The 57319-nt window shown below is 61.4% G+C and carries 50 protein-coding genes (1 of these 50 cut by a window edge); 20 read left to right on the plus strand and 30 right to left on the minus strand.

Features of this window, described 5'->3' with window-relative positions; genetic code table 11:
- Positions 1 to 88 precede the first annotated feature (88 nt).
- From AAEZ09_RS18160 to AAEZ09_RS18185, 6 genes are all read right to left on the minus strand, one after another.
- Positions 89 to 1627, minus strand: coding sequence for an APC family permease (locus AAEZ09_RS18160; RefSeq protein WP_350600244.1), 1539 nt, complete (start codon positions 1625 to 1627; stop codon positions 89 to 91).
- 152 nt (positions 1628 to 1779) lie between these two features.
- On the minus strand, positions 1780 to 2802 hold the full coding sequence (locus AAEZ09_RS18165; protein ID WP_045057625.1) for a heme-dependent oxidative N-demethylase family protein: 1023 nt from the start codon (positions 2800 to 2802) through the stop codon (positions 1780 to 1782).
- Positions 2803 to 2820: 18 nt separating this feature from the next.
- Positions 2821 to 3789, minus strand: a complete 969-nt coding sequence (locus AAEZ09_RS18170; protein ID WP_045057624.1) for a PDR/VanB family oxidoreductase — start codon at positions 3787 to 3789, stop codon at positions 2821 to 2823.
- Positions 3786 to 4388: a dimethylamine monooxygenase subunit DmmA family protein gene (locus tag AAEZ09_RS18175; RefSeq protein ID WP_350600245.1), complete on the minus strand. Its 603-nt coding sequence runs from the start codon at positions 4386 to 4388 to the stop codon at positions 3786 to 3788. The genes AAEZ09_RS18170 and AAEZ09_RS18175 overlap by 4 nt, the downstream gene beginning before the upstream one ends.
- Positions 4389 to 4727: 339 nt before the next feature.
- Complete coding sequence (locus AAEZ09_RS18180; RefSeq protein WP_350600246.1) at positions 4728 to 6155, minus strand: sigma-54 interaction domain-containing protein; 1428 nt, start codon at positions 6153 to 6155, stop codon at positions 4728 to 4730.
- Complete coding sequence (locus tag AAEZ09_RS18185) at positions 6152 to 7279, minus strand: PAS domain-containing protein (protein WP_045057621.1); 1128 nt, start codon at positions 7277 to 7279, stop codon at positions 6152 to 6154. Before AAEZ09_RS18185 ends, AAEZ09_RS18180 begins: the two co-directional genes overlap by 4 nt.
- Before the next feature lie 297 nt (positions 7280 to 7576).
- Between AAEZ09_RS18185 and AAEZ09_RS18190 the strand changes: the two genes are divergently transcribed.
- From AAEZ09_RS18190 to AAEZ09_RS18250, 13 genes are all read left to right on the plus strand, one after another.
- The gene (locus AAEZ09_RS18190; RefSeq protein ID WP_045057620.1) at positions 7577 to 8464 is read left to right on the plus strand and encodes a Dyp-type peroxidase; all 888 of its coding nucleotides are present in this window, start codon (positions 7577 to 7579) and stop codon (positions 8462 to 8464) included.
- 134 nt (positions 8465 to 8598) lie between these two features.
- Positions 8599 to 9351, plus strand: coding sequence for a GntR family transcriptional regulator (locus AAEZ09_RS18195; RefSeq protein ID WP_045057619.1), 753 nt, complete (start codon positions 8599 to 8601; stop codon positions 9349 to 9351).
- Entirely contained in the window at positions 9348 to 11093 is a 1746-nt protein-coding gene (locus tag AAEZ09_RS18200; protein WP_350600247.1) for a fumarate reductase/succinate dehydrogenase flavoprotein subunit, read from the plus strand. Before AAEZ09_RS18195 ends, AAEZ09_RS18200 begins: the two co-directional genes overlap by 4 nt.
- Positions 11094 to 11119: 26 nt before the next feature.
- On the plus strand, positions 11120 to 11365 hold the full coding sequence (locus AAEZ09_RS18205; RefSeq protein ID WP_007946457.1) for a 4Fe-4S dicluster domain-containing protein: 246 nt from the start codon (positions 11120 to 11122) through the stop codon (positions 11363 to 11365).
- Positions 11366 to 11512: 147 nt separating this feature from the next.
- Entirely contained in the window at positions 11513 to 12919 is a 1407-nt protein-coding gene (locus tag AAEZ09_RS18210; protein WP_350600248.1) for an ABC transporter substrate-binding protein, read from the plus strand.
- Positions 12920 to 13052: 133 nt separating this feature from the next.
- Positions 13053 to 13835 (plus strand): ABC transporter permease, encoded by a 783-nt coding sequence (locus tag AAEZ09_RS18215; protein ID WP_350600249.1) that lies wholly within the window; start codon positions 13053 to 13055, stop codon positions 13833 to 13835.
- Positions 13835 to 14683 (plus strand): ABC transporter ATP-binding protein, encoded by an 849-nt coding sequence (locus AAEZ09_RS18220; protein ID WP_350600250.1) that lies wholly within the window; start codon positions 13835 to 13837, stop codon positions 14681 to 14683. Before AAEZ09_RS18215 ends, AAEZ09_RS18220 begins: the two co-directional genes overlap by 1 nt.
- Positions 14680 to 15642: a HEAT repeat domain-containing protein gene (locus tag AAEZ09_RS18225; protein ID WP_045057614.1), complete on the plus strand. Its 963-nt coding sequence runs from the start codon at positions 14680 to 14682 to the stop codon at positions 15640 to 15642. The genes AAEZ09_RS18220 and AAEZ09_RS18225 overlap by 4 nt, the downstream gene beginning before the upstream one ends.
- Complete coding sequence (locus tag AAEZ09_RS18230; protein ID WP_350600252.1) at positions 15639 to 15926, plus strand: DUF971 domain-containing protein; 288 nt, start codon at positions 15639 to 15641, stop codon at positions 15924 to 15926. Before AAEZ09_RS18225 ends, AAEZ09_RS18230 begins: the two co-directional genes overlap by 4 nt.
- A gap of 184 nt (positions 15927 to 16110) precedes the next feature.
- Positions 16111 to 16728, plus strand: coding sequence for a transcriptional repressor LexA (lexA, locus tag AAEZ09_RS18235; protein ID WP_205892868.1), 618 nt, complete (start codon positions 16111 to 16113; stop codon positions 16726 to 16728).
- Positions 16728 to 17345 (plus strand): translesion DNA synthesis-associated protein ImuA, encoded by a 618-nt coding sequence (imuA, locus tag AAEZ09_RS18240; RefSeq protein WP_045057611.1) that lies wholly within the window; start codon positions 16728 to 16730, stop codon positions 17343 to 17345. The genes lexA and imuA overlap by 1 nt, the downstream gene beginning before the upstream one ends.
- A gap of 7 nt (positions 17346 to 17352) precedes the next feature.
- Positions 17353 to 18768: a Y-family DNA polymerase gene (locus tag AAEZ09_RS18245; protein WP_122840665.1), complete on the plus strand. Its 1416-nt coding sequence runs from the start codon at positions 17353 to 17355 to the stop codon at positions 18766 to 18768.
- Complete coding sequence (locus AAEZ09_RS18250) at positions 18744 to 21842, plus strand: error-prone DNA polymerase (RefSeq protein WP_350600254.1); 3099 nt, start codon at positions 18744 to 18746, stop codon at positions 21840 to 21842. The genes AAEZ09_RS18245 and AAEZ09_RS18250 overlap by 25 nt, the downstream gene beginning before the upstream one ends.
- A 46-nt stretch (positions 21843 to 21888) precedes the next feature.
- Here the strand turns inward: AAEZ09_RS18250 and AAEZ09_RS18255 are convergent, their stop codons facing one another.
- From AAEZ09_RS18255 to AAEZ09_RS18285, 7 genes are all read right to left on the minus strand, one after another.
- Positions 21889 to 22548, minus strand: coding sequence for a flavin reductase family protein (locus AAEZ09_RS18255; RefSeq protein WP_045057608.1), 660 nt, complete (start codon positions 22546 to 22548; stop codon positions 21889 to 21891).
- Between the two features lie 10 nt (positions 22549 to 22558).
- Complete coding sequence (locus tag AAEZ09_RS18260) at positions 22559 to 24058, minus strand: amidohydrolase family protein (protein ID WP_350600255.1); 1500 nt, start codon at positions 24056 to 24058, stop codon at positions 22559 to 22561.
- Complete coding sequence (locus tag AAEZ09_RS18265; RefSeq protein ID WP_045057607.1) at positions 24055 to 25245, minus strand: amidohydrolase family protein; 1191 nt, start codon at positions 25243 to 25245, stop codon at positions 24055 to 24057. The genes AAEZ09_RS18260 and AAEZ09_RS18265 overlap by 4 nt, the downstream gene beginning before the upstream one ends.
- Before the next feature lie 138 nt (positions 25246 to 25383).
- Entirely contained in the window at positions 25384 to 26436 is a 1053-nt protein-coding gene (locus AAEZ09_RS18270; protein WP_045057606.1) for an extracellular solute-binding protein, read from the minus strand.
- Positions 26437 to 26453: 17 nt separating this feature from the next.
- Entirely contained in the window at positions 26454 to 27242 is a 789-nt protein-coding gene (locus AAEZ09_RS18275) for an ABC transporter permease (RefSeq protein WP_350600257.1), read from the minus strand.
- Complete coding sequence (locus AAEZ09_RS18280) at positions 27239 to 28156, minus strand: ABC transporter permease (RefSeq protein WP_205892863.1); 918 nt, start codon at positions 28154 to 28156, stop codon at positions 27239 to 27241. Before AAEZ09_RS18280 ends, AAEZ09_RS18275 begins: the two co-directional genes overlap by 4 nt.
- Before the next feature lies 1 nt (position 28157).
- Positions 28158 to 29243: an ABC transporter ATP-binding protein gene (locus tag AAEZ09_RS18285; RefSeq protein ID WP_045057603.1), complete on the minus strand. Its 1086-nt coding sequence runs from the start codon at positions 29241 to 29243 to the stop codon at positions 28158 to 28160.
- Positions 29244 to 29383: 140 nt separating this feature from the next.
- On the opposite strand from AAEZ09_RS18285, the gene AAEZ09_RS18290 reads away from it, so the two are divergent.
- The 3 genes from AAEZ09_RS18290 (at position 29384) to AAEZ09_RS18300 (ending at position 35065) form a co-directional block, all read left to right on the plus strand.
- Positions 29384 to 30073 (plus strand): GntR family transcriptional regulator, encoded by a 690-nt coding sequence (locus tag AAEZ09_RS18290; RefSeq protein ID WP_045057602.1) that lies wholly within the window; start codon positions 29384 to 29386, stop codon positions 30071 to 30073.
- Positions 30074 to 30284: 211 nt separating this feature from the next.
- On the plus strand, positions 30285 to 32396 hold the full coding sequence (locus tag AAEZ09_RS18295; protein ID WP_350600259.1) for a hybrid sensor histidine kinase/response regulator: 2112 nt from the start codon (positions 30285 to 30287) through the stop codon (positions 32394 to 32396).
- A gap of 47 nt (positions 32397 to 32443) precedes the next feature.
- Positions 32444 to 35065, plus strand: a complete 2622-nt coding sequence (locus tag AAEZ09_RS18300; protein WP_350600260.1) for an excinuclease ABC subunit UvrA — start codon at positions 32444 to 32446, stop codon at positions 35063 to 35065.
- 184 nt (positions 35066 to 35249) lie between these two features.
- Here AAEZ09_RS18300 and AAEZ09_RS18305 read toward each other — a convergent pair whose 3' ends face one another.
- From AAEZ09_RS18305 to AAEZ09_RS18330, 6 genes are read right to left on the minus strand one after another with little or no spacing between them, the layout of a single operon-like run.
- On the minus strand, positions 35250 to 37193 hold the full coding sequence (locus tag AAEZ09_RS18305; protein ID WP_350600261.1) for a response regulator: 1944 nt from the start codon (positions 37191 to 37193) through the stop codon (positions 35250 to 35252).
- Entirely contained in the window at positions 37183 to 38055 is an 873-nt protein-coding gene (locus tag AAEZ09_RS18310; protein ID WP_045057598.1) for a sensor histidine kinase, read from the minus strand. Before AAEZ09_RS18310 ends, AAEZ09_RS18305 begins: the two co-directional genes overlap by 11 nt.
- Complete coding sequence (locus AAEZ09_RS18315; protein ID WP_350600329.1) at positions 38048 to 39058, minus strand: ATP-binding protein; 1011 nt, start codon at positions 39056 to 39058, stop codon at positions 38048 to 38050. Before AAEZ09_RS18315 ends, AAEZ09_RS18310 begins: the two co-directional genes overlap by 8 nt.
- Complete coding sequence (locus tag AAEZ09_RS18320) at positions 39055 to 39459, minus strand: anti-sigma regulatory factor (RefSeq protein WP_045057597.1); 405 nt, start codon at positions 39457 to 39459, stop codon at positions 39055 to 39057. The genes AAEZ09_RS18315 and AAEZ09_RS18320 overlap by 4 nt, the downstream gene beginning before the upstream one ends.
- The gene (locus AAEZ09_RS18325) at positions 39456 to 39818 is read right to left on the minus strand and encodes an STAS domain-containing protein (RefSeq protein ID WP_045057596.1); all 363 of its coding nucleotides are present in this window, start codon (positions 39816 to 39818) and stop codon (positions 39456 to 39458) included. Before AAEZ09_RS18325 ends, AAEZ09_RS18320 begins: the two co-directional genes overlap by 4 nt.
- Positions 39819 to 39822: 4 nt before the next feature.
- Positions 39823 to 40674 (minus strand): STAS domain-containing protein, encoded by an 852-nt coding sequence (locus AAEZ09_RS18330; protein ID WP_045057595.1) that lies wholly within the window; start codon positions 40672 to 40674, stop codon positions 39823 to 39825.
- A gap of 228 nt (positions 40675 to 40902) precedes the next feature.
- On the opposite strand from AAEZ09_RS18330, the gene AAEZ09_RS18335 reads away from it, so the two are divergent.
- Entirely contained in the window at positions 40903 to 41145 is a 243-nt protein-coding gene (locus AAEZ09_RS18335) for a hypothetical protein (protein ID WP_236695819.1), read from the plus strand.
- A gap of 61 nt (positions 41146 to 41206) precedes the next feature.
- Here the strand turns inward: AAEZ09_RS18335 and AAEZ09_RS18340 are convergent, their stop codons facing one another.
- Positions 41207 to 41728 carry a DUF4142 domain-containing protein gene (locus AAEZ09_RS18340; protein WP_350600264.1) on the minus strand — a complete coding sequence of 174 codons (522 nt, stop codon included), beginning with the start codon at positions 41726 to 41728 and terminating at the stop codon, positions 41207 to 41209.
- Between the two features lie 206 nt (positions 41729 to 41934).
- Between AAEZ09_RS18340 and AAEZ09_RS18345 the strand changes: the two genes are divergently transcribed.
- Entirely contained in the window at positions 41935 to 42174 is a 240-nt protein-coding gene (locus tag AAEZ09_RS18345; RefSeq protein ID WP_045057592.1) for a DUF465 domain-containing protein, read from the plus strand.
- 49 nt (positions 42175 to 42223) lie between these two features.
- On the opposite strand, the gene AAEZ09_RS18350 is transcribed toward AAEZ09_RS18345, so the two are convergent.
- The 6 genes from AAEZ09_RS18350 to AAEZ09_RS18375 all read right to left on the minus strand — a co-directional run bounded on the left by AAEZ09_RS18350 (position 42224) and on the right by AAEZ09_RS18375 (position 48763).
- Positions 42224 to 43312, minus strand: a complete 1089-nt coding sequence (locus AAEZ09_RS18350) for an SMP-30/gluconolactonase/LRE family protein (RefSeq protein WP_045057591.1) — start codon at positions 43310 to 43312, stop codon at positions 42224 to 42226.
- Positions 43309 to 44454, minus strand: coding sequence for a sterol desaturase/SRPBCC family protein (locus tag AAEZ09_RS18355; protein ID WP_350600266.1), 1146 nt, complete (start codon positions 44452 to 44454; stop codon positions 43309 to 43311). The genes AAEZ09_RS18350 and AAEZ09_RS18355 overlap by 4 nt, the downstream gene beginning before the upstream one ends.
- 105 nt (positions 44455 to 44559) lie before the next feature.
- Complete coding sequence (locus AAEZ09_RS18360; protein WP_350600267.1) at positions 44560 to 45423, minus strand: LysR family transcriptional regulator; 864 nt, start codon at positions 45421 to 45423, stop codon at positions 44560 to 44562.
- A 99-nt stretch (positions 45424 to 45522) separates the two neighbouring features.
- Positions 45523 to 47370 carry an amidohydrolase gene (locus AAEZ09_RS18365; RefSeq protein WP_350600330.1) on the minus strand — a complete coding sequence of 616 codons (1848 nt, stop codon included), beginning with the start codon at positions 47368 to 47370 and terminating at the stop codon, positions 45523 to 45525.
- A 303-nt stretch (positions 47371 to 47673) separates the two neighbouring features.
- Positions 47674 to 47988, minus strand: coding sequence for an SCP2 sterol-binding domain-containing protein (locus AAEZ09_RS18370; RefSeq protein ID WP_008154977.1), 315 nt, complete (start codon positions 47986 to 47988; stop codon positions 47674 to 47676).
- 64 nt (positions 47989 to 48052) lie between these two features.
- Complete coding sequence (locus AAEZ09_RS18375; protein WP_045057588.1) at positions 48053 to 48763, minus strand: histidine phosphatase family protein; 711 nt, start codon at positions 48761 to 48763, stop codon at positions 48053 to 48055.
- A 207-nt stretch (positions 48764 to 48970) separates the two neighbouring features.
- Here AAEZ09_RS18375 and sohB point away from each other — a divergent pair, with 207 nt between their 5' ends.
- Positions 48971 to 49993, plus strand: coding sequence for a protease SohB (sohB, locus tag AAEZ09_RS18380; protein ID WP_045057587.1), 1023 nt, complete (start codon positions 48971 to 48973; stop codon positions 49991 to 49993).
- A gap of 96 nt (positions 49994 to 50089) precedes the next feature.
- Here the strand turns inward: sohB and AAEZ09_RS18385 are convergent, their stop codons facing one another.
- Entirely contained in the window at positions 50090 to 50584 is a 495-nt protein-coding gene (locus AAEZ09_RS18385) for a DUF934 domain-containing protein (RefSeq protein ID WP_045057586.1), read from the minus strand.
- Positions 50568 to 52226, minus strand: coding sequence for a nitrite/sulfite reductase (locus tag AAEZ09_RS18390; protein WP_122840645.1), 1659 nt, complete (start codon positions 52224 to 52226; stop codon positions 50568 to 50570). Before AAEZ09_RS18390 ends, AAEZ09_RS18385 begins: the two co-directional genes overlap by 17 nt.
- Positions 52227 to 52746: 520 nt before the next feature.
- On the opposite strand from AAEZ09_RS18390, the gene AAEZ09_RS18395 reads away from it, so the two are divergent.
- A complete protein-coding gene (locus AAEZ09_RS18395; protein ID WP_045057584.1) occupies positions 52747 to 53820 on the plus strand; it encodes an ABC transporter substrate-binding protein in 1074 nt (357 codons plus the stop codon).
- 8 nt (positions 53821 to 53828) lie between these two features.
- Here AAEZ09_RS18395 and AAEZ09_RS18400 read toward each other — a convergent pair whose 3' ends face one another.
- Together AAEZ09_RS18400 and metH are read right to left on the minus strand one after the other, a co-directional pair.
- Positions 53829 to 54047 (minus strand): DUF2970 domain-containing protein, encoded by a 219-nt coding sequence (locus AAEZ09_RS18400; protein WP_045057583.1) that lies wholly within the window; start codon positions 54045 to 54047, stop codon positions 53829 to 53831.
- A 192-nt stretch (positions 54048 to 54239) separates the two neighbouring features.
- Positions 54240 to 57319 carry the 3' portion of a methionine synthase gene (gene metH / locus AAEZ09_RS18405; protein ID WP_205892851.1) on the minus strand. It continues 631 nt past the right edge of the window, so 3080 of the gene's 3711 nt are visible here — the last part of the coding sequence; the start codon falls outside the window, past its right edge; it ends in the stop codon at positions 54240 to 54242.

Consider the following 57319-nt stretch of genomic DNA (forward strand, 5'->3'; position numbering starts at 1 on the left):
TGGACGTCAACGATGACGAGGGCTGCCTGAATGCACGCGGCGCCCTCAGGTCCATCGCGAGCAAGCTCGCTCCTACAGGGGGTTGTTGTTAAATTGAAGGTCTGTTGATCGCCGCAGCGGAAACATCAGCAGCCTTGGCCGGCGGCCTGGAGAACTTCCATGCATCGCCTGCAGGTGCTGTGCCCTTGTCGTACGGTTTGCCGAGCAACATGTAGACCAGGCCGGCACCCATCACCACCAGGGTGGTCAGGATCATCGAATAGTTGATGAACCACGGCGCATCCGGCGAGCGCGGCCAAACCATATTGATGATCGCGCAGACGCCATAGATCAGCGCGGCGAGGTTCACCCACAGGCCCCAGGCGCCGAGGGTGAACTGCCCGTTCGGACGCCAGCCCTTGGCGCGGGCGATCAAGGCCGCAATGACGATCAGCTGGAAGGCGACATAAATACCAATGGCCGCGAAACCGACGATGGTCGCCACCGCATCGGCCATGAACATGCCGAGGCAGACGATGCCAGCCGGCACCAGGCCGCTGATCAACAGGGCGAACGACGGCACGTGGTTGCCCGACAGCCGCTTGAGCAGCGAGCTGCCGATGATCATTTCGTCACGGGCATAGGCAAACAACAGGCGGCTGGCGGCCGCTTGCAGGCTCAGTACGCAAGAGATGAACGACACCATCACCACCGCCATCACCAGGCGCGAACCCACCGGGCCGAAGGCGTTGGCCAGAATGGTCGCTACCGGGTCGGTGTCTTCACCAGCGAGGACCTTGGCCATGTCAGGCACCGACAGGATCAGCGCCAGGCAGGCGAACATCGCCGCCGCACCACCGATGTAGATGGTCATGCGCATGGCTTTGGGAATGCGCTTGCCAGGGTTTGGCGTTTCTTCGGCGACATCGCCGCAGGCCTCGAAACCGTAGTACTGGAACAGGCCGGCAAGCGATGCCGCAAGGAACGCCGGCAGGTATGAACCGTTGACTTCGAGATTGAAAGTGTCGAACAGCACGCTGAACGGCTGGTGCCGTTCAAAGATCAGCAGGTAGCCACCCACCAGGATGGCGCCGACCAGCTCGCAGAGGAAGCCGAACATCGCCACCCGCGCCAGCAGCTTGGTGCCGACCAGGTTCAGCGCGGTCGACAGTGCAATGATCGTCAGGGCGATATAGATATTGGCCTCGGGCCCCGGATTGAAACCCAGCATGATGGCCAGGTAAGGTCCCGCACCGACTGCGACGCCGGCGATGGTTGCACACAGCGCCCAGGCGTAAACCCAGCCGACCATCCACGCCCAGCGCTTGCCCACCAGACGGCGCGCCCATGGATAGACCCCACCGGAGATGGGGAACTGCGAGACGATTTCACCGAAGATCAGGCACACCAGCAATTGCCCGGCGCCGATCAGCAGGTACGACCAGAACATCGGCGGGCCGCCGGCGGCCAGGCACAGGCCAAACAGGGTGTAGACGCCGACCACCGGTGACAGGTAAGTGAAGCCCAGGGAAAAATTCTCCCACAGGCTCATGCTCCGATTGAAATCCGAGCTGTAGCCGAGGGCGCGGAGTTGTTCCGCGTCCTGATCGGCGCTGCTGCTTGCACGCGAGTTGGATGAGCCACTCATTTTATTTCCTCATTATCAATGGCAGTGGATTGCGGTGCTGGCGGGTTGGCCCGCCAATTATTGGATACCTCGAACCTATGGGAGCCAGCCTGCTGGCGATGGCGACTTCAAGGCAGCCATCGCCAGCAGGCTGGCTCCCACAGGGGCTCGCGTCAGGGTTTGGGTTCGGTGTCGTACTGCGAAAGCCATTCCACCGCTGCATCGCGATAACGGCTGAAACCCTTGTAATCGACCAGTTGCTGGTTCAAGTCCCGCAGCACCCGGTGCATGCGCCGCGCCCATGCGGGGTTGGTGGCGATGTCTTCGAGGCTGAGCAGATAAGTGCGAATCGGAAACACGATCGCGTTGCTGCGAGGCAGGCGGTGCAGTGGCTGTAACTCGATGCGCAGGTACACCAGCTTGCCGGCGTTCTGTGCCGTTACGATGGTGCGGTCCGGTGCCCATTCCGGCAGGCTTTCGGCGGAGACTTCCAGGCGCGGGTTGACCGTCAGTGACCAGTTCAGGCGACGCACCGGATGCCCGGTGCGCAAGCGCAACAGGAACTTCAAGGCGCGGTCGAGCATGCCGATCTCCTTGACCAGCGGCACCGGGCCGTGGAATTCCTCCCAGCTCATGCCCAGGTTGAAGCGCAGTGAGTAATCGGCACGTTGGGTGGCGATGCCGGCGCCCCAAAACAGCGTGCCGTCGCGTTCTTCCTGCAACACCCAATCGCCCTGGGCCTGACGGGTCACGTATTCCATCGGCTCGTAGGGCAGGGTCGCTGGATCACCGAAGGTGAAGTGGTCATCAATGTCCAGCAGACGGTTGGTCCAGTGCCACTGGCGGCCCTCGCGCTGCAGGCTGAAGTACTGCGGATAATCGCGGGCGTAGGACTCCATGATCAGTTCCAGCAAGTCCCACTGCGCCTCCATCATGTGAGGAGCCGAGACGTAGTGCATTCCCGGGTCTTTATCCAGGGTGATCGCCCGGTCCTTGCACTCGCTGATGTAATGTTCGTCGATGTCGAAAGCAGCGCGAAACGCGCCATCGCCTACCGGGACATGCGGCTCGAGATTCATCGAGTACATGTAGTCGTCATCAGGGAATGGGAAGGGCGCGCGGGCGATGGTTTCCGGGCTGTTGGCGAAGGTGTAGTCGTCGCGGTAGGTTTCGTCGGGATTGAATTTGATATTCATTTTTATGTTTTCCGTCGATCAGAGGTCGATGACCAGGCGATTGCATTTGGCGCGGGATACGCAGGGCATGATTTTCTTGCGGCTGGTCTTGTCCTCGTCCGACAGCCAGTCATCGCTGTGCAGCAGCTCGCCATCGAGTTCCAGTACGGTGGTTTCGCAATGACCACAGGCGCCGCCACGACACAGATAAGGCATGCTGTAGCCGGCGGCTTCTACCGCTTCGAGCATGGTCTGGTCGGGCGAGACCTCAATGGTCGTGCCGCTGCGGCCGAGGGTGAAACTGAAAGCTTCGCCGCCGCTGCTTTGCTCCAGGAATCGCTCGAAGTGCACATGGCTGTCGGTCCAGCCCAGTTCCCGGGCGCACCCCAGCGTGGCGTCGATCATGCTGTCCGGGCCGCAGACGTATACGTGGCTACCCAGCGGGCGGTCGGCCAAGACCCGGCCGATGTCCATGCGCGAGTCGACACCCTTGCGATACAGGTGCACCTGTTCGCCATAGGTGGCCTGCAATTCCTTGCCAAGTTGTGCATGCGCTTCGCCGCGCACCGCGTAATGCAGTTCAAAAGGCACCTTGCTCAGGCGCAGTTCCTCCAGCTGCGAGATGACCGGTGTAATGCCGACGCCGCCCGCGATAAAGATGTGCAGCCGCGCCTGCTTGATGAGCGGGAACAGGTTGACCGGTGGCGTCACCTCGATCACATCCCCTTCGCTGACATCGTCGTGCAGCGAGACCGAGCCGCCACGACCGCTGTCCACCCGGCGCACGGCAATCTGATAACTGCTGGTGTCGTACGGCGAACTGAGCAGTGAATAGGGGTTGCGCAGGGTGTTCTGCGAGTGGGCGATCAGCACCACCACGTGGCTGCCACCGGAGAACGCGGGCAGGTGAGCGCCGGTCGGCGACACCAGGGTGAAGCGCTTGATTTCCGGGGTCACCGCTTCGATGCGGGCTACGCGCAAATTCAATGTGCCGTTGTTCTGGCTCATGTGTCGAGCTCCTCGGCTTCGGGCAATTCACCCGTGACTTCAGCATCGGCCTTGACCGCCTGGAAGGCGGCCAGGCGACGGGAATAATGATCGCGCACCACCAGCGTCACGCCGCATCCAGGGCAGTCGTAGACCCGTTGAGTGACGTTCTCGGTGTAGGTGTCGCAATGCACGCACCAGACCCGGCGTACCAGGGTGCCGGAATGCTCGCGTAGCACTTCGTCGCGATTGAGGTCGAAATGCGTGGCCACTTGCATGGCGCTGCCGAGAAAGCTTTCCGAGCCGGCGAGGTACAGGCGGGTGCCCATACGCGCTTCGCCGAGCAGGGTCCTGAGTGCTTCGATGAGCGCCTGATTGGACGGGTGCACGTGCAGTGGAAGCTGCGGATGCTCCTGTAACTGGCCGAGGAAATCCTGCCCGGAGAAGGACTCCTGGGAATACAGCAGGGTAATGGGGCCCGCAGAGGCGGCCATCTCGTCCAGTAATCGCAACATGGCGCGCCCGCCACTGCCCTGGCCGGCGATGATGTGGTGCAGACCGCCTGGCAGCGGTTCCAGCCGGTCATAGACCGGTCGGCTTTTGATCCCTGTGATCAACATTTTTATTATTCCTCCTGGCTACCGGCGCGGCGGTAAAGCCGGCCTTGTGCAAAGCCCAACGATGGTGGGTTTCAGATAGCAGGAGCACAGGTCGTGCCAGTTATATAAGTCTCTGAATCAAAAGGGATATGTTGTTTGGTGGAGAAGGGAGAAAGGCAAAAGTAACTGGATATGTATGCGTTTCCGCAGCGCTTGCAGGTGAGAGTGGGTCCTGTAGGAGCTGTCGAGTGAAACGAGGCTGCGATCTTTTGATCTGGTTTTTGGAGGAGCCAGAAGATCGCAGCCTCGTTTCACTCGACAGCTCCTACAACAGCTCCGATACGCTGCTACGTTTTCAAATCACTCGCGCTGCAACTTGCGAATCAACGTGCCAATGTCGATACCCAGGTACACCGCCGCCTTGCGCTTGCTGCCGCACAGGTGCACCGCCCGGAGGATCACCTGGCGTTCGAAATGCTGGACCTGCAGCTTGAGGTTCTGCGGCGCATCCTCTTCGTCGGCCAGTTGGGCATTCAGTGATTCCCGAGGGCGCTGCGGTTCGAGCATTTCGGCAGGCAGATGATGTTCCTGTGCCTCATCATCGGCGAGGACGGCCAGGCGCTCGAAAATGTTCACCAGCTCGCGGATGTTGCCCGGGTAGTCGTAGCTCAGCAGCCGCTTGCGACAGCCCGCTGAGAGGCTCAGGGACGGTTCACGGTCTCCATTGATCCGGCTGAGCAGAATGTCGATCAGGAAGGGCAAATCATCACGATGCTGGCGTAACGGCGGAATTTCCACCGGCAGCACGGCCAGGCGGTAGTACAGGTCGGCACGAAACTCGCCGAGGCTGACCAGGTGTCGCAAATCCTTGTTGGTGGCTGCAATGACCTGCACCTGCACGGATTTGCTCAGGGGCGAGCCGACTGATTGAATAGTGCTGTCTTCGAGAAATTTCAACAGCTTGGCCTGGACGTGCAGCGGTATCTCGCCGATCTCGTCGAGGAACAGCGTCCCGCCGGCAGCCGCTTCGATATAGCCTTGCTTGCCGCCCGCCAGCGCGCCGGTAAAGGCCCCGCGTTCATAACCAAACATCTCCGATTCGAACAGGCTCTCGGGAATGCTCCCGCAATTGACATGAATGAACGGCCGATCGCCCCAGCCCGCAGCTCGGTGTATGTGTCGGGCGATCGCAGTCTTGCCCACTCCTGGTTCACCCAACAGCAACAGGCGCGCGCGTCGACGGAAGGCGCGCACGCCAGTGTCGGCGATGCCTGAGAGCTGTGGGGACAGATGCAGCGCGTTATCTTGCGGGTCGCGCAGGCCTTGGGATTCAACCGGCCTGGCGCCCAGGGACGCTCGGCGTTGCGGCTGGCTGCCGTCAAAATCTTTCTGGGTCAGCATGCGAAAAGGCTTTTCATAAGCCCCGGTAGGAATCGCATGGGTGCTGCTGAGCAGCACGCGGCCCTCTCGGGAACGCGTCAAGGCGCTGTTGCCGCCGCGATTGAGTGCCGCTTGCAAGTCGTCGTAGTTGAGTGCAGAGCGCTGGAAAAACTCACTGTCCGATAACCCGATGGCCTCCTGTTTGGACAGTCGATTGACCCGCTCGGCGGCCAGGTTGAGAAAGCGTACGCGGCCTTCGCCGTCAGTCACGATGAGCGCCTCGCTGAAGCTGTCGAGGAGGGCGTGCAGGGCCGGGGTCTGCAGTAACGCGCCGAGCACTTCGCTGCTGACATTGACCGAAGAGCGCATGCCCATCTGCAGGCTGGGTGGCAGGTTTGAGTCTTTCATGGGTGCAACTCTTGGGTGCCCACGCCCTGGCGCTGACGGAACACTGCAACGCGCCAGGCCACGCCTTCGCGAATCAGGATGCGCGAACAGTGCACATCGAAGTCCGGCGCACGCCCACTCAAATCCGGCAGCGGCAGACGGTGCCAGGTGCGTTCCGGCAGTGCGTTATCCAGCAACAGGCGAGCGATACCCGCGCCGTTGGTGATGCCGAAAGTCTCTTCAAACACTGCGTTGCGCCATTGCGGCTGCAAGTGTTCGTCAATCACCAGCACGGCGTCCGGTACTGCATCGAACACTCGGCGCAGCGCATCTATGCGTTGTTCTGCATCGTGTTGCATGCGCAGTTCCTGGCTGACATCGCGAATGCTGCCCCACATGCGTAGCAGGTGGCCGTTGACGATGGTTGCGCGCACGTCGTTCTCGACGTAGGCGGGCGATCCGTCATGGCGGCGGTCCACGGACAAGGCGCAGTCGACGCTGAATCCGGCTTCGATCAGGCGCCGCACAAATTCCTCGTTGGCCGGGCTGCGCGGCCAGTAGAGCCGGACCGGTTGCTGATTGAAATCGACATCCGAAGGCATTTCGTAGACGTCGGCCATCGCGCGGTTGCACAGGCGCCAGTGCGAGTCGTTTTCGAACACCTGGCGCACGATTTCATCCGGTGAGTTGTTGATGTCTACTGCTTCAGCAAACTCGATGCACCAGTAGGCCACCTTGGCGCTCTGCAGCATCTGGCTCATCACTTCATTGGCGTTGTGCATTTCCCGCAGGCGATGCCCCAGTGTGCCCAGCGGTATGTTCAACAAGTGCAGGCAGGCCGGCTGAACCTCGCGCCACTGCAGCAACCCGCTGGCAATCACGTGCAGCAGGCTGCCGTTGTGTCGGATCAGGGTCAGCTCAAGGCTCTGAACCTGCTCGTCCGCAGGCGGGTTGGCGAACAGTGCGCGCAGGGTGCGAACCGATTCGACGCTGTAGAGGTGTTCGATCGGCTGGTTCAACGAGTTTTCCGGCGAGTAACCCAGTTGATCGCTCAAGCTGGCGGACAGGCTCACGAGCAGCCCGTCGGCCCTCAGGGTGCTGGTGCAGGGCGGCGCCTTGTGGGCCAGCAAGTTCAGGATATCCATGGTGAATCGGCTCGGGTTGGCTGAGGATCTCAAAAGCAGGGCACATCGCATGCCAAGCATATCTGTCGTAGCACCTGGAGCAGTTGTAGCAACTGCAGCAGGTGGAGCAGCTGTACAGCGTGTGCTCCCACAATCTTTGGCAGCTGCACAAAAGTGCTGCGATATTGCAGCACGTTCAGCATTTTTACAGCGATCAGCCGACGAAGCGGGCATGCGCAAGTCCTGCTCTACATGAAAAACGCATGTGTATACGATCCAGGACCCCGGTAAACTGCGCAGCTTTTTCAAGGAGTCGATATGAGTCACTACCAGCCGGGCATCCTCGCCACCCCCGTTCCGCTGCAAGCCCGTCATCTGTTCTTCGCGCTGGTGTCCGTCGAAGCCCTGCCGGCTGCACTCGACAACCTGATGCAACTGGTAGACGGCAAATCCGCCGTAGTGGGCTTTGGTGAGTCCCTGGTCATGGCACTTCACGCCCGGATCGATGGCCTGCGGGCATTTCCGGCGATGACCGGCGTGGGCGTCGATAACCCGTCGACCCAGCATGCGCTGTGGTGCTGGCTGCATGGAATCGACCGTGGCGAATTGCTCAATCGCAGTCAGGCCATCGAAGCGGCACTGGCTCCGGCGTTGCGTCTGGTGCAGATGAATGAAACTTTTCGCCACCTGACCGGCCACGACCTGACCGGTTACGAAGACGGTACGGAAAACCCTCATGACGAAGCTGCCGTGGCGGCGGCGTTGCTGGGCGAGGGCGCTGAGGGCCTGGTCGGTGGCAGTTTTGCCGCGATCCAGCAGTGGCAGCACGATTTGAAAGGTTTTCGCGCGTTGCCGTCCCATGAGACGGACAACATCATGGGCCGGCGCCTGAGCGACAACGAAGAACTGGACGATGCGCCAATCTCCGCTCACGTCAAACGCACCGCTCAGGAAAGTTTTGCCCCCGAGGCGTTTGTGGTGCGTCGTTCCATGCCCTGGATTGAAGGCGACCGTGCCGGCCTGATGTTCCTCGCGTTCGGCTTCTCCCTGGACGCCTTCGAAGCCCAGCTGCGCCGCATGAGCGGCCTGGAAGACGGCATCACCGATGGCCTGTATCGCATCAGCCGGCCAATCACCGGCGGCTACTACTGGTGCCCGCCGCTCAAGGACGGCCACCTCGACCTGCGCGCGCTACGCATTGGCTGACACGGGATGGCAGGGTGAAGGAGCAGGCTCCTTCACCTGAAACTGCCGACTAACCTTATACCCAAACGTTATTTCCCAGCCGCAAATCCGCTCGATATGATCTTGTCATAACTCGTTATAACAAGTGAATAGCCATGACCGATAACGTCCTCTCCCTCGGCAGCGTCCCGCTGCACACCCAACTGCGTGATGTGCTGCGTGCGCGAATCCTCGACGGTGAATATCCGCAAGACAGCCAGATGCCTTCCGAAAGCGAGCTGGGCAACCTGTTCAAGGTCAGCCGCATCACGGTGCGACAGGCTTTGGGCGATCTGCAAAAGGAAGGGTTGATCTTCAAGATTCATGGCAAGGGCACGTTCGTGGCCAAGCCCAAGACCTTTCAGAACGTCAGCACCTTGCAGGGCCTGGCCGAATCGATGACCGGGCGCGGCTATGAGGTGATCAACCGCTTGCGCAGTTTCAAATTCATCGGCGCCGACAAGCTGGTTGCCGAACGCCTTCAGGTAGCCGAAGGCGACATCGTGGCGCAGATCAAGCGGGTGCGGCTGATCAACCGCGAGCCGATCTCCCTGGAAATCACCTATCTGCCCCAGGCCATTGGCGAGCGCCTGGAGAAGGCCGACCTGGTGACCCGCGATATTTTTCTGATCCTGGAAAACGACTGCGGGCTGTCGCTGGGGCATGCCGACCTGGCTATCGACGCGGTGCTGGCTGACAGCGACCTGACCCAGGCCCTGGGTGTGGAAGCCGGTTCGCCGATCATGCGCATCGAGCGCCTGACCCACGATGCCGCTGGCCGCCCCGTGGATTTCGAACACCTCTACTACCGCGGCGATGCCTTCCAGTACCGCTTGCGAATCGACCGGCAAAAAGGGGATCAGGCATGACCCACAGTTGCGAGAACAGAAATACCCTCGAACAGGAATACGACATCGTCGTGATCGGCGGCGGCACTGCCGGCCCCATGGCGGCGATCAAGGCCAAGGAGCGTAACCGCGACCTGCGGGTGCTGCTGATCGACAAGGCCAACGTCAAGCGCAGTGGCGCCATCAGCATGGGAATGGACGGCCTCAACAACGCGATCATTCCCGGGCATTCGACGCCGGAGCAGTACACCAAGGAAATTACCATTGCCAATGACGGCATCGTCAATCAGGCGGCGGTGTACGCCTATGCCACCCACAGCTTCGAGACCATCGAGCAACTGGACCGTTGGGGCGTGAAGTTCGAGAAGGACGAAACCGGTGACTACGCGGTGAAGAAGGTCCACCACATGGGCGCCTACGTCCTGCCGATGCCGGAAGGACACGACATCAAGAAGGTCCTGTATCGCCAGTTGAAACGCGCGCGGGTGAGCATCACCAACCGGCTGGTGTGCACGCGCCTGCTGACTGACGAAGAGGGCGCGGTCAACGGTGTGATGGGGTTCGATTGCCGCACGGCCGACTTCCATGTGATCAAGGCCAAGGCGGTGATCCTTTGCTGCGGTGCCGCCGGTCGCCTGGGGCTGCCGTCCTCGGGCTACCTGATGGGCACCTACGAAAACCCGACCAATGCCGGCGACGGCTACGCCATGGCGTATCACGCAGGCGCCGAACTGGCGAACCTGGAATGCTTCCAGATCAACCCGCTGATCAAGGACTACAACGGTCCGGCCTGTGCCTATGTCACCGGCCCCCTGGGCGGCTACACCGCCAACAACAAGGGCGAGCGGTTCATCGAGTGCGACTACTGGAGTGGCCAGATGATGTGGGAGTTCCACCAGGAACTCGAAAGCGGCAATGGCCCGGTATTTCTCAAGCTCGATCACCTGGCCGAGGAAACCATCCAGAACATCGAAGAGATCCTGCACAGCAACGAAAGGCCCAGCCGCGGCCAGTTCCACGCTAACCGTGGTACCGATTACCGCACGCAGATGGTTGAGATGCACATCTCGGAAATCGGCTTCTGCAGCGGTCACTCGGCGTCCGGGGTCTGGGTCAACGAGAAGGCCGAGACTTCGGTGAAGGGGTTGTACTCGGCGGGCGACATGGCGGCCGTGCCGCACAACTACATGTTGGGCGCATTTACCTACGGCTGGTTCGCCGGCAACAACGCCGCAGATTTTGTCGCCGGGCGTGATTTTTCAGCGGTCGATGCCGGGCAGGTCGAAACGGAAAAGCAACGGGTCTACGCGCCTCTGGACCGCACACACGGCCTGCCACCGGCCCAGGTCGAATACAAGCTGCGCCGATTTGTGAATGACTACCTGCAACCGCCCAAGGTGACTAAAAAAATGCAGATCGGCCTGCAGCGCTTCAGTGATATCCAGCGCGACCTGGATCAGATCAAGGCACACAACGCCCACGAGCTGATGCGTGCGATGGAAGTCAGCATGATCCGCGACTGCGCTGAAATGGCCGCCCGGGCTTCGTTGTTCCGCGCTGAAAGCCGTTGGGGGCTTTACCACCATCGGGTCGATCACCCGCAGCGCAATGACCGTGACTGGTTCTGCCATTGCCACCTGAAGAAGGGTGAAGACGGCTTGATGAGCAGTTTCAAGAAAGCCGTGGAGCCCTACATCATTCCACTCGACGCCGACGAATTGCAGGCCTACGACAAGTTGCGGGTCGGCGCTAACGCCGCCTGACAATCGATACCAGGAGAGCCCGAACCATGGCCTATCAACCCCAGGAAATTTTCTTCCGCTCCAACGCGCCGGTGACCGTCGACGAGGACCTGTGCATTGCCCACAAAGGCTGCACCGTATGTGTAGACGTCTGCCCGATGGACCTGCTGGCGATCAATCCGGCGACGCAAAAGGCCTACATGGCGTTTGATGAATGCTGGTACTGCATGCCTTGTGAGAAGGACTGCCCGACCGGGGCGGTGAAGGTCGAGATTCCCTATCTGTTGCGCTAAAGCCCAATCATTGTGGAAGCGAGTACAGACAACTTGTAAAGCCATCCGGCCACCCCCGGACGCTGGATCAAACCACCCCTCGTTTCCCACCGCGCCCTGATCGTGGCGGAGACGAATATTCTATAAATGATTCGAGGGGATACACCCATGTTATTGCGTGCAGCGTTTGCCGGTCTGGTACTGGCTTCATTGACCCTGTCGGCCTCAGCCGAAACCATCCGCATTGCCATCGGCACCCAGGACACCACGATCAATTGCGCCGCTGGCGGCCTGCTGATTCGTGAGCTTGGGCTGCTGGACAAATACCTGCCCCGGGATGGCCAGTACAAGGACGCCCAGTATGAGGTGCAGTGGAAAAACTTCACCAGCGGTGCGCCCCTGACCAATGAGATGGTCGCCGGCAAACTCGACTTCGGCGCCATGGCGGATTTCCCCGGCACCTTCAACGGGGTGGCGTTTGAAGCCGCTGGCAAGCACAGCCTGTTCATCAGCGTGTTGTCGGGCAGTATCAAAGGCAGCGGTAATGGCATCGTGGTGCCCAGCGCGTCCAGCGTGCAATCCCTGGCCGAGCTCAAGGGCAAGACCATCTCCGTACCGTTCGCCTCGACGGCCCACGGCATGTTGTTGCGAGCGGTGGCGGCGCAGGGCTGGGATCCGCTCAAGGATGTGAACATCATCGCCCAGCCGCCGGAGGTTGCAGGTTCTGCGCTGCAGGCCGGGAAAATCGATGCCCATGCCGACTTCGTGCCCTTCGCCGAACTGTTCCCGAGCCGGGGCTTTGCCCGCAAGATCTATGACGGTGCGCAAGCCAATGCACCGACCTTCCACGGCGCCCTGGTCGATCAGGCCTACGCGAAAAAGTACCCGGAAATCGTCGTGGCTTACCTGCGGGCGAGCATTGAGGCCAACCAGCTATTGGCCGCAGAGCCGGAGAAGTACAGCGAGTTGATCGCCAAGGTCACTGGCGTCGATGCCGAGGTCAATTACCTGTTCCACGGCCCGCTCGGTGTGCAGACTCGCGACCTCAGCTGGAAGCCGGAATACCGTCAGGCGGTCGGCACGGCCATCGATACGCTCAAGCTGCTGAAGAAGGCGGATCGCGGCCTCGACCTCAATACGTTCATCGACGACCAATACATCCGCGCCGCGTTCAAGGCGTCGAACCTGGATTACTCCGCCCAGCTTGGCAATTACGCCCAGAGCCCGTTGAAGGCAGTGGATGCGGCGAACGGCCAGGTCATCACCGACTTCAGTCGCGTGGCCGAGATCTGGGTGCGCGGTGAACCCAAGGTTCGCCAGTATGCCTCGGCGCAGAAAGCGTTCAGCGCATTGGCGCAGTTGAAAGCCGAGGGCAGGAACATCCGCGCGGTCTATGCCCAGGCGAGTGACAGCGGGATCAAATTGCTGGCGGACCAGGCGTGGTTTGCCAGCAACGCCAAGGGCGAACTCAGCGCCTTCCTGCTCAAGGGCCAGGCCCAGCAATACGCCACGGCCCAGGGCGGCAAAGTCCTCGACTTCACGGATGCCACCACCCAGGCGGTTGCTGCCCGGTAATGAAATTGGAATGCGGTCAACGTAGGAGCTGCCGAAGGCTGCGATCTTTTGATCTTTCTTCTGATAACCAAAATCAAAAGATCGCAGCCTTCGGCAGCTCCTACGGGGGGCGTGTCGCCATTGGGAATTGTTTATGTACCGATCATTTATCCGCTGGACCCCCAGGGCCGCTTCATTGCTGCTCTGCCTGCTGTTCTGGCAACTCGCTGCCAGTCATCACTGGAACCTGGGCCTTGTCACCTTCGCCAACGTGCCGACGCCGCTTGCGGTTGTCGAGGCCGCACTGTGGCTTGTGGAGTCGGGGAAACTCGCCCGCCACCTGGGCAGCAGCCTGAGCCGGGTATTCGCCGGTTACCTGGCGGCGCTGGTCATCGGTATCGCTCTGGGCCTGGCCATCGGCCGCTCGAAGCGGGCTGAAGACTGGCTGCTGCCACCCCTGGAAGTGCTGCGCCCGATTCCCGCCGTGGCCTGGATTCCCCTGGCCATCCTGATGTTTCCCTCGTCGGAGCTGTCGATGGTTTTCATCACCTTCACGGGCGCGCTGTTCCCGATCCTGTTGAATACCGTGCACGGCGTCGAAGGGGTCGATCCAAGGCTGATCGCCTCGGCAAAAAGCCTTGGTGCAGGGCGCCAGGCGATCCTTCTGGAAGTCATATTGCCCGGTGCTGCACCGAGCATTATCACTGGCCTGGCCATTGGCATGGGGACCTCGTGGTTCTGCCTGGTGACGGCCGAAATGATCTCCGGCCAATACGGTATCGGCTACTACACCTGGGAGTCCTACACCGTCCAGAACTACGCCGATATCGTGGTCGGCATGTTGCTGATCGGTGTACTGGGCATGGGCAGCAGCCTGCTGATCAAACGTCTCGGCGGCCTGTTCACGCCGTGGCACCGACCACGAGGAAAAGCCTGATGAGCATTGATCAAGCCATGCAAGGGCGCATCGACATACGCCAACTGTCGATCCGCCTGGGTGACGGCAGAACGGCTTTTGAAGCGGTGCAGGGCCTCGACTGCCAGATCGAGGCGGGGCAGTTCGTGTGCATCCTCGGGCCTTCCGGTTGTGGCAAATCCACCTTGCTCGGGGCGCTGGCCGGGCACCTGCAGGCCTGCACCGGCACGCTCACCGTTGATGGGACGAAAGTCTCGGGACCGTCGCCCCAGCGCGGCATGGTGTTCCAGCATCACACGTTGTTCCCCTGGCGCACGGTGCGTGACAACGTCGCCTTCGGCCTGAAGATGCGTGGCATCGGTAAAACCCAGCGACACCAGGCCGCTGACGAGATCCTGGCCCTGGTCGGGCTTGAAGGGTTCGCCGAGCGCTGGCCTGATCAGTTGTCCGGGGGCATGCAGCAGCGCGTCGAAATCGCCCGGGTGCTGATCAATCGCCCGCGCCTGCTGCTGATGGATGAGCCCTTCGGCGCGCTCGATGCCCTGACCCGGCTGAACATGCAGGAACTGCTGCTGGACATCTGGACGCGAATTCGCACCACCGTGGTGTTCGTCACCCATGACATCGATGAGGCGTTGTTCCTGGCCGACCGATTGCTGGTCATGAGTTCGCGCCCGGGGCGGATCATCGAAGACCTGCGCCTGGACTTTGCGCGGCCCCGCGCCAGCGAACTGGTGACCAGCCACGAATTCTCCCGCTTGAAGCGTCACTGCCTCGAGTTGTTGCGTCACGAAGACGGTCGGCAGCTACCGCGCCTGAACCCTCTCGGACTTCCCCCAGAAAATAAACTGCCGCGATTTGCCCTATGACCTCTCTATTCGATGTAACCGATAACGCTGACATTCTTGCCCTGCAAACACGCCTGAGTGATGAGGATCCGGGCGTGCGCAGGATTGCCCTGATTGAACTGGCTGATCTCGAGGAGCCTGAAGGCCTGGTCTGGCTGGTCGACCGACTGGCCGAGGATCCGGCTGAAGAAGTTCGTGCCGAAGCCGCACGGTTACTGGAAGCCTGGGAGGATGACCCGGTCGTCGAGGCATTGTGCCAGGCCCTGACCGACCCTGCGCAGACAGTACAGGCCGCCGCCGCGCAGAGCCTCAGCCTGCTCAAGAGCGAGGCGGCAGGCAAGGTGATCCTGCCGTGGACCGTGCATGCCGAGGTGCAGGTGCGCGTCGCCGCGTTTCGGGCTCTGCGCGAGTTGCGCCTCCCCGATGCCGCCGCTGCCGCCTCTGCCGCCTTGCTCGATGTGGACCCAGGTGTGCGCCGCGAGGCGGTCGGCGTGCTCGGCTGGCTCAAGCAGCTCGATGCCTTGCCGGCGCTGGCGACGCTGGCCAGCCAGGATCCCGACACAGAAGTTCGTCGTGCCGCCACCGGCGCCCTCGGTCTGGCTTGCGGTGCCCAGGTCCTGCCGGCCCTGCGTCAGGCCCTGCGGGACAACGCCTGGCAGGTTCGTGAGGAAGCCGCTACGACCCTGGGCAAGGTCGGCCACGTTGACGCGGGCCCGGCGCTGGTCGATGCCCTGGGCGACGATTACTGGCAAGTGCGCCTGCGCGCCACCCGCAGCCTCGGGCGCTTGCGCTATGTCCCGGCGCTTGAGGCCCTGATCGACACCCTCGACCATCGCATCAGCAACCTGCGCAAGGAGGCGGCGCTGGCCCTCGGCGAGTTGCAGGACCCGGGCGCCATCGCGCCATTGCAGGCAGCGCAGGATGATGGCGATCCGGAAGTCCGTAAAGCGGTGCGCATTGCGTTGAGTCAATTGCAATGAATTCGCTGGCGGTTGGCAATTCCCAGGCTCGACAGCAATTGCGCCTCAACTGGCCGGATGGCCGTGAACAATTGCTGGACCATGCTGAACTGCGCCGCCAGTGCCCGTGCTCGCAATGCCGGGCGTTTCGGCTGCGAGGGCAGGCGCCACTGGTGGACTCGCGGGTGCGGGTGATCGAGGTCAATGACCAGGGGTATGGGGTGCAGCTGGTATTCAGTGATGGACATGAGCGGGGGATTTTTCCGTGGGCCTTTCTTGCCGGACTGGCTAATAACTCCAATTGAACACGCACCCCCTGGACGGATGGTGCTTGTCACCAAAACCCCGTAGGAGCTGCCGGAGGCTGCGATCTTTTGATCTTGCTTTTAAAAAAAATCAAAAGATCGCAGCCTCGTTTCACTTGGCAGCTCCTACGGGATGAGGTTATGGATGGATGGTGCTTGTCACCAAAACCGCAGAAGAGTACAAATGTACTCCATGACGACTTTAACTCCCCGCCGTAACGCCATCCTGACCTTCATTCGCGATCGAATCGCCGAACACGGTCAGCCTCCAAGCCTCGCCGAGATCAGCGAGGCGTTCGGTTTCGCCTCCCGAAGTGTGGCGCGCAAGCACGTGCTGGCGCTCACCGAAGCCGGGTTCATCGAGGTCAACCCCCATCAGGCCCGGGGCATTCGTTTGCTCGGCCAGGCGGCACGCCCGGAACTGCTGGACATCCCGGTGCTTGGCCGGGTGGCGGCGGGGGCACCGATCGGCGCCGATGCCGAGGTTGACCGGCGCTTGATGCTCGACCCGGCGATCTTTTCCCGGGTGCCGGACTACATGCTGCGGGTCCAGGGCGACTCGATGATCGAGGACGGCATTCTCGATGGCGACCTGGTAGGGGTGCATCGCAGCGCCGAAGCCCTGAATGGGCAGATCGTCGTGGCGCGGCTCGATGGTGAAGTAACCATCAAGCGATTCGAGCGCGTGGGCGAGACCGTCCGGCTGTTGCCACGCAACCCCGCCTATCAACCGATCATCGTCGAAGCCGATCAGGACCTGGCCATCGAAGGGGTGTTCTGCGGTCTGGTGAGGCAAGGGTAATGGGTGCCGTCGTTGCGCTGGATACGCTGTTCAATGGCGGCCAGGTCTGGAGAGGCCGGCCTGCGCCCCCGGCCGCCAGCCCGCAACCCACCGGGCACGCGGTGCTGGATGCCGCGCTGCCCACCGGTGGCTGGCCGGAAGCGGCACTGACTGAAATTCTCCTGGCCGGGCAGGGCGTGGGTGAATTGCAACTGGTGTGGCCGGCCCTGGCGCGGTTGTCCGCAGCGGGGGAGCGGATTGTCCTGGTGGCGCCGCCCTTTGTTCCCTACCCACAAGCCTGGGAAAACGCCGGGGTTGATCTGCGTCAGCTGTCCATCATCCAGGCCAGCGAGCGCGATGCCTTGTGGGCAGCGGAGCAGTGCCTGCGCTCCGGCAGTTGCGGCGCGGTGCTGTGCTGGCCGCATAAAGCCGATGACCGTGCATTGCGTCGCTTGCAAGTGGCAGCAGAAACCGGCTCGACCCTGGCGTTTGCCTATCGCTCGATCCAGGAGGCCATCAACCCTTCGCCTGCGGCCTTGCGCATCGCCATCGATGCGCGCCCCGCGCAACTGCGCGTGCTCAAGTGCCGGGGCGGGCTGGCCCGTTCGGCGCCAATCGCCTTTGCCGTGGGGCATTGAGGTTGCCATGCGTTGGGTATGTATTCTCTTCCCGCAATTGGCGCTGGACGCGGTCTTGCGTCAGCGCAGCGACCCGGATCAACCGCTGGCGCTGTTGACCGGCCCGGCCCAGCGCCGTGTGTTGCAGGCAGTCAACGCTTCTGCACGGGCACTGGGCTTGCGTCCAGGCCAGTCAATGACTGCCGCCCAGGCATTGAGCAAGGCCTTTGTCACGGCGGAGTACGACGCCGCAGAAATCGAACACTGGCAGCAATTCCTCGCGGCCTGGGCCTATCGGTTCAGTTCCCAGGTCAGCGTGCATTACCCCCGTGCGCTGGTGTTCGAGATCGAATCCAGCCTGGGCCTGTTCGGCCCCTGGTCGCAATTCGAGGCCCGCTTGCGCAGCGAGCTGGGGGAGCTGGGTTTTCGCCATCGCATAGTCGCAGCCCCCAACCCGGTGGCCGCACGGGTATTGGCCAACCTGCATGACGGTCTGGTGGTCGCGGATGACGCCGCCTTGCAATGGCACCTCGCGCAATTGCCCATCGACCGCATTGCCCTGGAACCGACGGTAGCCACGGCTTTGTCGCGCATGGGGCTGCGCACCCTGGACCAGCTGCAGGCTTTGCCGCGTAACAGCCTGGCACGGCGGTTCGAAGCCCGTGTACTGCTGCACCTGGACACCTTGTGCGGGATCCGGCCATTGGCCCTGGCGTTCTACCTGCCACCTGACCGTTTTGATGTGCGCATCGAGCTCAATTTTGATGTGCAGTCCCACCAGGCGTTGCTGTTTCCATTACGCCGCCTGACCGGCGATCTCGCGGCGTTCCTGTGCGGGCGCGACAGTGGCGTACAGCGTTTTGACCTGCACCTGGAACACTCAGGCTTGCCTGACAGCGTGATCAAGGTCGGCCTGCTCAGCGCCGAGCGCGATCCGGCGATGCTCTTTGAACTGGCCCGTGGGCGGCTGGAGCAAGTGCAGGTGCAGGCCCCGGTGCGCGGCTTTCGCTTGCGAGCCGAAGACTTGCCCGCCTTTGTGCCACAGCATCAGGAGCTGTTCGACGACCGCCCGCAACAGTCCTTGCCCTGGGAGCAATTGCGCGAGCGCTTGCGGGCCCGGCTTGGGGATGATGCGGTTCACGGCTTGCGCTTTCAGGCCGACCACCGACCTGAATGTGCCTGGCAGGCCGGGGCCGATAACCAGCGCGGCAACGGGCTGTGCGGTGTGCAACGTCCAGGGTGGCTGCTGACTGAACCGCTGGCGGTGCAGGAAGGGTCGGCTCGCATTGTCATGGGGCCGGAGCGAATCGAGTCCGGTTGGTGGGATGGCGGCGATGTGCGACGCGACTATTACCTGATTGAAACCCGCTCCGGCCAGCAGGCCTGGGCCTATCGAGCGGTAGGCGAGGGTGGTCCATTGTGGCTGCAGGGCTGGTTCGCATGACCAGCACCTACGCGGAACTGCATTGCCTGTCGAACTTCAGCTTCCAGCGCGGCGCATCCAGTGCGCTTGAGCTGTTCCAGCGGGCAAAAAAGCAGGGCTACCAGGCGCTGGCCATTACTGATGAATGCACGCTGGCAGGCATCGTCCGTGCCTGGCAGGCGGCCAGGTCGGTGGACTTGCCGCTGATCATCGGCAGTGAAATCCGCATCGAGAACGGCCCGAAACTGGTGCTCCTGGTGGAAAATCTCGAGGGTTATCAGCACCTGTGCCGGCTGATTACCCGGGCCCGACGTCGTACGCAGAAAGGTCAGTATCAGGTGCTGCGCGAAGATTTCAGCGAGCCGTTGCCGGGTTTACTGGCGCTGTGGGTGCCTGATGCTGTGGATGATACGGGCAGTGGTCAGTGGCTACGGCAAGTGTTTGCTGAACGTCTGTGGCTGGCGGTGCAGTTGCACTGTGGGCAGAATGACCGGCGCCGACTGGCCGACCTGATGAGCCTGGCGGGCGAGCTGCAAATCCCGATGGTAGCCAGCGGCGACGTGCACATGCATGTGCGCGGGCGACGCGCGCTGCAGGACACCATGACCGCCATCCGCCATCACGTGCCGGTGGCAGCGGCCGGTTTACGCCTGCACCCCAATGGCGAGCGGCACCTGCGCAGTCTCGATGCACTGGACGCGCTCTATCCCCAGGCCTTGCTCGACGAAACAGCCGTGATCGCCCGGCGTTGCACCTTCGACCTGAGCCAGTTGCGCTACCAATACCCACGTGAGCTTGTGCCAGAGGGGCACAGCGGGGTTTCGTGGCTGAGGGTACTGACCGAGCGCGGGATTCGCCAACGTTGGCCCGAAGGTGCGAGTGACAAGGTTCGGCAACTGATCGACAAGGAACTGGGCCTGATCGCCGAGCTGGGTTATGAAAGTTATTTCCTCACCGTGCATGACATCGTTGCGTTCGCCCGACGCGAGCGCATTCTCTGCCAGGGGCGCGGCTCGGCGGCCAACTCTGCGGTGTGCTTTGCCCTGGGCATCACCGAGATCGACCCGGCACGCATGAACATGCTGTTCGAGCGTTTCCTCTCCAAGGAGCGTAACGAACCGCCAGACATCGACGTCGATTTCGAACACGAACGTCGCGAAGAAGTCCTGCAATACGTGTTTCAGCGCTACGGTCGCACCCGTGCAGCCCTGACCGCGGTGGTCAGCTCCTATCACGCTGCCGGGGCGGTGCGTGACGTGGCCAAGGCGCTGGGGTTGCCGCCGGACCAGATCAACGCCCTGGCCGATTGTTGCGGCCACTGGAGCGATCAGACGCCGCCATTGGAGCGCTTGCGCGAAAGCGGTTTTGACCCCGAGAGCCCGATTTTGCGTCGGGTGCTCAGCCTCACCGGACAACTGATCGGCTTTCCCCGGCACCTGTCCCAGCATCCGGGTGGCTTTGTCATTTCCGAGCAGCCACTCGACACCCTGGTGCCGGTGGAGAACGCGGCCATGGCCGAGCGCACCATCATTCAATGGGACAAGGATGACCTGGATGCGGTCGGTCTGCTCAAGGTCGATATCCTGGCGCTGGGCATGCTCAGTGCCATTCGCCGCTGTTTTGACCTGTTGCGTCGCCACCGCAACCTCGACCTGAGCCTGGCCACGGTGCCGGCTGAAGACCCCCAGACCTACGAAATGATTGGCCGTGCGGATACGGTCGGGGTGTTCCAGATAGAGTCCCGGGCGCAGATGTCGATGTTGCCCAGGCTCAAGCCCAAAGAGTTCTATGACCTTGTCATTGAGGTAGCGATCGTGCGGCCCGGGCCTATCCAGGGTGGCATGGTGCATCCGTATCTGCGGCGACGAAACGGTGAAGAGCTTGAAACCTATCCGTCCGAGCAATTGCGCGAGGTGTTGAAGCGCACGCTCGGGGTGCCGTTATTCCAGGAGCAGGTGATGCAGATCGCCATTGTTGCCGCCGACTACAGCCCCGGGGAGGCCGACCAGTTGCGTCGCTCCATGGCGGCCTGGAAACGCCACGGCGGGCTTGAACCGCACAAGTTGCGCCTGGCTGCCGGGATGAAGAAAAACGGCTATACGGCGCAATTCGCCGAGCTGATCTTCGAGCAGATCAAGGGGTTTGGCAGCTACGGTTTTCCCGAATCCCACGCCGCAAGCTTTGCCTTGCTGACCTACGCCAGTTGCTGGCTGAAGTGCCACGAACCTGCGGCATTTGCCTGCGCGCTGATCAACAGCTGGCCCATGGGTTTCTACAGTCCCGACCAGATCCTGCAGGATGCACGCCGCCACCATTTACAGATTCGCCCGGTGGATGTGCGCGCCAGTGACTGGGATTGCAGCCTTGAACCCGTTGCCGGGGCGCAGCCGGCGATCCGTATGGGCTTGCGCATGATCAAGGGCTTTCGCGAGGACGATGCCCGACGCATCGAGGTGGCCCGGGCTCGAGGGGCATTTGTCGACATCGCCGACCTCGGCGAACGGGCACGGCTCGAAGCCCGCGCCCAGGAACAGTTGGCCGATGCCGGAGCCCTGCTCGGGCTGGCGGGAGATCGCCATCGCGCGCGCTGGGAAGTGGCAGGGGTGCACAAGCAACTGGGGCTGTTTGCCGGGCTGGCGATGCAGGAGGAGGAATCGGTGGCCTTACCCAAGCCCACGGTTGGCGAGGATCTGCTGGCTGACTACAACAGTGTCGGTACCACCCTCGGCCCACATCCGCTGGCCTTGTTACGCGGCGAGCTGAAAGCGCGGCGCTGTCGCAGTTCCAGGGAATTGCTGGAGGTCGAGCATGGCCGTCAGGTCAGTGTCGCCGGCCTGGTCACCGGTCGCCAGCGACCGGGTACCGCCAGTGGTGTGACCTTCGTCACCCTGGAAGATGAGTTCGGTAACGTCAACGTGATCGTCTGGCGCGACCTGGCCGAGCGTCAGCGAAAAGTGCTGGTGGGCTCGCAGTTGCTCAAGGTCGATGGGCGCTGGGAGAGCCAGGGCGAGGTTCGTCACCTGATCGCCGGACGCATGAGTGACCTGAGTGAGTTGCTGGACGGAATCAGCATTCGCAGTCGGGATTTCCATTGATGAATCCTCCCTCTTTCCTCCTCTCCTACCAGCTCCGACACCGCTCCTATGCTTCGGGCCAGACCCGCTCGCCGCCGCCCGGTGCTTCCGTCCAGGCCTGCAGCGATCGCGTCGGCAAGTCGAAATAGTCCCGGGTGCGCGCATACCCGTGGCCGCCCATACGGCCAATGGCATCCAGGCCCAGTTGATCGATGTACAGGGTTTTCGGGTCGATCAGTTCATCGCGGACATGGACCATCAATACTTCGCCAAAGATGATTTCCCGCGACTGCCCGATCGACAGCGCCATCATCCGCCGGCATTCCAGTGCCACTGGGGCTTCGCCGATTCGAGGGCATTTGACCAGGGTGCCGGGGATGGCCGTAAGGCCGGCAGCGGTCAATTCATCGAAGCCAGGGGCGAAGGGCACGGCGCAGACGTTCATTGCTTCGACCAGGGCATCGCTGACGATATTGACGGTGAATTCCTGATTCAACTGGATGTTGCGCGTGGTGTCCTTGGGGCTCTGGTCGCCATAATTTTCCACGCCCAGGGCAAGGATCGGCGGATCGGCGGACAATGCGTTGAAAAAGCTGAAGGGCGCGGCGTTGATGCGGCCCTCGCCATCGATCGTGGTGACCAGGGCAATCGGGCGGGGCACCACACTGCCGATCAGTATCTTGTATTTGTCCCGAGGGCTCATCGTGCTGAAGTCGAAGCTGTGCATGGGCAGTACTCTAAAGTAAGGGGTCTATAGCGCTTAAAGGCGCGGTTGCGCTGTAGTCGTCGGCGAACGCAATGGCCGGTTTGAACAGGGTTTTCCAGTCCGGTTGGCCTGTAGCCCGGTCGGCATGGCTGCGCATCAGTTTTTCGAATTGTCGCTGGGCCTGGCGTTGCAGGGCGGGGTAGTCGATGCCCTGCACCTGGCCGTCCTGCATCACGCAGCGGCCATCGATATAGCTGGCGATGCAATCGTCTCCGCGTCCGGCCAGCACCAGGTTTTTCAAGGGATCGAACAGCGGGCCCAGGTGCAGGCCGCGCAGGTTGAATATGCTGATGTCGGCCTTGGCCCCTGGAGCCAGGCGGCCCAGGTCGTCCCGCCCCAGTGCCTTGGCGCCACCCAGGGTGGCGGCGTTGTAAAGGTCCAGGGTGCTGGTCAGCGAATTGCCGCCCTCCAGCAATCGGGCGATGTTCAAGCCCTGGCGCATGTTTTCCAGCAGGTCAGCCGGCCAGGTGTCGGTGCCCAGTGCGAAGTTGATGCCCAGGGCCCTATAGCGCCCGAACGAGTTCAGCGCCTCGCCGTCACGGGCAAACACCACCGGACAATGGACCAGGCTGGTCCCGCCATTCACCACGCGCTGCAGGTCCTCATCGCCTGAGGTGTAGATGCCGTGTGGCAGGAGGCTGCGCGGGGTGAGCAGGTTCAGTTTTTCCAGCCAGCCCAGCGGTGAACAACCGTGCAGTTGCTCGACCATCGCGACCTCGCCAAGCCCCTGGCAGCAGTGCAGGCGCACTGGCGCTGCAAGTTCGTGGCTTAAGGCGGCGGTACGTTGCAGTAATGCTGGCGTACAGGTCTGGATGCGGTCCGGCAGCAACGCGCCGCGAACCAGCCCGCCGTGGGCACCGTCGAAATCCTGGAAAAATCGTTCAGCCGCCGCCAGCCCGGCCAGCCCCCTGGCCTCATCAAAGTGATGCCCCAGGGTTGCGTCGGCACGCCAGTAGCTCATGCCGCTCATGTAGCAAGGGCCGAGGTAGGTCCGCAGGCCCAGCTCGCCGGCAACCTGGGCGACTGCGGCAAACTCGTCGTAGGTCTCGGCCCACTCGCGGTAGTACATCGAGGTGATCGGCATTGCCGTGGTGATGCCATTGCGGATCAGTTGGGTGAAGGCGTAGCGATATTTGAATACCTCCTCCTCTGGACTGAAACTCTCCCGTGGGCCTCGCGCCAGGTATTGCTCGGACCACATGCGGCCCATCTCGCGTTCGTCGCCGTTGTCCAGGGTCAGTACCGTGGAGTCCAGGTCGCCGAGGGCATCCAGGTCGATGAGCCCAGGGCTGATCAGCGCGTTACCGTAATCGATCCATTGTTCGACCGGGCCCGCGTAACCACGCCCGACAAACAGGATGCGCGAGCCTTCGAACACCACCTCGCCATCACGCCATAGCACGTGTTGCCTGCCGTCGAAGCCGACCACACAAGCAGCTTTGAGGCCGATGATGGTTGCCGGGCGACTCACAGGCGACTGTCCAGCAATCGTCCATCGCAGGCAATCAACTGGCCGTGGCGATAAACTTGGCGCAACGGCCGCGCGACCACTGCTTCGCCCAGCGTCTGCACCGGCATCAACAGGAAGTCCGCCGGGCAACCGAGCTGCAAGCCGTAGTGTTCGATGCCTAAAGCGCGGGCGCCATTGACGGTCGCGGCATCGAACGCTGCGGCCAGTTCATCGTCCTTGTTCAGGTCGAAACGAAAGGCCAGGAGCATCGCCCGTTCCAGCATGTCGCCGTTGCCCATGGGCGACCAGGCATCGCGGATGCCGTCGGAACCCAGACACAGGTTGACCCCGACCTGGCGTAACGCGAGGAACGGTGGCACTGCGCAGTCCGCGGGGGCCGAACTCATCAGCGAAATACCGAGCGCAGCCAGACGCTCGGCCACGGGTTTGACCTGGTTCCAGGGCAACATGCCAAGGCAGTAGGCATGACTGATCATCACCTGTCCCTGGCGTGCGAAACGCTCGGTGTAGTCGGCAATCAGGGTGATCTGCCACAGGCCCAGTTCGCCTTTGTCATGCAGGTGGATGTCCACCCCACGGTCGAATTCGCTGGCGAGTTTGAACACGAAATCGAGCTGTGCGACGGGATCATTGTCGATGCCACAGGGGTCCAGTCCGCCGACGTTTTCCACGCCCAGGGTCATGGCTTCGCGCATCAGGTCGGCGGTGCCCGGGCGGCTGATCAGGCCGGTTTGCGGGAACACCACCAGTTGCAGGTCGATGAGGTCGCGGTAGCGCTCGCGCAGTTGCTGCATGGCCTCTACATGGCTCAGGCCGAACTCAGGGTCGATGTCGACGTGACAGCGCATGGCCAGCGAGCCGCGGGCGATGCAGTTTTCCAGAAGCGCGCCAGCCCGTTGGGCGATTGGCGAGTCGACTTCACGCAGCACACGTCGCTCGTTGGCGATGTAGTCCTTGAGAGTCGGCCCGGCGCTGTTCGGGCGCCAGGGCTGACCCCAGAGGGTTTTGTCGAGATGCACATGGCTTTCCACCAGGCCCGGGGTGAGCAGCTGATGACCGCCGTCGATGTCGGTGGCGCTGAGTGCTGAGTTTGTTGCCGGGCGGCGTTGCTTGAGCAGGCCGTCTTCGATCAGCAGGTCTTCGGCGGGGGCACCGTAGGGGCGCACGTTGCGTAGCCATTGGATCATTACGTATCTCCGGATCTTGTGTGGTCAGAGCTGGCTTCATCGCCAGCAGGCTCACTCCCACAATGGATCCGTGGGGGCCAGGACCCCTGTGGGAGCGAGCCTGCTCGCGATGGCCGCACTCGGTTTAGAGCCAGGCAATCAACCCTTGAGCTTCGCCCAAATCCGGTCCTGCAGCTCCCTCGCCTTGTTGCTGCACTCTTTCTCCGGGCGCAGGCGCGAGGCGAACTCGTCTGGCATGTTGATGGCGTCCATGACCTTCCATTTGGCCTCCAGCAGCTTGTCGCTCTGGATTGCGTTGGCATAGGCAATGGCATTCGATACCGCCGCTGCGTTTTCCGGCTTCATCATCCAGTCGATGAAAATCTTTGCATTGCCGGGATGTGGCGCGCTTTTGGGCACGGCGAAGTTGTCCTGGAACATCGCCAGGCCTTCGCGTGGGTAGACGTACTTGATGGTGTTTTTCTGCAGGGTGGCGCGGGCGGTCGAACCGTTCCAGTTCTGCATCATGATCACTTCACCGGAGGCCATGCGGTCGACGGTGTTGTCGGAGCTGTACATCTTCAGGAACGGCTTTTGCTTTTGCAGCAGTTCCAGAATGCGCTTGGCGTCCTGGGGGTTTTCACTGCACTCGTCGACATTCAGGTAATGGCTGGCGGCGTTGATCACGCTGCTGGAAGTGTCGAGGGCGGCCAGTTGGCCTTGCAGTTCCTTGCGCGGCTCGAAAAACTCTTTCCACGAATCGTCCAGCTTGCCGCCGGGCACCCGGGCGCTGTCATAAGAGAAACCGGTGGTCCCCCACAGATAAGGCGCAGAGAACTTGCGTCCAGGGTCGAACGTCGGGTCGCGAAAGGCCGGTTTCACGTACTGGAAGTTGGGCAGGGCAGCGGCGTCGATCTGCAGCAGCAAATCCTGCTTGATCAGGGTTTGCATGATCGACTGCGAAGGCACGATCACATCGTAAGCAGCGCCCCCGGCCTGCAATTTGGCGAGCAGGGTCTCGTTGCTGTCGTAGCCATCCATGGTGACCTTGATGCCGGTCTCTTTCTCGAATTTGGCCAGCAGGTCGACCGGGTAATAATCGGTCCAGTTGTAGAAGAACAGCTCCTTGGGCTCGGCGGCTTGCGCAGTAAAAACCGTCAGGCAACTGAGTGCCAGACCGGCGACGCCATAACGCAGGGTTTTGATTTTCATGACAGAACGCTCCAGGGTCATTGGTTTTTGCCGCGCTGTCCCAGCCAGAAGGCCAGCACCACCAGCACGATGGAAATCACCAGCATCAGGGTCGAAATCGCATTGATCTCCGGCGTCACCCCGGCCTTGATTGCCGAGAAGATGTAGACCGGCAGGGTGGTGGAACCCGGGCCGGCAACGAAGAAGGTCATGATGAAATCGTCCAGGCTGACGACAAAGGCCAGCACCGAACCCGACAGCACCGCCGGCCACAGCAGCGGCAGGGTGACCCGGCGAAACACCTGCCATGGGTTGGCGTACAGGTCGTTGGCCGCCTCCAGCAGGCTCTTGTCCAGGTCATTGAGTCGGGCGCGGATCGGCAGGTAAGCGAAGGGGATGCAGAAACCAATGTGCGCGACGATCACGGTGAGCAACCCCAGCTTGATGCCCAGGGCCATGAACAGCAGCAGCGTGGCCACCGCAGTGACGATCTCCGGCAGGATCAGGGGCAGGCTGATCCCGCCCTCGACCATCTTCTGCCCATAGAAGGGCCGGTAGGTCGCCAGCGCTGCGAGCAGGGCGATGGCCGTGGCGCAGACCGTGGCGATGCTCGCGACGATGATCGAGTTCAACGCGGCGGTCTGGATTGACGGGTTCGCCAGGATGCGCCCGTACCAGGCGAAGGAAAACTCGGTCCAGACCGTCGCCGAGCGGTTGGCATTGAAGCTGTAGGCGATCAACACCAGGATCGGCAGGTACAGGTAGGCCAGGATCAGCAGGCTGATCTCGCGGGTCAGCGGCAGTTTTTTCAGGTGCAGGGCGATCATAGGGTGGCTCCACGACGCAGGGTCTTGGCCGCATTGCGGCTATAGAGGGCGTACAGCACCAGGGACAGCAGCAGAATCCCCAGTAACAGGAACGACAAAGAGCTGCCCAGCGGCCAGTTGCGTGCGGTGCCGAACTGTTGCTGAATCAGGTTGCCGATCATCAGCGTCTTGCCCCCGCCGAGAATCGCCGGGGTGATGAAGGCGCCCAGGCTCGGCACGAACACCAGCAGCGCGCCGGCGATCACCCCCGGCATCGAAAGCGGCAGGATGATTCGCTTCAGCGCGTGCCAGCGATTGGCGCCGAGGTCGTAGGCGGCTTCTACCAGGCGCCAGTCAAGTTTCTCCAGGGTCGAGTAGATCGGCAGGATCATGAAGGGCAGGAAGCTGTAGACCAGCCCGACGCTAACCGCGAAGTCGTTGTACAGCAGGGTGATGCCACCGGCCTGGGGGAACAGTGCGTTGAGACTTTGCGCGACCCAGCCGTGTTCGCGCAGGATGATCAGCCAGGCGTAGTTGCGGATCAGCAGGTTGGTCCAGAACGGGATGGTGATCAGCAGCACCATGAGGTTGCGCCGGCCCGGGGTCAGGCTGGACATCCACAGCGCCACCGGGAAGCCGAACAGGAAACACAGCAGCGTGGTGCCTGCGGCCTGGAACACCGAGCGCAACAGTGCATGGGCGTACACCCAGTTGAGCTCCAGTTCACCGTCGAAACCTTCCTGGAAAAACAACTGCACATAGCTTTGCAATTGCCAGTCGGCCTGCCAGTCGACTCCGCCGTAGACGTTGCGCGGCAGCAGGCTGATGTAGCCCATGATGCCCAGGGGAATGGCGATCAGGGTGAGCAGGGTAAGGACCACCGGGCTGAGCAACAGCGCACGGCTCAAGGCGGGGGAAGAACTGCTGACGCTCATCTCAGGCCTCCATCAACAGGCAGGCGTGGGGTGGCAGGTTGACGGCGACCCGGTCTCCTACGGCCCGGCCGCGGTTAAGGCCTTCGTTGTTCTCACGCAACATGACCTTGATTTCATTGTTCAGCCGGCACTGATAAAGCGTGGCCGTGCCCACGTACAGAACAGCCTCGATTACGCCCCGCAGGTGATGCGGTTGCATGGGGTCGACCAGTTGCGAACGTTCCGGACGAAACGCCAACTGCACGTTGGCACTGTCCAGGCCGTGGTCCTGGCAAGGGATTTCCACCGGCATGCCGTTCGGAACGAAGAGGTTTTCATTGTGCTGGCCGCGCTTGAGGTGCCCGGGAAGGAAATTGATGTCGCCGATGAACTGGGCGACGAACTGGTGTTGTGGGCGTTCGTAGATGTCGTTGGGGCTGCCGATTTGCAGGATTTTGCCCGCCGACATCACGGCGATGCGATCAGACAGGGTCAGGGCTTCTTCCTGGTCGTGGGTGACGAAAATAAAGGTAATGCCGGCTTCTTTCTGCACTCGCTTGAGTTCAACCTGCATTTCCTTGCGCAACTTGAGATCCAGGGCCGACAGCGGCTCGTCCAGCAACAGCACCTTGGGCTTGGGGGCCAGCGCCCGGGCCAGCGCCACTCGCTGCTGTTGCCCGCCGGACAATTCGGCGGGTTTACGCAGGGACAGATGCTGCATCTGCACCAGCGCGAGCATTTCTTCCACCCTCCGGGCCGTCTGCTTGCGATCAAGACCCTGCATCTCGAGGCCGAAGGCGATATTCTGCGCGACAGTCATGTGTGGAAACAGCGCATAGCTCTGAAACACCGTGTTGACCCGGCGCTTGAAGGGCGGCAGGTCATTGACCGGTTCACCCCCGAGGCGGATCTGGCCATCACTGACATGCTCAAAGCCGGCGATGGTGCGCAGCAGGGTGGTTTTGCCGCAGCCGGAAGGGCCGAGCAAGGTAAAGAATTCGTTGTCGGCGATGTCGACCGATACGTTGTCCAGGGCTGGGGCCAACCCGGGATCGTCGGAATACCGCTTGGAAACGTTACGCACTTCGATAGCGATTGGTTGACCCATAATGGTGCAATCCTCTAATTATTGTATGCAATATCTGGATGCAATCTACAAATAACCGGATTAATCTGCCGGTGCAACCCCCTTTTTTCATTGGCCATTCTTTGCCAGAGGGCTGTTGTCCGGCACAAAGGAGTATTCAGATGAGCGAAAAGAAACTTGAGACAACCGTGGACCGCGTCTACCAAGGGGTTTACGAAGCGATCAGCAAGCGTTCGTTACGTCCGGGGATGAAGCTTGGCGAGGCGTCACTGGCCGAGCTTTTTAATGTCAGCCGCACGTCGGTGCGTGCGGCGCTCAAGCAGTTGGAAGCCGACGGGCTGGTGACGACAGAGCCCAATAAAGGTGCATCGGTGTCTTTGCCCAGTGATGAAGAGATTCGTTCGCTGTTTGAAACCCGCCGCCTGATCGAGATCGGCATCGTCAGTGAGCTGTGTCGCCGGCGTGATTCGGCAGTTGCCCAGGACCTGCGCGAGCACCTGCTGCTGGAAGATGAAGCGCACCGCAACGGCGACCACGAGCGGTTGATTCATCTGCTTGGGGAGTTCCACATCAAGCTGGCGCGCAGCCTGAACAACCCGGTGCTGCTCGACTGGTTCCAGAAGCTGATATCCCGGGCCTCGCTGTACGCGGCGGCGCTGGACGACGACAGCCACGAGGCCTGCCGCGATGACGAACACCTGCGGCTGATCGAGTACATCGAGGCGGGGAACCAGAGCGCGGCGATCGAGTTGACCTGCATGCATCTAAACGGCATCGAAAAGGCCATCCTCGACGTCGCCGCCACGCTGAAAACTGGCTACCATCCCCTTAAGCATCTGATTGAAGTGTGATGATGTGGACATTCAGGTAGGAGCTGCCGCAGGCTGCGATCTTTTGATCTTGTTTTGCTAGAGCCAGGATCAAAAGATCGCAGCCTCGTTTCTCTCGACAGCGCCTGCGCGTGCTTCAAACCGCTACGATGTGCATGTACGCAATGAAACCATTGGCGCCGCGTGCGCTCGAAGCAGACAGGTGTCATTTCAGGGACTAAAGAGTCAGTCGATGCAGTTTCTAGACGCAAGCCACGGGTGTGCCGGCTGGAACGGTGAGATGGCCGGACGCATTCGTGCATTCGACTGGAGCCTGACCGAGCTTGGGCCTGTCCAGAATTGGCAGAAAAGCCTGTGCAGCACCGTGCAGTTAATGCTTGCGTCGCCCTTGCCGATGGTCATGCTCTGGGGCCGGGCCGGGTACATGATCTACAACGACGCCTACTCGGCATTCGCTGGCGGCCGCCATCCTTACCTGCTGGGCTCTCCGGTGGAACTGGGTTGGCCGGAAGTCGCCGAATTCAACCGGCATGTGGTGGACACGTGCCTGGGCGGCGGCACCTTGTCCTATCACAACAAGGAACTGGTGCTGTTACGCAACGGGGTCCCCGAAGATGTCTGGCTCGATCTCTATTACAGCCCGGTGGCCAATGACGAGGGTCGGCCCGCAGGCGTCATGGCGATGGTGGTCGATACCACCGACCATGTCATTTCCGAGCGCCGGCGCCGGGCGGCTGAAGATGCCTATCGCGCCGATAACGAGCGGGTCCGCCTGGCACTCAATGCCGGGGCCTTGCTGGGCTCCTTCGTCTGGGACCTCAAGGCCGACATTCTTTCCGGCGACGAACGATTCGCCCGCACATTCTCCTTTCCGCCAGGCTGCGACCTGTCCAACCTGCCCAGTGCCGTCGCTGAATCGCGGATTCACCCCGAGGACGTGGGCTGGGTCCGTGAGCAGGTTAACCAGGCGCAGAAAACCGGTGAACCCTTTAACGCCGAATACCGCGTGTTGCGCCCCGATGGCAGTCATCTGTGGGTCTTGGCCAGCGGTTGCTGCGAGTTCGATGAACACGGCGAACCGTTGCGCTTCCCCGGGGTGTTGATCGACATTCATGTGCGCAAGACGGCTGAAGAGTCACTGCTGAAATTCACCCGCAACCTGGAGCAACGCGTCGCCGAAGAGGTCAGCGCGCGGCTGCAGGCCGAGGAGCAACTGCGTCAGTCGCAGAAGCTCGAAGCCATCGGCGGCCTCACGGGTGGCGTAGCTCACGACTTCAATAACCTGCTGCAGGTGATCGCCGGTAACCTGCACCTGCTGGCGCGGCATGAGCCGGACAACGCCAATGTGCAACGTCGGGTCAAGGCCTCGATTGCAGCGGTCGAGCGCGGGGCCAAGCTGTCCTCGCAACTGCTCGCGTTTGCCCGGCGCCAGCCTTTGTCCCCGGCGGTCTACGACCCTCGGCAAATCTTCGAAGGCCTGGCCGAGTTGCTGCAGCGAGCGCTGGGCGAAACCCTGCAGATCGATGTGCGGGTCCCGCAAGAGTCCTGGCATCTCAACGTCGACCGTAACCAGCTGGAAAATGCCATCCTCAACCTGGCAATCAACGCCCGGGACGCCATGCGGGGCGAGGGAACGGTGATACTCAGCGCAGAAAATGTTGCACTGGACCGCCAGTTCTGTGCCGGCAAGGGCATTGTCGCCGGCGATTATGTGCGGGTTGCGGTGGTTGACACGGGTGTTGGCATGCCACCCCAGGTGCTGGCGCAGGCGTTTGAACCCTTTTTCACCACCAAGGCCGATGGCCAGGGCACCGGGTTGGGCCTGAGCATGGTGTTCGGCTTCGTCAAGCAAAGCGGCGGGCATATCGAGATGTCCAGCTTTGAAGGCCAGGGCACTCGGGTCGAGCTGTATTTTCCGCGGTGCCTGCGCGGGCTGTCTGTTGAATCAGCGGTGCACGACGCGCAGCATCCAGGTGGCCACGAAACTGTCCTGGTGGTGGAGGATAACGAGGCGGTGCGCGCCGCGGCCGTGGAGCTGCTGCACGAGGAGGGTTACAAGGTGCTGATCGCTGCCAACGGGGACATCGCCATGCAGATGTTGCTGGAAGGCGTAGCGGTGGATCTGATTTTCACTGACGTGGTCATGCCCGGGCTGATCAAGAGCTCGGACCTGGCCGCCTGGGCCAAGGTGCAGAAACCGCCGGTTGCTGTGCTGTTCACGTCGGGGCATACCCGCGACATTATTACGCGCAATCACCAGCTCAGTCCCGATACCCATCTGCTGAGCAAGCCTTATGGGCCGGAAGCGCTGACGCGCATGGTTCGTAATGTCCTGAGCGGTTGATCTGGTAAACCTGAGATTAAGCATCCTCAATCGAATCAAGGCAGCCTATGAATTCCGATCCAACCTCCGGCATGGTCAGGGTGCGCGGTGCCCGGGAACACAATCTCAAGAATGTGGATGTCGATATACCCCGCAATGCCCTGGTGGTATTCACCGGAGTCTCCGGCTCGGGTAAGTCATCCCTGGCGTTTTCTACGCTCTATGCCGAAGCGCAACGGCGTTATTTCGAGTCCGTGGCGCCCTATGCCCGGCGCCTGATCGATCAGGTTGGGGTGCCTGACGTCGACTCCATCGATGGCCTGCCGCCTGCCGTGGCCTTGCAGCAACAGCGCGGCACGCCGAGCACGCGCTCGTCGGTGGGCAGTGTGACCACCTTGTCGAGCCTGATCCGCATGCTCTATTCCCGGGCCGGCAGCTACCCGCCCGGACAACCCATGCTGTATGCCGAGGATTTCTCGCCGAACACACCACAGGGGGCCTGCCCGGAATGTCATGGCCTGGGGCGTGTCTATGAAGTCACCGAAGCGCTGATGGTTCCGGACCCAAGTTTGACCATCCGCCAACGCGCAGTCGCTTCCTGGCCTATGGCCTGGCAGGGGCAAAACCTGCGCGACATCCTGGTCACGCTCGGGTATGACGTCGACAAGCCCTGGCGCGAGCTGCCGAAAAAACAGCGTGACTGGATCCTCTTCACCGAGGAAACCCCCACGGTACCTGTGTACGCCGGGCTCACCCCCGAAGAAACCAGGGTCGCCCTCAAGCGCAAGATGGAGCCGAGTTACCAGGGTACGTTCACCGGCGCACGACGCTACATCCTGCATACCTTCACCCATTCGCAAAGCGCGTTGATGAAGAAGCGGGTTGCCCAGTTCATGCTCGGCAGTCCATGCCCCGTGTGCGACGGCAAACGCCTCAAGCGCGAAGCGTTGTCGGTGAAGTTCGCCGGTTATGATATCGGCGAGTTGTCGCAGATGCCCTTGCTGCAGTTTGCCGAGGTGTTGAAACCGGTGGCGGCGCAGAGCTATCTGGACCAGGCCGAAGAAGCGGGTGATGTCTTCACGCCAAGCCAGACCCTGGAAGCCCGGGCCCAGCGCGTCGCCCACGGAGCCAGTGCGCATGCCAATGCGCCGGATGTGCGGCATACGCCCAACCTGTCAGTGGAAAAGCGCCTGGCGGCCCAGCGTATCGCTCAGGATTTGCTGGAGCGGGTCAGCACCCTGACTGACCTGGGCCTGGGCTACCTGGCACTGGAGCGAAGCACGCCGACCCTGTCGTCCGGCGAGTTGCAACGCCTGCGCCTGGCGACCCAACTGGGTTCGCAACTGTTCGGCGTGATCTACGTGCTCGACGAACCCTCGGCGGGCCTGCACCCGGCAGATGGCGAGGCGCTGTTCGATGCCTTGCAACGGCTGAAGGCCTGCGGCAATACCTTGTTTGTGGTCGAGCACGACCTGGAAACCATGCGCCGTGCCGATTGGCTGATCGACGTCGGCCCGGCGGCCGGTGAACATGGCGGGCGGATCTTGTACAGCGGGCCACCGGCCGGCCTGGAGCAGGTCAATGAATCGCAAACCCGCGACTACCTGTTCGCCGAGGCAGCGAGCCAGGCGCGCACCTGCCGCAAGCCAGCCGACTGGCTGCGACTGGAGGGGATCACCCGCAACAACCTGGACAACCTCAGTGTGGAGTTTCCACTGGGCTGTTTCACTTCGGTTACCGGTGTTTCGGGGTCGGGGAAATCGAGCCTGGTCAGCCAGGCGTTGCTGGAACTGGTGGGCGCGCACTTGGGACGCCCGGTGGCTGAGAGTGATGCCGAGGAGCCGAGCCTGGAGGACGATGCGCCCCAGGTCAGCGGCGGTCAGGTGACTGCGGGCCTGACGTCGATCAAGCGTCTGGTGCAGGTCGACCAGAAACCGATTGGCCGTACGCCGCGCTCGAACCTGGCGACCTATACGGGCCTGTTCGACAGCGTGCGCAAGCTGTATGCCGGCACTGATCAGGCGCGGGCGCAAGGCTACGATGCCGGGCAGTTCTCTTTCAATGTCGCCAAGGGCCGCTGCCCCACCTGTGAAGGCGAAGGTTTTGTCAGCGTCGAGTTGCTGTTCATGCCCAGCGTGTATGCGCCATGCCCAACCTGCCATGGTGCGCGCTACAACCCCCAGACCCTGGCTATCACCTGGCAAGGCTTGAGCATCGCCCAGGTGCTGCAGCTGACCGTGGATGAAGCGGTGTCGGTTTTTGCCGGGCAAGCTGGCATCCGCCGTTCACTGGAGGTGTTGCGTGACATTGGCCTGGGGTATTTGCGCCTCGGCCAGCCAGCCACCGAGCTGTCGGGCGGCGAAGCCCAGCGCATCAAACTGGCTACTGAACTGCAGCGCAACCAGCGCGGCGCCACCCTGTACGTGCTCGACGAACCGACCACCGGGTTGCACCCGCGGGATGTCGATCGGCTGATGGAACAGCTCAACACCCTGGTGTCAGGGGGGCATACGGTCATAGTGGTCGAGCACGAGATGCGCGTGGTGGCGCAGAGTGACTGGGTGATTGATATCGGGCCCGGGGCAGGGGATCAGGGCGGTAAAATTGTGGTGGCGGGGGTGCCGCTGAAAGTTGCCAAAAGCAGGAAGAGCAAGACTGCACCGTTTTTGGCCAGGACGCTCAACCTGTAGAAGCAAGACCGGAATGCGCAAGATCTGTAAGAACAAGACCTATGTAAGCAAGCCCATGAGAGCAAGATTCTGTGGGAGCAAGGCTTGCCCGCGATGAACGATAACAAGGTCTTGCAGACTCACCGCGGCGCCTTGATCGCGGGGAGGCCTTGCTCCCACAGGTCTTGCCCGCACTAACGGTAGATCAAACCCCATCAATCGTACGCCGCACCTTGTCCAGCAGCTCGTTGATCTGGAATGGCTTGACCAGCATTTCCATGCCATCGCCGAGGAATACCTGGCGGTTGATCGCGTTTTCCGCATAGCCGGTCATGAACAGGATCGGCAACTGCGCGCGCCAGCCTCGGGCTACGTCCGCCAGCTCGCGGCCGGTCATGCGCGGCAGGCCGACGTCGGTCAGCAGCAAGTCGATCGACGGGTCGTTCTGCAACCGCTCGAGTGCGCTTTCAATGTCGCCGACCTGGGTGCAGCGGTAACCGGCGTCCATCAGCACCTCGGTGACGAACATGCGCACTGACGGCATGTCCTCGACGATCAGCACGTGCTCGCCATCGCCCTGAGCATCTGCCGTGAGTGGGGGGGGCTGGCTGGAGGTCGGGTCGGAAGTGGCGGGCAGCATGATCGTGACTTCGGTACCGCGGCGCGCCACGCTACGGATGTGCGCGTCGCCGCCGGACTGGCGGGCGAAGCCGTAGATGGTCGACAACCCGAGCCCGGTGCCCTGGCCCAACGGTTTGGTGGTGAAAAACGGATCGAAGACCTTGTCGATGACGCTGTGATCGATGCCCGTACCGTCATCGCGTACGGCCAGGGCAACATACGCACCGTCCGCCAGGTTGGGATCTCCGTGGGAGAAGGCGGCATAGGTACTGACCCAGATATTACCGCCCTGGGGCAGCGCATCGCGCGCGTTGATCACCAGGTTGAGCACGGCACTTTCAAGCTGGACCGGGTCGACCAGGGCGATCGCCGCCTTGGACGTCAGCTCAAGTTTCAGGGCGATGCGCTCACCGATGGTGCGCATCAGTAATTCTTCCAGCGAACGCACCTGGGCGTTGATGTCCACCGGCCGGGTGTCCAGTGGCTGCTGGCGGGCAAAGGCCAGCAGGCGATGAGTGAGGGAGGCGGCACTCATGGCAGAGCTCAAGGCGGCTTCGGTATACAACTGGACCTTGTCGGTGCGTGACGCGGCGATGCGCTTCTGGATCAGTTCGAGGCTGGTGATAATGCCGGTCAGCAGGTTGTTGAAGTCATGAGCGATGCCGCCGGTGAGCTTGCCCAGCGCGTCCATCTTCTGCACCTGCAGCAGCTGCGCCTCGGTGCGTGCCCGTTGTGCGACTTCGTTGGCCAGCTGGGTAGTGGCGTCATCCAGGCGCGCCAGGTGCGAGCGCTCACGATGACGGTGCTCGGTGACGTCCTCGACGAACACCAGGCTCAGTTCAGGTGTGCGGTAGGGTGAGAGCTGCCATTCGGTCTCGCGGACTTCGCCGTGCACGCGCATATTCAGCGTGCCTTTCCAGCGCTCGCCATAGGCCAGGCGCAGGCGCAGTTCGTCAATGACCGCGCCCTGGTCCGGGGCAAAACACTCGCGCAGGGCATCCGGGTCGAGGTTGTCCTGCATCAGCTGCGTGAACGCGTGATTGCATTCGTGCACCTTGAGCTGCGCGTCCAGCACCGCGATGGGCGCAGACACATTGACAAAGATTTCCCGAAAACGCGCCTCGCTCTCGCGCAGCGCATTTTCCGTTTCACGCACCCGCAGCAAGGTGCGCAGGGTCGCCAGCAGCACATCCGGGTCCACCGGGTGAATCAGGTAGGCATCCGCGCCAGCGTCCAGGCCGGTGATGATATCGCCAGTCTGGATCGACGCTGCCGACACGTGAATTACCGGCAGCAGGGCGGTGGCGGGGTCGCAGCGCAGCTTGCGCACGATGTCGAAACCGCTCATGTCCGGCAGGTTCACGTCGAGAATCAGCGCGTCGAGGGCGACACTGGCGATCAGTTCGAGGCCCTCGCCACCGGTGCCGGCCTCCAACACTTCATAGCCGTGGCTTTCCAGGCGACGGCGCAAGGCGTAGCGCGTAGCGACGTTGTCATCGACGACCAGCAGGCGGATGTCACGTTTCATCGACGGGCTCCATGGCAATTGCCAGCGGGATGATCACGAAAAAGGTCGAGCCCAGGCCCGGCTTGCTCTCCAGGCCGACTTCGCCACCCAGTAACTGAGCAAAGCGTTTGCACAGGGACAGTCCGAGTCCGGTGCCGCGAAGGCGCTTCTGCAGCGGAGAGTCGACCTGGGAAAAGTCCTCGAACAATGCGCCATGTAGCTCCGGGGCGATACCTATTCCGGTGTCGCTGACGGCAAAACGTACGTGAGTAGCGTCGTGCAGCCGTGCCGAGACCCGGACTTCGCCGCGGGTGGTGAACTTCAGCGAGTTGGAAATGAAGTTGCGCAGGATCTGTGCGAGCTTCTTGTCATCGGTGAACAGCTTCGGCAGGCCCACCGGTTCTTCGAAAATCAGGTCCACGGCGCTGGCATCGACAATCGGGCGAAACATGCCGCGCAACGCGGCGAACAGGTCGAACATGTCGAACCAGGCGGGCGAGATATTGATGCGCCCGGCTTCGATCTTGGCCAGGTCCAGCAGGTCGTCGACCATGTCGCTGAGTTCGCGCGCGGCGGTGCTGACAAAGGCCACCTGCTTGTGCTGCTCGGCGCTCAAGGGGCCGTCGAGCTCATCGGTCAACAGGCCGGTGATGCTCAGGATCGAACCCAGTGGTGTGCGGAACTCGTGACTCATGTAAGACAGGAAACGGCTCTTGAGGTCCGACGCCTGGCGCAACTGGTCGGCCTGGGTATCCAGTTCAGCATACAGCGCCAGGACACCCTGGTTGGTCTCGTCCAGTTCCTCTCGCAGGGCATTGGCCTCGGCCTGCAACTGCGCGACCAATGCCGCCTGCTCGTCGTGATTGATGGGTGCATCAGCCATGTTGGGCCTCCAGCTCAATGACCACGACCGTGACGTCGTCGCTTTTGCGGCAAAAATCGCGGTGCAAAATGGCGGCAATCACGGCGGGATGGCGGTGCACCAGGCCGGGGTAATCTTGCAGGTTCCAACGGGACTGCAGGCCGTCGCTGTACATGATCAATAGTTGTCCGTTCACTTGAGCATAGTCAAAGGGTTGCGCCTTTCGATATTGCCCACCGACGATGCCGGGGTGGGACGCCAGGCCGCGTGATTTTCCGGGGGCGATCAGGCAGGCACCGATGTTGCCGATGCCGACGAATTTCAGTGCATCGGCGTCGCCGTCGAACTGTGCAATCGCCAGGGCGCCGCCGCGGGTGCCGATCATGTCGCGATGGATGTCTTCGAGCAGCATCACCGGCGTGGTGAACGGCGCCAAGGCGAAGGTCTGTTCACCCGCACGTGCGGCGCGTTCGGCGTCCTCGCCATGGCCCAGGCCATCGATCACCAGGGCACTGATACGCGAGCCGTCAAAGGCCAGGTGCCAGACATCACCACAGGCGGGGTCGTTGCGCAGGGAATGCTGGCTGACGCCGAACCGCTGGTCCGCAGCCTTGTCGTTGCGTGGGTACAGCCGGGCCAGCAGCACAGCGCCCCGGGCGTCGGCATACACATCAAAGACTTGGGTCTGGCGCGACACCGCGCCCAGGCCGATGCCCTGGGTGCCACCGGTAGAAAAACCGTCGGCCAGGCAGGCCTCCAGGTCAAATCCGTTGGCCCGGTCGATGGCGAGCATTTCAATCCCGGCACCGGCTGCGCGAGGCAGCACACGCAGGTGCAACTCACCGCTGGCGGCATGTTTGAGGATATTACTGGCAAGTTCGGTGGCGACCAGTGCCACGCGCCCGGCATCCGTGGCGTCGAAGCCGTGCTGCTCGGCAAGTTGCTGCGCGGTACGGCGGGCGTGACCGATCTGGCTGGTGTCTTCGATGGGGAGTACTTGCGTCATCGAACCGCTGATGTTCATACCCATCGTGTGATCGTTATGCGAGTACCCTTGCCGGGCGCGGTATCGAGTTCGAATTCTTCCACCAGGCGTTTGGCGCCGGTCAGGCCAAGGCCCAGGCCACCCCCGGAAGTCCAGCCGTCGGTCATCGCCAGCTTGATATCGGGTATGCCCGGCCCCTCGTCGCGGAACACCAGGCGCAGCCCGGTGCGGGCGTTTTCATCGAGGATTTGCCAATCCATGTCGCCACCACCGCCATACACCATGGTGTTGCGCGCCAGCTCGCTGACCGCGGTCACCATCTTGGTCAGGTCGATCAACCGCATGCCGCATTCAGTGGCCAGCTTGCGCGCAGTCTGGCGCGCGAGGACCACGTCCTGTTCGATTTGAATGGGTTGGCTGCCACTGCTGCGCACGTTCATCGTTCACGTACTCGATCCTGCAGCAGTTTCATCCCGCGTTCGACGTTCAGGGCGGTACTGACGCCCGGCAGGCTCATGCCGAGCTCCACCAGGGTGATCGCCACGGCCGGTTGCATGCCAACCAGCACGGTCTGGGCGTCCATGATGCGCGACAGGCCGGAGATGGTGCCGATCATGCGCCCGATGAACGAGTCGACCATGTCCAGCGCCGAAATGTCGATCAGCACGCCGCGAGCGGAGGTGCGGCTGATGCGCTCGGACAGGTCATCCTGGAGCGTCAGGGCCAACTGGTCGTGCATGTCGACCTGGATGGTCACCAGCAGGAAGTCGCCCATTTGCAGAATTGGAATGCGTTCCATTGGCTCAACCTGCCTTGCTGACAGTCAACCCCAGGCGGGTCAGGGCCAGTTTCAGCGCGTCGGCCAGGTTAGCCTTGGTGACTACGCCTTGCAGGTCCAGGCCCAGGTGCACGATGGTCTGGGCAATCTGCGGACGTACGCCACTGATGATGCAATCGGCGCCCATCAGGCGAATCGCGGTGACGGTCTTGAGCAGGTGCTGGGCGACCAAGGTGTCGACCGTCGGCACGCCGGTGATGTCGATGATGGCGATTTCCGAGCCAGTGTCGACGATGCGCTGCAGCAGCGACTCCATGACGACCTGGGTACGTTGGGAGTCCAGGGTGCCGATCATTGGCAGGGCAAGTACGCCATCCCAGAGTTTGACCACCGGCGTCGACAGTTCCAGCAGTTCTTCCTGCTGGCGCTTGATGACTGCTTCGCGGGATTTCTGGAAGGTGCGGATAGTGTGCATGCCCAGAGCGTCGAGCAGCTCGGAGACTTCCCACAGTTGTTCGGCAAGCAGTGCAGGGTTGTCCTGATAATGATTCTGCAGCATCGCAAACATCGGACCCTTGAGCGAGAAGATGAAACTGGCGGTCTGATGGGAGTCCTGGCCGAGGAGGGCACGGCTGTGGGACAGCTTCTCGAGGAACTGGCGAATCTCGTCCCAGCCTGGGGCAGTAACGTTCTGACCATTGCCTTGTTCCAGGCCGGCGACGATCAGTTGCAGAAATTGCGCAGTCTGTTGCTTGAGGTCCTGTTCCTTGACGTTGCGCGAGGCACCGTTGGCTTCCAGGCGCTGCGCCCAATCAGCCAGCAGTTGATTCTGGTTGATTTTCATTGCATCGAGTGTGCTGGTCTGCAGTGCTGCCATGTGCCTGAACTCCTTGAAATTATTGGCCGATTACGTGAATTTTGGATCGGCGCAAAGCAATGACATTTGCCGTTCGAAATAGTTGTCGTGCTGCGCAGTTATTTATCATCTCACACAGCGTAGGTGATCATGGATGGAACGTTGTTCGAGGCGCAGATTCGAAGCTATAAGGCGAGTGTCTCAGCCTGCCCTGTACTGATGAATGAGGTACCTATGAAAGACGACTCGATGACGCAGCAACAAAATCAAGCGGTGGACCGCAACGATCCGGCGATTGACCCGCAGACCCCCGGTGACAACTCTGCTTCGCAGCAGCAGACCAGCGAGCCGGACAGCGCCGACTCAGCGGTGGATCAGAAGAATCAGCACGACGACAACGACAATGAATTCAGCCCGGGCTTCAAGCCTGAACCGGATCGGGCCAAACCTGGTGATAACACCGATGGCGATATTGATACCGATGGCGGCTAGGCGCGTTGTGGCCACATGAAAAAGGCCGCATCGATTGATGCGGCCTTTTTGTTGGAGCGCCTTACTTGTCTGGATGCGCAGCTTGCAGTTTTTTCGCCTCTGCCAAGTGTTTTTCCAGCGCTGGCAGCATTTTTTGCGCGAACGCCTTGAGCTCGGTGGCGCCTTTTACCTTGTCGTCGGTCACGGTATTGGCTTCTTTCTTGAACAACTCGATGGTTTCCTCGTGTGCCTTGACCTGATTGTTGGCGTAGGCGGCGTCGAAGGACTCATCACGCACTTCCAGGATCTTTTCCTTGGCCTGCTTCACCAAGGTCGTGGTGTCCGGCACTTCGATGTCGTTCTTGCGCGCCAGCGCTGCAAGTTCATCGTTGGCTTTGGAATGATCAGTGATCATCATGTTGGCAAACGCCTTGATATCGGCCGATGAGCTCTTTTCCAGGGCCAGTCGGCTGGTCTCGATTTCGGCGATCCCGCCAGCGGCGGCATTGTCGACGAAGTCGTTGGAAGTGGCGGCAAACGCTGTGCCCATACCGGTGCTCAAGGCTACGGCCAGGGCGAGGTTACGCAAGGTGAATCCGTCCATTGATCATTCTCCACACAGTTTTTATGAGCGATCCGTTGATCGTTAATAAATGGAGGGGGATGAATGGCCAAAGGTTTGATCGCGTTTGCGCCAGGACGACGAACGGACACTCCCGGTATCGACAGAACCTGCCAACCGAGGCCATTCTGGCAATTGGTGAGCGCAATTGATCGCGTTCACTGCCGATCAACAAACGGAGGTGTTCCATGCCGGTGACCCACGATCTGTATCAGGACCTGAAACTGTCAAAGGAAGAGATCCAGCAAAAACGCACCAAGGATCCATTACTGGATTCACTGATCAACAAGTATTCGCAGGCCGATGCGGAGGTGGTGAAGGCAGAGACCGCCCAGTCGGATGCGCCCAGTGATGATGCGCTGAAGAAGCTCAAGGAGAAGCGCTTGCAGGTCAAGGACAAGATCGTCCAGCAACTCCAGGCCAGGTAACTAACCTGACAGCAGGAGCCTGCACCTGCCCGGCTCCTGCATAGTCCGATTATTGGAGCGCCTTCGCCAGGGGCAACCGCACCATGTGATTGGCCTTCAGCGACCCAAAATACAACCACTCGCCATACTCGCGCACGGTGGTGATGGGCGAATAATTGTCGCGACTCCCGTCTTGTAGATTGGCAATCACCTGTCCTTGCAAATCCATGCCCAGCGCAAACCCACGCTTTTCCACCGGCTTGGGCAGCACGCTCATGGCCCGGGCGATCATTTTGCGCACGAAGGGGTGCGGCGCCGAGGCATCCAGCAGGGCGTTGCGCGGGGCGTAGAGCGCCACCCAGAAACGGTTCTCGCCGTTGAACGACAGGTTGTCTGGCATACCTGGCAGGTTGTCGATAAACACATCATGAGTGCCGGCTTTCGGACCGCTCAACCAATAGCGGCTGATGCGATAGGCGCCGGTTTCGTTGACCAGCACAAAGCTGTCGTCCGGGCCCAGTGTGACGCCGTTGGCGAACTCCAGCTTGTCCAGCAGCACGGCTGTCTTGCCGGTCTGGAAGTCGTAGCGTAGCAAGCGCCCGTCACCGCCATGCTCGATGATGGCATCACCATCGCTGCCATAGCCGAACCGGCTGGAAGCGTCACTGAAATAGGCGTAGTGCCCGGACTTGTCGATGGCCACGTCGTCGGTAAAACCCAAGGGCACTCCCTTGGCCTCTGTGACCAATGGAATCAGGCGGCCCTGGGCATCCAGGGATAACAAGCCCTTGACCCCGTCGGCAATCACCAGCAAGCCGTTTGGATGTCGCGCCAGGCCCAACGGTCGGCCTCCGGTGTCGGCCAGGACCTGGGTGGTCTTGCCGTCGAGGCTAGTACGGATCAACCGACCGTCGTGCAGCCCGGTGATCAGCGCATTGTCTTCGAGCAGCAATGCCTCCGGGCCTTCGAGGTTGCCGGCGCCCACTTGCTCGACGTCGTTGAGGCGCTGATTGTCTACGTAGACGCCACTGGTGAGCGAAGGCGCCGGTGGCGGGTTCCAGGCCACCGGTCGGACCTTGGTGGGCATCAACAACAGGAACGCCGCAATAGCCACCAGCACCAGCAATACGACATGACGAAACCTTATGGATCGACTCACGCAGTGGCTCCTGTGGGGGCCAGGTGCTGTTGCGCCATTGCGCGCAAGGCCAGCATGGATTGCGCAGACTCGCGGTCAATGCGGTGCTTGAGCAGAAGGTGATTGGCCAGGCGCATCGCCAGGCTCTCGAACTGATAGTCCAGGGTGCGGATAAACCGTGTGCCATTGCCCTGGGCCGCGCACTCATAGGTCAGCACCAGCGACAGGCCGTTATCGCCCTGGGCGCGGGCAATCCAGCGCCGTCCCGGCAAGTATTCCTCGACCACCCAGCTCAGGTGACCTTCACGGCCTCCGGCGCGAATGTCTTCTTCGAAGCGTGACCCTGCATGCAGCGGGCCGGCCTGTCCGTCGACTGTCAGGGACGACGGGTGCCACTCCGGCCAGCGGGTTGCGGCGCTGGCGTAGGCGAGCACCTCAATCGGGTTTGCGGCGATGTCGACTTGATGCTGCATGCGGGTCATGGGCCTACTCGTCGGGGGTGTGGTGAGGTGTTCCGGTTCCCAGTAGAGGGTGCCGAACAGGTAATCCATCAAGGGCAAGACAATGTTGAAATTGCGTTCCTGCATCAGTTCGCGGCGGTGATGCAATTCGTGCAGGCGACGCATCTGGCGGATCCACGGCAGCCGGGTCAGACGGTTGCTCGGCGGCAAGTGTTCGCAGGCATGGAACACTTCATAGGTGAGGTAACCAAGCACCAGGCAGCCACCGAACAAACCGGCAACGTTGGTATTGATCAGCGACAGCAGCCACCACAGGGGCAAGGTAACCACCAGGGTGTGCAGCACGATCAACCACGCCGGAAACAGGATCACCCGCCAATCCCGGGCGCTGTCATAGCTCATGTGCCCGGGGGTGAAGAAACTGTGGTGATCGCCTGCGTGTCGGGCGTAGAACATTCGCGCAAAGCTTTTTTTGTGGTGCCCGAGGTGACGGTGCACCAGGTAGACGCCGGCGTGGAACAGCAGCAGGGTCAGCGGCACGGCCAGCCATTCCCCTGGCTGGACCTGTTGCACAGTACTCCAGAATGCGCCACAGGCCAGCAGTCCGAATACCAGTACAAAAACGCCGTGCAGCCAGGGGTTGTAGCGCGGGTGCACGGCAGCGCGGTAGCGGCTGCGGAATAGATCGGTGGTCTGCCTCACTGCATTCACCCCGGATGATGGTCACCCCAGCAGATTAGCCGATTCCAGGCGTCTGGCCGGATTGATCTCGACGGCACAAATGCCATGCTCCGGTGCAGCGCGTGCTCAGATCAGCGGGTCCCAGCGCTGTGACCAGTCACCATCGCGCTTGATGACTTCGCGTAGCAGATCGAATGCCTGTTGCAGCGTCGCCGAATCGCGGTCGCGGGAGTAGACCAGATAGGTCGGGTAGTTGAACTCCGGGGCCTTGGGCACTATTTCCATGACGCCACTTTCCAGGTAGCTCTGGACCACTCGAGTGCGGAAATAGCCGCTGCCACCGTGTTCGAGAATGTATTGCAGGCCGAGCGGGCCGAGGTTGAAGCTCAAGGCAGCCCGGGCATTTTCTGGCAGCGCCGCATCGTGCTGGCGGCGGAAGTCCGGACCCCAATCGATATAGACGTAAGGGTCGGGTTTGGCCACCAGGCGAACCCGAATCAGCTTTTCTTCCAGTACCTGCTCAACTTGCAGGCGCGGCCAGTACTCGGGGTGATACACCAGAGCCGCGTCCAGTAGCCCGATCTCCAGCTGGCGCAACAAATGTTCGCCATCGCGGACTTCCATGCGCAGCGCATGGCCGGGAATCTTCTCCCGCAGTTCGCCGGCCCAGCCGAGCATCAGCGGGTTACACAGGCTGACTTCGCCACCAATGTGCAGGACATTGTGATAACCCTCGGGCAGCGGCAAATCCCGACGCGCCGCTTCCCAGGTTTGCACCAGCTGGTTGGCATACACCACAAAGGCCTCGCCGTTGGGCGTCAGTCGTGCGCCGGCGCGATTGCGCACAAACAGCGTACTGCCGAGCTGGCTTTCGAGTTTTTGTACCCGTGCAGTGATGGCGGTCTGGGTAACATGCAGCTTCTGCGCTGCGGCGGCGAGGCTGCCGTGACGAACAATTTCGAGGAAGGTGCGGGCGAGATCGATGTCCATGGGGCGGCCGGTGCGGGAGGTGCAGGCATTGTAGCAACTGTGTTCTCAGCCAGGCGCCCCCCGTGCACGTCACACATGCACGGGGACCTGGAACGTCGCTTAGAATGCAAAACACGAACACCCGAACGCTCCCCAGAAGCCCTGGAAATCACTGACCGGAGCCGAGGACAGCCGCGCCCGCTCATGGCTGTGGGCGTGCACCGCGCAGGCGCCCACACATTGATGAACCTGTGCGGTTAGCGGCGCCAGGGGTTTCCAGTGGCCGGGCACTGTGACCACCGGGGACCATTCAGGCACCACTGGCACTGGCGGGGGGCCGAGCTTGCCGAACTCGGCAGTGCCGTAGACGATTTTGCCATCGACAATCGTCAGCACCGACTCGATCCATTTGACCGCCTCGTCTTCGATGTGGAAATAGTCGGCTGAAAGGGCGATAAGGTCCGCCAGTTGTCCCACCTTGATCTGGCCTTTCTTGCCTTGTTCGGAAGAAAACCAGGCGCTGCCATGGGTGAACAGTTCCAGCGCGGTGTCGCGGCTCAGGCCCTGGGGATACAGCTCCAGCCCCCCGACGGTGCGACCGCTGACGAGCCAGTAGAGCGAAGTCCAGGGGTTATAGCTCGACACCCTCGTGGCATCAGTGCCGGCCCCGACGGGCAGGCCTTCGGCGAGCATGCGCGCGATGGGCGGGGTGTGTTCGGCCGCCTTGGCGCCGTAGCGCTCGACAAAATACTCACCCTGGAACGCCATGCGATCCTGAATCGCGATACCGCCGCCGAGCGCTTTGACCCGTTCGATATTCTGCGGGGTAATGGTTTCGGCATGATCGAAAAACCAGGGCAGCCCATCGAAAGGGATATCGCGATTGACCTTCTCGAACACATCGAGCATGCGGCTGATGGATTCGTTGTAGGTGGCATGCAGGCGGAACGGCCAGCGTTGTTCCACCAGGTGCCGAACCACTGGCTCAAGTTCCTGTTCCATGGTTTGCGGCAGGTCGGGACGAGGCTCGAGGAAGTCCTCGAAGTCGGCTGCGGAAAACACCAGCATCTCGCCGGCGCCGTTATGCCGTAGAAAGTCATCGCCCTGGCCGTAGCGAGAGGTGCTCGTCCAGTTCTTGAAATCGGCAAGCTCTTCCTTCGGCTTCTGTGTGAACAGGTTGTAGGCAATGCGGACCGTGAGTTGCTTGTCCCGAGCCAACTGCTGGATGACCTGGTAATCATCAGGATAATTCTGGTAGCCGCCACCGGCATCGATGGCGCTGGTAACGCCCAGGCGATTAAGTTCGCGCATGAACTGGCGGGTCGAGTTGACCTGGTACTCCAGCGGGAGCTTGGGCCCCTTCGCCAGGGTCGAGTAGAGGATCATCGCATTGGGTCGAGCAATCAACATTCCGGTTGGATCGCCATTGGCGTCGCGCTGGATCTCGCCACCGGGAGGGTTGGGCGTGTTCCGGGTGTATCCGACGACCTTCAACGCTGCGCGGTTGAGAAGGGCGCGGTCGTAAAGGTGCAGGACAAACACCGGGGTGTCCGGGGCGGCCTTGTTCAGTTCGTCAATGCTGGGCAGGCGTTTCTCGGCGAACTGGAACTCATTCCAGCCACCGACCACACGTACCCATTGTGGCGTTGGCGTGCGATCTGCCTGGTCCTTGAGCATGCGCAAGGCATCGACTAGGGACGGGACGCCTTCCCAGCGCAGTTCGAGGTTGTAGTTCAAACCGCCGCGAATCAGGTGCAGGTGCGAGTCATTGAGGCCGGGGATGACGGTGCGTCCGTGCAGGTCGACGATTTGCGTACCGGGACCTTGCAACGCTATGGCCTGAGCATCGCTGCCAACCACCACGAAACGCCCGTCCTTGATCGCCACGGCACTGGCCTGGGGCTTCTTGCGATCGACTGTGTGCAGGCGTCCATTGTACAAGATGAGGTCGGCGGGGGCGTCGGGCATGGTTTTACTCCCTGCAAACAGCGGGCTGATCCAGGCACCGACGGCACCTGCCGAAAGGCCTTGCAGTACACGGCGGCGGTTAAATCCGTCGTGGTCGTCAGGTGGGCTCATGGCAGTGCTCTCCACAGGACTGGGTTCATCGCAAGTTAGCGTTGGCAGCCAGATTCTGAAGCAGGCGGCCAGAAGGAATATAGCCGGCAAATCCACGCACGGCCTTTCACCGGGGCGAAAAACGACAAATCCCGCCTTGAAGGGCGGGATTCGTTTGCAGCCAGCGCGGCCCCGAAGTTCGGGGCCCATCGCTTAGGCCGGGAACAGCTCGGACAGTTTCATCGCCAGCATCATGTCGCCTTCAGCGCGCAATTTGCCGCCCATGAACGCTTGCATGCCGTCGGTTTCGCCGCTGACGATGCCTTCCAGGGTTTCGCCGTCCATCACCAGGGTCACCTGGGCGTCCGGGTTTTCGCCTTCCTGCAGCTCGCAGGTGCTGTCCTTGACGATCAGCGAGAAGTTCTTGGTGTCGTCGATGCGAAAACCGAAGACCAGGTCCAGACCGGCAGCAGCGGCTGGGTTGAACTTGGCTTTCATTGCTTGTACGGCGTCAGCTACGGAGGTCATGGTTTGATCCTTTCTTGGGTAATTAGAGCTGGTTGATTACAGCCAGGGTCACAATAGTCCGGACTCAGCGAAATGTGATGAGTTCCGGGGCCTTCAGCAGTTGCAGGTGCGCATGGCTGTTGAAGGAAGCCAGTGCCACCTCGCGCCCACGAAACTTCAGGTGGTTGAGCGAGGTGTTGACGATTTGCCAGTTCAGTTCAAAAGCCTGCCGGGCAGGCATTTGGGTGATCAGGTGGAGCAGGGCAGTGATGGTCCCGCCGGAGGTGAACACGGCGATTTTCTGGGTGTTGTCGGCGCTTTCGAGGATGCGGTGCAGGCCGGCGCGGACGCGCTCGACAAATCCCAGCCAGCTTTCCAGGCCCGGCGTGTCATAGGTGCCGGCGAGCCAGCGCTCGATGATCAGCGCGAAGATGCGCTGGAACTCGCCGCGGTTCTGAGCGGCGTTGCGCAGGATGTGCAGGGCTTGGGGTTCTTGCGGCAGCATTTCAGGCAGCAATGCGCGGATGACCGCATCGGCGTCGAATTCGTTGAACGCCGCATCGGTTTCCAGGATCGGCACGGGCAGCCCGAAGGCGGCGAACTGGTCGAGGGCGCCGGTGGCGGTATCCTGTTGCCGGCGCAGGTCGCCTGCCAGGCAGCGATCGAAGCTGATACCCAGTTCGGCCAGGTGCTGGCCGAGGATTTGCGCCTGGCGCACGCCGGTCGGCGACAGGACGTCGTAATCGTCTGCACCAAAAGAGGCTTGGCCATGTCGAATCAGATAGATGCTGCCCACGTCCGCTTCATCCCGGTACGTTGAAGGTCTGGCGAGGTTATGGGGGATGACGGTGTGCTGTCAATGAAAAAACATACGCTTGTTTGAAATGCTCGTTCCAGGCCTGTTACCACAGGTTTCGCGGCTGGCCGACAGGCCGGCGCATGGGTATGCTGGTAACCACCCCGCGTGCGTTTTCATGCCGCGCTTAGTAATGAAGGAGTTGCTGTGGAGTTTTTTGCAGAGTACGCCAGTTTCCTGGCCAAGACCGTGACACTGGTGGTCGCCATTCTGGTGGTCATGGCCAGTTTTGCGGCATTGCGCAGCAAGGGTCGCCGCAAATCCGCCGGCCAGTTGCAGGTCAGCAAGCTGAATGATTTCTACAAGGGCCTGCGCGAACGCCTGGAGCACACCTTGCTCGACAAGGACCAGCTCAAGGCCCTGCGCAAGTCCCAGGCCAAGACCGAGAAAAAGCAAAAGAACAAGCCCGAGGCCAAGCCACGGGTTTTCGTGCTGGATTTCGATGGCGACATCAAGGCCTCCGCCACTGAAAGCCTGCGCCATGAGATCACCGCATTGCTGACCCTGGCGACCCCCAAGGATGAAGTGGTGCTGCGCCTGGAAAGCGGCGGGGGCATGGTGCACAGCTACGGCCTGGCGTCGTCGCAACTGGCGCGTATCCGTGATGCGGGCGTGCCCTTGACCGTATGCATCGACAAGGTGGCGGCGAGCGGCGGCTACATGATGGCGTGCATTGGCGAGAAGATCATCAGCGCACCCTTTGCCATCCTCGGTTCCATCGGGGTGGTTGCGCAACTGCCCAACGTCAACCGCCTGCTGAAGAAACATGACATCGATTTCGAGGTGCTGACTGCCGGGGAATACAAGCGCACCTTGACCGTGTTCGGCGAAAACACCGAGAAGGGCCGGGAAAAATTCCAGGAAGACCTGGACATCACCCATCAGCTGTTCAAGAATTTCGTCTCGCGTTACCGGCCGCAACTGGCCATCGATGAGGTCGCCACTGGCGAAATCTGGCTGGGCATGGCTGCGCTGGACCTGCAACTGGTCGACGAACTCAAGACCAGCGACGAGTACCTGGCAGAACGGGCGAAGAAATCCGAGTTGTACCACCTGCACTATGCCGAACGTAAAAGCTTGCAGGAACGCATCGGCATGGCGGCCAGCGGTTCAGTCGACCGGGTACTGCTGACCTGGTGGAGCCGGTTGACTCAACAACGCTTCTGGTAAGTAACCCTGTCACCACTGAGCCCTTTCACTTGTTGAAGGTGAAAGGGCTCAGTCGTAATGAGGCATGGCCCCGGGCGGGGTCATGCCTTTGCAGCATCAGCGACGACGGAACAGCGGCAGCGGTTCGTCAGTGGCGGCCTGATAGGTCACCGAGAAGTCCTTGAGGCTTTCCAGCGCTTCGTACGGGTCTTTGTCAGCGCGCAATGCGAAGGCATCGAAGCCGCAGCGACGCAGATAGAACAGCTGGTCACGCAGCACATCGCCGATCGCCCGCAACTCGCCTTTAAAACCGTAGCGGTCACGCAGCAGGCGGGCGTTGGAGTAGTTGCGACCATCGGTGAAGGCGGGAAAGTTAAGGGCGATGACCTGGAACTGGTCCACGTCGTCACCGATTTCTTCCGCTTCTTCATCCGCATCCAGCCACACGCCAAGGCCGCCATCGCGGGCCTTGAGCATGCGGCTGTGTTCACGCCACAGCTGCAGCGGGACGATCAGGTCGTCGCAGTTGCTGATCTCGTCGATGTTGAAGTCCTTGGGCAGCAGGTGCCAGGTTTCGTCGACGACTTCGTTGTTCTTAATGATTCGCTGCATAGACGCGCTCCTTGAAGAGGTCGATGCCGATACGCTGGTAAGTGTCGATGAAGCGCTCGTCTTCGGTACGTTGTTCGACGTACACGTTGATCAGCTTCTCGATCACATCAGGCATGGCTTCCTGGGCGAAGGACGGGCCGAGGATCTTGCCCAGGCTCGCATCGCGACTGGCGCTGCCACCCAGGGAGACCTGGTAAAACTCTTCGCCTTTCTTGTCCACCCCGAGAATGCCGATGTGGCCAACGTGGTGGTGACCGCAGGCGTTCATGCAACCGGAAATGTTCAGGTCCAGTTCGCCGATGTCGAACAGGTAGTCCAGGTTATCGAAACGACGCTGGATCGATTCGGCGATCGGGATCGACTTGGCGTTGGCCAGGGAGCAGAAATCACCGCCCGGGCAGCAGATGATGTCGGTCAGCAGGCCGATGTTCGGCGTGGCGAACCCTTGCTCGCGCAGTTCACCCCAGAGGGTAAACAGTTGGCTCTGCTCGACGTCCGCCAGAATGATGTTCTGCTCATGGGATGTGCGCAGTTGACCGAACGAGTAACGTTCGGCCAGGTCAGCCACGGCATCCAGCTGTTTGTCGGTGATGTCCCCCGGCGCCACGCCGGTAGGTTTCAGCGATAATGTCACGGCAACGTAACCCGGCTTCTTGTGCGCCAGGGTGTTGCGCGTGCGCCAGCGGGCGAAGCCCGGGTGCTGCTGGTCAAGCTCGGCCAAGGCCGCGCTCTGGTTGTCCAGCGCCTGGTACTCGGGGTCGACGAAGTGCTTGGCCACCCGATGTACTTCGGCTTCGGTCAAGGTGGTCTGGCCACCGCGCAGGTGCTCCATTTCCGCGTCGACTTTCTGGGCGAAAACTTCAGGAGTCAGCGCCTTGACCAGGATCTTGATCCGCGCCTTGTATTTGTTGTCACGACGGCCATAGCGGTTGTAGACACGCAGGATGGCATCGAGATAGCTCAACAGGTCCTGCCACGGCAGGAATTCGTTGATGAAAGCGCCCACCACCGGGGTACGGCCCAGGCCGCCACCCACCAGCACGCGGAAACCCAGCTCGCCGGCCGCGTTGTGCACTGGCTCAAGGCCAATATCATGCACTTCAATGGCGGCACGGTCGGAGGTCGAACCGTTGATCGCGATCTTGAACTTGCGCGGCAGGTAGGCGAACTCAGGGTGGAAGGTGGTCCACTGGCGAACAATCTCGCACCATGGGCGCGGATCAATCAGCTCATCGAACGCGACACCGGCGAACTGGTCGGTGGTGACATTGCGCAGGCAGTTGCCGCTGGTCTGGATCGCGTGCATCTGCACGGTGGCCAGCTCTGCCAGGATATCCGGGATGTCTTCCAGCGCCGGCCAGTTGAACTGGACGTTCTGCCGGGTGCTGATGTGGGCATAGCCCTTGTCATAGTCACGGGCGATCTTGGCCATCATTCGCGTTTGGCGCGAAGTCAGTTGGCCGTAAGGCACCGCGACCCGCAACATCGGCGCGAAACGCTGGATGTAAAGGCCATTTTGCAGGCGCAGGGGGCGGAATTCTTCTTCGCTCAGCTCGCCTGCCAGATAGCGTCGGGTCTGATCACGGAACTGCTTGACGCGGTCCTCGATGATCCGCTGATCGTACTCGTCGTATACGTACATATAAGTCCTGTTCTCAGGCTTGGGCCGGTCGGTTCCAGCTGCATGTGGGGCTTGCTGAAGTCCGATACTGCCTCGGCAATTCTGCGCGCACGGCCGCGCACTCCCAACGGAGCCGGGGCAAGATACCAGTTTGTAGTTATGCGCAAAAGTGATGTTTGAGTATATGTAAAGAACCAAAACGACTAACGAGAATCGTTGTTAGCAAACCCGCGTTTGTGGTGTGGGCAATCATCGTCTTAACTGTGAGCGAGTCTTCGTGCAATCACCGATAAAACCGACAAGAGGCGATGCAATGAGCAACCCTACCAAAGCTTCAAAACCCGACAGTACGGTTGATGCCTGGGCGATTTTGTTCCTGATCATCCTGGTCGTGGGCACTGCCGTGTTCTGGGTCAGTCATCAATAAACCGCCTCGTCCGGGCCTGATTCCGACGATTGTCGGACAAAACATGCGGTAAAGACCGATTTTCCGGGCTTCGCTGGCTATAATGCGCGGCGATTTTCGGGGCCCGGACGACCAATGCTCAAGTACTGTTTCACTCTATTGCTGGCACTCAGCGCTGCCTGGGGCTCAGCCGCGCGCGCCGAGTCGGTGCTGTTCCTCAGTCCCGGTGGCACCAACGAAACCTTCTGGGTGACCTACGCACAGTTCATGCGAGCGGCGGCGGATGACTTGGGCATCGACCTGCAGGTGCGCTATAGCGAACGCATGCCGGAATTGACCGTGGTGCAAGCCCGTGAGGCATTGCAGGGGCCCCAGCGTCCGGATTACCTGATCTTCGTCAACGAGCAATACGTTGCTCCGCAAATCATGCGCCTGGCCCAGGGTAGCGGCGTCAAGCTGTTCATGGTCAACGCGTCCCTGACCGACAATCAGAAAAGCCTGCTGGGCGAGCGTCCGGACTTGCTGGGTAGCCTGGTGCCCAACGATGAGGAGGGCGGCTACCTGATGCTCAAGGAGTTGATCCGCCAGCATCCGCCCGCCGCACCCGGCCAGGTGATCGAGTTACTGGCCTTTTCCGGCTTGAAAATTACGCCCTCTGCCCATTTACGCGAGCAAGGCATGTATCGCGCCCTGGCCGAACATCCGCAGGTACGCTTGCGCCAGTTGGTGTACAGCGGGTGGACCCGGCAGCGGGCGTACGAGCAAGCCCGAATGTTGTTCCAGCGCTACCCCAAAGTGAGCCTGGTGTGGTCAGCCAATGACGAAATGGCATTCGGCGCGATGCAGGCGTATTCGGAGACCGGCGGGGTCCCCGGCAAGGACGCACTGTTCAGCGCGGTCAATACCTCGCCTTCGGCGTTGCAAGCCAAGGTTGACGGACGCCTGAGCGTGTTGATGGGCGGGCACTTTACCCTTGGGGGTTGGGCGCTGGTGCAGTTGCATGACCATGAGCTCGGTGTAGACCTGAACCGGCAAGGTGGACGGGACCAGATGCTTGCCCTGTTGCAAGTGGTCGATCAGGCACAGGCCCGGCGTCTGCTGGCCATGCAGACGTCGACCGATTACCGGGTGAACTTCCGCCGCCTGTCGGCAAAAGGCCGCCCGGCGGCTTACCGGTACCCCTTCAGCATGCACACCCTGATGCACTGACAGCGATCTCAGATGCCGGCCAGGTGCAGCACCAGCTTGACGATGGCAAACAACGTCAAGGCAAACACCGCCGTGAACAGGATGCCCAGGATGACAAAATGACTGGGCTTGCCATGGGTGAAGTCGCGTGCCCGATTCTTCCCGCTTTGAACCCCGAACGCCGCAGCCATGACGCTGTGTAGCATCTGCCAGAAGCTCGGCGGTTTGTTGTCGACCGGATCGTCCATAAATCCCTCTTCACCTGTGTGAGAAAGGTAAGCATAGACAAAGCAGAACAGATCGCAGCCTGATGACCTGTAGGAGCTGCCGCAGGCTGCGATCTTTTGATCCGGGTTTGAAGATCAAAAGATCGCAGCCTCGTTTCACTTGGCAGCTCCTACGGGCTTGTGCGGGCTGCCGTGGGCTGCGATCTATAGATCTTAGTTGTCATAACCCAGGTTCGGTGCCAGCCAGCGCTCGGTCACGCTGAGCTCCTGGCCTTTGCGTGAGGTGTAACTCTGCACCTGGTCCTTGTCGATCTTGCCCACGGCAAAGTACTGCGCCTGCGGATGGGCGAAGTACCAGCCGCTGACTGCAGCAGCCGGGAACATGGCGTAGTGCTCGGTGAGAAACACGCCGCTGCGGCCGGCCTGCATTTCGCTGGCTTCAGGATCGAGCAGGCTGAACAACGTGCTTTTCTCGGTGTGATCAGGGCACGCCGGGTAGCCCGGCGCAGGGCGGATGCCGCTGTACTGCTCCTTGATCAGTGCCTCGTTGTCGAGGGTCTCGTCCTTGGCATAACCCCAATAATCCTTGCGCACCTGCTGGTGCAGCCACTCGGCGCAGGCCTCGGCCAGGCGGTCGGCCAGGGCCTTGACCATGATCGAGTTGTAATCGTCGCCGGCGTCCTGGTAAGCCTTGGCCACTTCTTCGGCGCCGATGCCGGCAGTGGTGATGAACCCGCCGACGTAGTCGGTGATCTCACTGTCCTTGGGCGCCACGAAGTCGGCCAGGGAGAAGTTTGGTTTGCCGTCGGTCTTGATGATCTGCTGGCGCAAGTGATGCAGCTTGGCCAACGGCTTGCCGTCATCGCCGTAGACTTCGATGTCGTCGTCGCGCACCTGATTGGCCGGCCAGAAGCCGAACACCGCACGGGCACTGATCAGCTTTTCGTTGATCAGCTTGTCCAGCATCTCCCGGGCATCCGCGTAAAGCGCGGTGGCGGCTTCACCCACGACTTCGTCGGTAAGGATGCGCGGAAACTTGCCAGCCAGGTCCCAGGAAATGAAGAACGGCGTCCAGTCGATGTATTCGGCCAGCACCTTCAAATCGATATTATCCAGCACCCGGGCACCGGTGAACGTCGGCTTGACCGGCGTGTAAGTGCTCCAGTCGAACTGCGGCTTCTTGGCGATCGCGGCCGGGTAGCTAAGGCGTTCAGTGCGGGCGCTGCGATTGGCGGTGCGTTCGCGAACCTCGACGTAGTCCTGGCGAGTCTTCTCGACGAAAGCCGGTTTCAACTCCTTGGACAACAACTGGGTCGCCACGCCCACGGCGCGGGAGGCGTCGGTGACATAAATCACCGCGTCATTGCTGTACTTGGGCTCGATCTTCACCGCCGTGTGTGCCTTGGAGGTAGTGGCGCCACCGATCATCAGCGGCAGGTGGAAATCCTGGCGCTGCATTTCGCGGGCTACGTGGACCATCTCGTCCAGCGACGGGGTGATCAGGCCGGACAGGCCGATGATGTCGCACTTCTGCTCCCTGGCCACCTGGAGGATTTTCTCCGCCGGCACCATGACGCCCAGGTCGACGATGTCATAGCCGTTACAACCCAGGACCACGCCGACGATGTTCTTGCCGATGTCATGCACATCGCCCTTGACCGTGGCCATCAGGATCTTGCCCTTGGCTTCGGGCTTGTCGCCTTTTTCCAGTTCGATAAACGGAATCAGGTGGGCGACGGCCTGCTTCATCACCCGGGCGGACTTCACCACTTGCGGCAGGAACATCTTGCCGGCGCCGAACAGGTCGCCAACGATGTTCATGCCGGACATCAGCGGCCCTTCGATCACTTCGATCGGGCGGGCGAACGACAGGCGCGACTCTTCCGTGTCCTCGACGATGTGGGTGGTGATGCCCTTGACCAGTGCGTGCTCCAGGCGCTTGTTGACGTCCCAGCCGCGCCACTCTTCGGTCTCGGCTTCCTTGACGCTGCCGTCGCCCTTGTACTTGTCGGCGATGGCGAGGAGGGCGTCGGTGCCTTCCGGGGTACGGTTGAGCACGACATCTTCCACGGCGTCACGCAGTTCGGCCGGGATCTGGTCATAGATCTCCAGCTGGCCGGCGTTGACGATGCCCATGCTCAGGCCGTTGCGGATCGCATACAACAGAAACACCGAGTGGATGGCTTCGCGCACCGGGTTGTTGCCCCGGAACGAGAACGACACGTTGGACACGCCGCCCGACGTCAGCGCATACGGCAGCTCGTCTCGGATGTAGGCGCAGGCGTTGATGAAGTCCACGGCATAGTTGTTGTGTTCTTCGATACCGGTAGCCACGGCGAAGATGTTCGGGTCGAAAATGATGTCTTCCGGCGGGAAGCCGACTTCGTTGACCAGAATGTCGTAGGAGCGCTTGCAGATTTCCTTCTTGCGCGCTTCGGTGTCAGCCTGGCCGGCTTCGTCGAAGGCCATCACGACCACCGCCGCACCATAGCGCTTGCACAGCTTGGCGTGATGCATGAACTGCTCGACGCCTTCTTTCATGCTGATCGAGTTGACGATGCCCTTGCCCTGGATGCATTTCAGGCCGGCCTCGATCACTTCCCATTTCGAGGAGTCGATCATGATCGGGACGCGGGAGATGTCCGGTTCACCGGCAATCAGATTGAGGAAGGTCACCATCGCCTTCTTCGAATCGAGCATCCCTTCGTCCATGTTGATGTCGATCACCTGGGCGCCAGCCTCGACCTGTTGAAGGGCGACTTCCAGGGCTTCGGTGTAGTTGTCTTCACGAATCAGGCGGGCGAACTTTGCCGAGCCGGTGATATTGGTGCGCTCGCCGACGTTGACGAACAGCGAGCTGCGATCAATGGTGAACGGCTCAAGCCCGGAAAGGCGGCACGCCTTGGGAATGTCCGGAATCTGCCGCGGCGCATATCCCGCCACCGCCTTGGCGATGGCTTCGATGTGGCCCGGGGTGGTGCCGCAGCAGCCGCCGACGATGTTGAGAAACCCGCTCTGGGCGAACTCTTCGATGACCTTGGCGGTTTGCGCTGGCAGCTCGTCGTACTCGCCGAACTCGTTGGGTAGCCCGGCGTTCGGGTGCGCCGAGACGTGGGTGCCTGCCTTGTTCGACAGCTCCTCCAGGTACGGGCGCAGCTCGCTGGCACCGAGGGCGCAGTTCAGGCCAACCGATATCGGCTTGGCGTGGGCCACGGAGTTCCAGAAGGCTTCGGTGGTCTGGCCCGACAAGGTTCGGCCAGAGGCGTCGGTAATGGTGCCGGAGATCATGATCG

The organism is Pseudomonas sp. 65/3-MNA-CIBAN-0223 (genome assembly GCF_040310425.1).
GTDB lineage: Bacteria > Pseudomonadota > Gammaproteobacteria > Pseudomonadales > Pseudomonadaceae > Aquipseudomonas > Aquipseudomonas gregormendelii.

What these genes read in the sequence shown, in the direction of transcription:
- AAEZ09_RS18160 (WP_350600244.1), bottom strand. Translation starts at nt 1,627, where the DNA reads ATGAGTGGCTCATCCAACTCGCGTGCAAGCAGCAGCGCCGATCAGGAC.
- AAEZ09_RS18205 (WP_007946457.1), top strand. Translation starts at nt 11,120, where the DNA reads ATGGCCTATCAACCCCAGGAAATTTTCTTCCGCTCCAACGCGCCGGTG.
- AAEZ09_RS18330 (WP_045057595.1), bottom strand. Translation starts at nt 40,674, where the DNA reads ATGGCAGCACTGCAGACCAGCACACTCGATGCAATGAAAATCAACCAG.
- AAEZ09_RS18215 (WP_350600249.1), top strand. Translation starts at nt 13,053, where the DNA reads ATGTACCGATCATTTATCCGCTGGACCCCCAGGGCCGCTTCATTGCTG.
- AAEZ09_RS18310 (WP_045057598.1), bottom strand. Translation starts at nt 38,055, where the DNA reads ATGGCTGATGCACCCATCAATCACGACGAGCAGGCGGCATTGGTCGCG.
- AAEZ09_RS18335 (WP_236695819.1), top strand. Translation starts at nt 40,903, where the DNA reads ATGACGCAGCAACAAAATCAAGCGGTGGACCGCAACGATCCGGCGATT.
- AAEZ09_RS18340 (WP_350600264.1), bottom strand. Translation starts at nt 41,728, where the DNA reads ATGGACGGATTCACCTTGCGTAACCTCGCCCTGGCCGTAGCCTTGAGC.
- AAEZ09_RS18245 (WP_122840665.1), top strand. Translation starts at nt 17,353, where the DNA reads ATGCGTTGGGTATGTATTCTCTTCCCGCAATTGGCGCTGGACGCGGTC.
- AAEZ09_RS18360 (WP_350600267.1), bottom strand. Translation starts at nt 45,423, where the DNA reads ATGGACATCGATCTCGCCCGCACCTTCCTCGAAATTGTTCGTCACGGC.
- lexA (WP_205892868.1), top strand. Translation starts at nt 16,111, where the DNA reads ATGTACTCCATGACGACTTTAACTCCCCGCCGTAACGCCATCCTGACC.
- AAEZ09_RS18400 (WP_045057583.1), bottom strand. Translation starts at nt 54,047, where the DNA reads ATGGACGATCCGGTCGACAACAAACCGCCGAGCTTCTGGCAGATGCTA.
- AAEZ09_RS18175 (WP_350600245.1), bottom strand. Translation starts at nt 4,388, where the DNA reads ATGTTGATCACAGGGATCAAAAGCCGACCGGTCTATGACCGGCTGGAA.
- AAEZ09_RS18275 (WP_350600257.1), bottom strand. Translation starts at nt 27,242, where the DNA reads ATGATCGCCCTGCACCTGAAAAAACTGCCGCTGACCCGCGAGATCAGC.
- AAEZ09_RS18385 (WP_045057586.1), bottom strand. Translation starts at nt 50,584, where the DNA reads ATGCAGCGAATCATTAAGAACAACGAAGTCGTCGACGAAACCTGGCAC.
- AAEZ09_RS18325 (WP_045057596.1), bottom strand. Translation starts at nt 39,818, where the DNA reads ATGGAACGCATTCCAATTCTGCAAATGGGCGACTTCCTGCTGGTGACC.
- AAEZ09_RS18395 (WP_045057584.1), top strand. Translation starts at nt 52,747, where the DNA reads ATGCTCAAGTACTGTTTCACTCTATTGCTGGCACTCAGCGCTGCCTGG.
- AAEZ09_RS18230 (WP_350600252.1), top strand. Translation starts at nt 15,639, where the DNA reads ATGAATTCGCTGGCGGTTGGCAATTCCCAGGCTCGACAGCAATTGCGC.
- AAEZ09_RS18270 (WP_045057606.1), bottom strand. Translation starts at nt 26,436, where the DNA reads ATGAAAATCAAAACCCTGCGTTATGGCGTCGCCGGTCTGGCACTCAGT.
- AAEZ09_RS18255 (WP_045057608.1), bottom strand. Translation starts at nt 22,548, where the DNA reads ATGCACAGCTTCGACTTCAGCACGATGAGCCCTCGGGACAAATACAAG.
- AAEZ09_RS18280 (WP_205892863.1), bottom strand. Translation starts at nt 28,156, where the DNA reads ATGAGCGTCAGCAGTTCTTCCCCCGCCTTGAGCCGTGCGCTGTTGCTC.
- AAEZ09_RS18195 (WP_045057619.1), top strand. Translation starts at nt 8,599, where the DNA reads ATGACCGATAACGTCCTCTCCCTCGGCAGCGTCCCGCTGCACACCCAA.
- AAEZ09_RS18370 (WP_008154977.1), bottom strand. Translation starts at nt 47,988, where the DNA reads ATGACCTCCGTAGCTGACGCCGTACAAGCAATGAAAGCCAAGTTCAAC.
- AAEZ09_RS18170 (WP_045057624.1), bottom strand. Translation starts at nt 3,789, where the DNA reads ATGAGCCAGAACAACGGCACATTGAATTTGCGCGTAGCCCGCATCGAA.
- AAEZ09_RS18300 (WP_350600260.1), top strand. Translation starts at nt 32,444, where the DNA reads ATGAATTCCGATCCAACCTCCGGCATGGTCAGGGTGCGCGGTGCCCGG.
- AAEZ09_RS18190 (WP_045057620.1), top strand. Translation starts at nt 7,577, where the DNA reads ATGAGTCACTACCAGCCGGGCATCCTCGCCACCCCCGTTCCGCTGCAA.
- AAEZ09_RS18390 (WP_122840645.1), bottom strand. Translation starts at nt 52,226, where the DNA reads ATGTACGTATACGACGAGTACGATCAGCGGATCATCGAGGACCGCGTC.
- AAEZ09_RS18265 (WP_045057607.1), bottom strand. Translation starts at nt 25,245, where the DNA reads ATGATCCAATGGCTACGCAACGTGCGCCCCTACGGTGCCCCCGCCGAA.
- AAEZ09_RS18165 (WP_045057625.1), bottom strand. Translation starts at nt 2,802, where the DNA reads ATGAATATCAAATTCAATCCCGACGAAACCTACCGCGACGACTACACC.
- AAEZ09_RS18345 (WP_045057592.1), top strand. Translation starts at nt 41,935, where the DNA reads ATGCCGGTGACCCACGATCTGTATCAGGACCTGAAACTGTCAAAGGAA.
- AAEZ09_RS18210 (WP_350600248.1), top strand. Translation starts at nt 11,513, where the DNA reads ATGTTATTGCGTGCAGCGTTTGCCGGTCTGGTACTGGCTTCATTGACC.
- AAEZ09_RS18295 (WP_350600259.1), top strand. Translation starts at nt 30,285, where the DNA reads ATGCAGTTTCTAGACGCAAGCCACGGGTGTGCCGGCTGGAACGGTGAG.
- imuA (WP_045057611.1), top strand. Translation starts at nt 16,728, where the DNA reads ATGGGTGCCGTCGTTGCGCTGGATACGCTGTTCAATGGCGGCCAGGTC.
- AAEZ09_RS18225 (WP_045057614.1), top strand. Translation starts at nt 14,680, where the DNA reads ATGACCTCTCTATTCGATGTAACCGATAACGCTGACATTCTTGCCCTG.
- AAEZ09_RS18320 (WP_045057597.1), bottom strand. Translation starts at nt 39,459, where the DNA reads ATGAACGTGCGCAGCAGTGGCAGCCAACCCATTCAAATCGAACAGGAC.
- AAEZ09_RS18180 (WP_350600246.1), bottom strand. Translation starts at nt 6,155, where the DNA reads ATGAAAGACTCAAACCTGCCACCCAGCCTGCAGATGGGCATGCGCTCT.
- AAEZ09_RS18305 (WP_350600261.1), bottom strand. Translation starts at nt 37,193, where the DNA reads ATGAAACGTGACATCCGCCTGCTGGTCGTCGATGACAACGTCGCTACG.
- AAEZ09_RS18365 (WP_350600330.1), bottom strand. Translation starts at nt 47,370, where the DNA reads ATGCCCGACGCCCCCGCCGACCTCATCTTGTACAATGGACGCCTGCAC.
- AAEZ09_RS18285 (WP_045057603.1), bottom strand. Translation starts at nt 29,243, where the DNA reads ATGGGTCAACCAATCGCTATCGAAGTGCGTAACGTTTCCAAGCGGTAT.
- AAEZ09_RS18290 (WP_045057602.1), top strand. Translation starts at nt 29,384, where the DNA reads ATGAGCGAAAAGAAACTTGAGACAACCGTGGACCGCGTCTACCAAGGG.
- AAEZ09_RS18220 (WP_350600250.1), top strand. Translation starts at nt 13,835, where the DNA reads ATGAGCATTGATCAAGCCATGCAAGGGCGCATCGACATACGCCAACTG.
- AAEZ09_RS18185 (WP_045057621.1), bottom strand. Translation starts at nt 7,279, where the DNA reads ATGGATATCCTGAACTTGCTGGCCCACAAGGCGCCGCCCTGCACCAGC.
- AAEZ09_RS18315 (WP_350600329.1), bottom strand. Translation starts at nt 39,058, where the DNA reads ATGAACATCAGCGGTTCGATGACGCAAGTACTCCCCATCGAAGACACC.
- AAEZ09_RS18200 (WP_350600247.1), top strand. Translation starts at nt 9,348, where the DNA reads ATGACCCACAGTTGCGAGAACAGAAATACCCTCGAACAGGAATACGAC.